The sequence below is a fragment of the Streptomyces sp. NPDC102270 genome (genome assembly GCF_044766405.1).
Classification (GTDB): domain Bacteria; phylum Actinomycetota; class Actinomycetes; order Streptomycetales; family Streptomycetaceae; genus Streptomyces.
Genome location: NZ_JBIWLX010000024.1, coordinates 1 through 57671, shown reverse-complemented (window position 1 = coordinate 57671; position 57671 = coordinate 1). Strand labels below are relative to the sequence as shown.

Genomic DNA, 57671 nt, shown 5'->3' with positions numbered 1-57671 from the left:
GGAGGCGTCACCCGTCTCCGTCCTGGCCGTCGCCGAGACAGACGTGGCAGACCTCGGCAGCATCGTCGCCGCGGCCCTCGCCCACTCCGCCGCAGCCCGCACCCTCCTCGCCGCCCTGGAAGTCGAACAGACGGTCCCGGAGACGGCCGTACGGGACTATTACGACCGCAACCGGGACCGCTTCCTCACCCCGGAGGCCCTCAGGCGGGGCGTGGACCCCTTCGGAGAGACGACGGGGCCGGAGGACCTCCTGCCGTACGACACCGCCCGCGACGGCATCGCCCGCGAGTTGCGAAGGGCGGCGGGCCGTCGCGCCTTCTTCGGCTGGCTGGACCAGGCCAGGAGCACCGTCGTGTACTCCCACGGGCACGAACACCCCGGTGATCCCTCGCACCCGGACCACGAACACCGGCACTGATCTCGTACGGAACCTAAACGCAACACGGGAACCATTGACCTCCGATGAATTCTGGTCCACATTTTCATCAATCAGAGTCGGAGTTGGTTCATTGAACCAGCCGTGGAGGGGCATCACATGAGCGCAAAGAGACTGACCCGCACCCTGACCTGTATCGCCGTTCTGTCACTCGCGGCCACCGGCTGCGGCCTCGGCGGCGGATCCGACAGCGGTGACGCCACCGCCGGCGGCTGCAAGGTCGACAAGGGCAACGTCGGGTCGGGCAAGCTCACCGGCGAGGTCAAGGGCGACATCACCTTCCAGACCACCAACCTGAAGAAGGACTTCGGGGACTTCTTCAACGGAGTGATCGCGGACTTCCAGAAGGCCCACCCCGGCACCAAGGTCAAGTGGATCGACGACCCCGGCGACAACACCTTCACGAGCCGGACCGTCGCCGACGCCCAGGCCTGCACGATGGCCGACGTCATCAACGTCAACGCGCCGACGGCGACCGCCCTCACCAAGGCCGGCTACCTGCTCGACCTCGGCACCAAGGACCCGGACGCCTCCAAGCCCTTCGTCCCGTCGTTCTGGAAGACCGCCACCTTCGCGGACGCCTCCGGCAAGTCGATCCACACCACGCTGCCCTGGTACACCGGCGGCGTCCTCCTGACGTACAACAAGGACCTGCTGGCAAAGGCCGGCGTCGACCCGGCGAAGCCGCCGACCAGCATCTTCGGGCTCTTCGCCGACTACGAGAAGGTCGCCAGGGCCGCCGACGGCAAGTACTTCGCGACGATGGCCAACCCGATCTGGCGCATCCCCGCCGACTTCGACCAGATGGGCATCAAGGTCCTGTCCTCCGACGGCAAGTCCGCCGTGTTCGGTGACGACCCGCGCACCACCCAGTGGGTCGCCTGGATGGCGAAGCTGTACAAGGAGGGAGCGATGCCGAAGGACTCGCTGTCCTCCAGCAACGACCCGTCCACGCTCTACAGCCAGGGCAAGGTGGCCTACGGCTCGACCAACCCGAGCTTCGTGCGGTTCGTGAAGCAGAACAGCCCGTCGGTCTACGACAAGACGGCCGTCGGCCAGCAGCCCTACGACGCGCTCGGCCGGGCCTCCGCCGGCGCCCCGCAGTACATCTCGGTCGCCGCGACGAGCAAGAACGCGCCCACGGCCCTGTCGTTCGCGGAGTTCCTGACCGACGCCGAGAACCAGACGGCCTGGTGCAAGGACCCCGACGTGGTGATCTTCCCGACCACCACCCGGTCGCTCGACGACCCGTTCTTCCAGAAGGTCACCGGCAGCGACCCGTTCTCGCAGGCCCGCAAGCTCGTCGCCGACCAGCTCAAGACAGCCGACACCAACCAGACCAACCTCTCCCCGGCCGTGCAGAACGCCATCGTGTCCCAGGTGCAGCTGGCCATGCAGGGCAAGAAGAGCGCCGCTGACGCCGTCAAGGACGCTCAGGAGAAGTCGAACGAGCTGCTGAAGCAGGGCAGCTGACGGTGACGGCACAGATCACGCATCCGGTGTCCGGCGTGGAGTCCCCGACCCCCGCGCCGGGCCCGGCCCCGTCCCGCCTCCGCCGACTCGTAGGGGCCGCGCTGCCCGGTCCCGCCCCCGGGGCCAACGGGGCTGCCATGTACCGCCGTTGGTGGCTGCCCTGGCTGTGGACCGCCCCGGCGATCGGGTGCGCGGTGGTCTTCGGGGTGTTCCCGTTCCTCAACACGCTCCTGCTGTCGTTCACCAACGCCAAGCCGCTCGGCGGCGCCGCGGGTTTCGTCGGACTCGACAACTACACGCGGATGCTCCAGGACGACGACTTCTGGCTCGCCACCCGCAACAGCGTCCTGTACGCGGTGATCGTCGTGCCGCTGATGGTGCTCCTGCCGCTGATGCTGGCCGTCCTGGTGGAGCGGAACCTGCCCGGCATCGGCTTCTTCCGCTCCGCCTTCTACACGCCGGTGCTCGCCTCCAGCGTGGTCGTGGGGCTGAGCTGGCAGTGGCTGCTCGCCGACGACGGGCTGGTCAACACCTGGCTGGAGAAGGCCCACTTGATCAAGTCGGCCATCCCCTTCCTCTCCGACTCCTGGCTGATCCTGCTCTCCGCGATGGGCCTGACCCTGTGGAAGGGCCTCGGCTGGTACATGATCTTCTACCTGGCGGCCCTCGGGAACGTGCCCAGGGAACTGCACGAGGCCGCGCAGATGGACGGCGCCGGTGCCGTGCGCCGCTTCTGGCACATCACGGTCCCCGGCGTCCGGCAGGCCATGATGCTCGTCGGCACCCTCACCGGCATCGGTTCGCTCCGGGTGTTCACCGAGATCTACATGCTCGGCAGTTCCACCGGCGGCCCCGGCGGCGCCGACCGCACCCTGCCGTTCTACATCCGGGACGTCGGCCTGGACCCGATCACCGGCAACGCGGGATACGGCTCGGCCGTCAGCGTGGCCCTGTTCGCGCTGACGCTGGGACTGACCCTGCTGGCCCAGCGTCTGACCAAGGAGGACGAGTCATGACGACGACCGTCGTCGAGACCAAGGGCCGTCGCCTGATGCCGCGTTGGCGGGACTACGGCCGTCCGCGCGAGCTGGTCGTCCGCTATCTGCTGCTCCTCCTGGTGCTCGGCCTCACCGTGGGCCCGCTGCTGTGGCAGCTGCTGGCCTCCCTGAAGGGCACGGGCGAGGACGTCTTCGGCGCGGACGCCACCCTGCTGCCGCACCACCCGACGCTGCGCGCCTACCGGACGGTCTTCGACCAGGTGCCGGTGTGGTCGTACATCAAGAACAGCCTGATCGTGGTCGCCCTGTCGATCACCAGCCAGCTGGTGTTCTCCACGACGGCCGGCTACATGCTCTCCAAGCCCGCCTGGAAGGGCCGCAAGGCGGTCTGGGTGGTGCTGGTCGCCTCGATGATGTTCCCCTTCGAGTCGATCATGGTGTCGCTGTTCATCAGCATCCGCGACCTGGGTCTGGTCGACAGCCTGGCCGGCGTGTGGCTGCCCGGCTTCGTCGGCGCCATCAACGTCCTCCTCATGCGCGGCGCGTTCCTCGCGGTCCCGCGCGAGATCGAGGACTCGGCCATGCTCGACGGCGCGAACGAGTGGCAGCGCTTCCGGCACCTGTATCTGCCGTCCGCGTGGGGCGCGATCCTGGTGGTCGTCATCAACACCTTCATCAGCGCCTGGGACGACTTCCTGTGGCCGCTGATCGTGCTGCGCTCCGAGAGCAACATGACACTGACCCTGGGGCTTTCGCGCCTGCAGAGCTCGTCGTTCGGCTACGACCAGCGGATGGTCATGGCCGGTTCGGTGATCTCGGTGGTCCCGGTGCTGGTGCTGTTCGTGATCACCCAGCGGTGGTTCTACAAGGGCGTCTCGTCGGGAGCCGTCAAGCTCTGACCCCGGGTTCCGAGCGCCTCCCGGGCGGACGCGGCGACCCTGATCTCGACCGTGCCGCCGATGCCCTCCAGGGGCAGGGTCACCGTGCGCCGCTCACCCGGCGCCAGGCTCACCCCCTCGAACGCGCACAGTTCGAGGGTGCGCGGCCAGGTGGCGGTGATCAGCCGGCGCAGATAGACCTGGACGACCGAACGGCCGTACCGCTGACCGGTGTTGGTGACATCCACCTCGACGGTGAGCCCCGTCGACCGCGGCTCGCCGTACGCGAAGCTCGTGTACGACAGCCCGTGCCCGAAGGAATACCGCGGCTCGGCACTCTCGTCGACGTATCCGCCGTACTCGGTGTCCTTGTGGTTGTAGTAGACGGGGAGTTGGGCCGCCGAGCGAGGGACCGAGACCGGCAGGCGGCCCGCCGGTTCGGTGAGTCCGAGCAGCACCTCCGCGATCGCCTCGCCACCCCAGGGGCCGGGATACCAGGCGGTGAGCAGGGCGGGCGCGGTGTCCGGCAGCACGTGCGGGCGGCCTTGGACCAGCACGACCGCGGTCGGTGTGCCCGTCGCCACCACTGCGTCCAGCAGTGCGTACTGGGCGCCTCCCAGCCGCAGCCCGGCGAGGTCGACACCCTCGCCGCAGGTCATCTCGGAGACCGCCGTGCGCGCGGCCCCGTTGGCGTCGAACTCGGTCCCGGGCGTACGGGCGCTGCTGCCGCCCAGCACCAGCACGGCGAGGTCGGACGCGGCGGCCTGGGCGATCGCCGCCGGGATGCCGGAGAGGTCGTCGCCGGTGAGGGAACAGCCCCGGGCGTGGCGGATGTCGAGGCCGGGCGGGGCGAGTCTGCGCAGGGCGTCGAGGACACTGCTGCCGGTGCCGGGGCGCTGCGGAGCCGTGTAGTCGCCCAACTGGTGGGCGGTGGTGGCGGCTTGGGGCCCGAGCACGGCGATCCGGGAGACCTTCTCGCCGACGGGGAGCACACCGTCGTTGCGCAGGAGGGTGACGGCGGCCCGGGCGATCTCCTTGCTCAGCTCGGCCCCGCCGGCCGGCGCGGGGGCCGTCGGGTGCTGTCGCTCGAACAGTCCCAACCGGAACTTCAGGCGCAGGACGCGGGCGACGGCGGCGTCGAGGACGGTCTCCTTGACCAGTCCCCGCTCGACCGCCTCCTCCAAGTGGGTGAAGCCTTCGTCCCAAAGACTCAGGTCCACACCGGAGTTGAGGGCGAGCGCGCCCGCGGAGACCTTGTCGCCGGTGATCCGGGCCAGCCGGTCGACGGCGAGGCCGTCCGCCATGACGAGCCCGTCGAAGCCCCACTCCTCGCGCAACAGCCCGGTGAGCAGGGCGCGGTTGCCGGAGCAGGGCATGCCGTCGACCTCGTTGTACGCGGCCATGACAGCGGCGGCACCCGCGCGGACACCGGCCCGGGCGGCGGGCAGGTGGATCTCGTGCAGCTCCCGCCAACCCAGCTCCGACTCGGCGGAGTTGCGGCCGCCGACGGTGGCACCCTGCCCGGCGAAGTGTTTGAGGACGACGGGCGCCTTGTCGGCGGCGAAGAGGCCGTCCGGGCAGGTGCCCTGCATTCCTTGCATTCCCCGGACCAGCGCCTGCGTCAGCCGGGCCGCGAGGTACGAGTCCTCGCCGAAGCACTCCTCCGTGCGGCCCCAGCGCGGGTCGCGGGAGATGTCCAGCGCCGAGACGAGGGCCACGTGGCCGCCACGGGCGCGCAGTTCGGCGGCGGCGTGGGCAGCGGCACGCTCGTACAGAGCGGGGTCCCAGGTGGCGCCGATCGCCAGGTTGACCGGGAGGACCGTGCCGTCGAGGGCCATGAGACCGTGCGGGACCTCCTCGACGAACAGCGCGGGGATGCCGAGCCGGCTCCGGGCCACGACATGGCGCTGCACCAGCTCGGCGAGGGCGGCCCCGTCCCGCGCGCCGGGTCCGCTCCCGTGATCCACGCCGGACCAGGCGTCGGCGCGCTGGAGGCCGTACAGGGCGCCGAGTCCCTCGAAGCGGTCGGTCTCGGCATGCAGGGCCTCGGTGAGTTCGAAGCCGCCGTCGGGGGTGCGGCGGTAGGCGTCCCAGCCGTACATCCGCTGGTTGAGCTGGCCTGCCTTCTCGCGCAGGGTCATCCGGGACAGGAGGTCCTGGACGCGGGCGTCGAGCGGGGCGGTGGGGTCGCGGTACACGGGCTCGCTCACGACAGGTGCGCCAACCGCGCGAGGGCGACCGCGCCGGGGCAGCCGTCGGCCACCCAGTCCAGGGTCAGGCCGTGCGCCTGGAGCCGTTCGGCCAGCGGGGTGGTGAGCGGCCCCTCGGGACCGAGGAGCCCGCCCGTGGCGACGATCCGCTCACCGGGGCGGGGGCCCAGCGCCCGTACGGACTCCAGCAGGTGGTCCGCCGCCTCGCTCAGGATGGTCTCCGCCACGGCGTCCTTCTCGGCAGCCGCCTCGGCGACCAGCGGGGCGAAACGGGCCAGCCGGATCGGCGGATCGGCCAGGACGGCGGGCAGCAGATGGCGGCGGAAGTCCTCACGCCGGGCGCGTTCCCAGCCGGGGACGCCGGTGGGGTGGGTCGCGGTACCGCTCGGCAGGACGGTGCCGCCACGGTCGTAGGAAGGGATTCCTCCCTTCGGGAGGACGTCGACCGGCAGGTCCAGGGCGTGGCCGAGCCAGCCGGCGAGGACGGTCGGACGGCCGCGGCCGTCGGCCATGCGCAGGGCGGCGCGGACCGCGCTGCGGCCGATCCAGAAGCCGCTGCCCTCGTCGCCGAGGAGCCAGCCGTCGCCGTCCACGGTGGTCGTGGCGTGCCGGCCGGTGATGCGCATGGCGACCGCGCCCGTGCCCGCGACCAGGGCGAGGCCCTCGGAGGGGGTGCCGGGGGCGGCGGCGAAGGCGGCCTCGATGTCGCTGCAGACACCGACCCGGCCCGTCGGAACGGCGAGGCGGCGCAGGGCCTCGGTGAGGGCGGCGCGGGCCCTGCCGGTGCCGGGGTCGTCCTCGGCGGCCGCCGTGGCGCCCGCGAAACCGCCGGTCACGGCCACCACCCGGGCGCGCAGCTCTTCGGGCACCACCCGGGTGAGTGTCTCGGTGAGGTGGTCGGTGAGCTGCGGGACCGGGACCGTCATGGCGTTGCCCGGTCCGCCGGTGCTCTCGCCCAGCACACGGCCGTCGTCGGCGGCGGCGAGCACCGCGCGGGTGCGGGTGCCGCCGGCGTCGAGGCCGACGACCAATTCACCGACGACCAATTCTTGGTTCAAATCATTACCCATCGATGGCTATGGTGATTGATACATTCGCGCAGGACAAGGGCCCGGCCCGAGGAGGATCCCATTCCCACGCTCCGCTTCGGCGTCAACTACACGCCCCGCCACGGCTGGTTCCACGCCTGGCACGACTTCGATCCGGCCCGCATCCGCGAGGATCTGGACCACATAGCGGGGCTCGGCCTCGATCACGTCCGGGTCTTCCACCTGTGGCCGCTCCTGCAGCCCAACCGCACGCTGATCCGCACCGCCGCCGTGGACCAGCTGGCCCAGCTGGTCGACCTGGCCGCCGAGGTGGGCCTCGACGTGCTGGTGGACGGCGTGCAGGGCCATCTGTCGAGCTTCGACTTCTACCCGGAGTGGACCCGCAGCTGGCACCACCGCAACGTCTTCACCGACCCGGAGGCGATCGACGCCCAGGCGGACCTGCTGCGCACCCTCGGCCGCGCCCTCGCCGGCCGCCCGAACCTCATCGGCCTCCAGCTGGGCAACGAGCTCAACAACCTCGTCGAGCACAACCCGGTGACCGCGGCCGAGGTCGACCACTACCTGGACTCCCTGCTGGCGGCCGCCCGGGAGGGCCTCGGCACGGACGGCGGCCTGGTCACGCACTCCGCCTACGACGCGGCCTGGTACGGCGACGACCACCCCTTCACTCCTGAGGCCTCGGCCCGCAAGGGGGACGTCACCACCGTCCACCCCTGGGTGTTCTCCGGCGGCTGCGCGAGCCGCTACGGCCCCCGCTCCCCGCAGGTGCTGCACCTCGCCGAGTACGGCACGGAACTCGCCAAGGCCTACGCCGAGGACCCGTCCCGCCCGGTCTGGGTCCAGGAAACCGGCGCCCCCGAACCCCACATTCCGGCCGCCGACGCCCCGCACTTCGCCCGCGAGACGATCCTGAACGCCTCGGGGTGCGCGGACCTGTGGGGCGTGACGTGGTGGTGCTCCCACGACGTGGACCGCTCACTGGCGGACTTCCCGGAACTGGAGTACACGCTGGGGCTCTTCGACTCGGAGGGGCGGCCCAAGCCGATCGCGGAGGCGGTGGCGGCGACGATCGCCGAACTGCGCACTGGATCAGTGTCGGCTGAGCCGCGCGAAACGGCCCTGGTCCTGGACTGCACGCCATCCACGCGATCGGTGTCGGGACCGGGCGGGGCGTACTTCGAGGAGTGGATGAGACTGCGCCAGCAGGGGGTGCGTCCCGCGGTGGTACTGGCGGAACGGGCGGAGGACTCCGGCCATCTTGCAGCGCGCGGAATCAAGAAGGTCATACGTGGGGGCTTTTAGGGGCGCGGGGCTGTATCGATATGCGGCTCCGCCGCGTGGGCGCGACCAGCCCCCACCGGCCCGCACTTACCGCGAAGCGTTGAGCACCTCGGCCACCGCCCGCAAGTTGACCTTCCCCCGCCCGTAGGAACAAACCGCCCCCTTCTCCGGCAGCCCCGTGGCCACCCGCACCGCCCCCGGCCGCCGGGCCACCAGCTCGTCCCGCATGCCGGCCTGCCACGGATACAGCCCCGCATCACACGTGGCCACGACCAGCGGCGCGCCCCCGGCCTTGGCCAGAATCGCCTCGACGAGCGCGGCGGGATCGGCCGGCTCCCCCGCGACCGCCGTCCCCGTGGCCGTCGGGTCAACGGCCAGCACCTCGGTCAGCAGGTCCTCCCCACCCCAGTTCAGCGCTGGGTGCGGCGCCGGGAACAGGTCCACGACATGGGCCCCCCGCACACCCACCGGAGGTACCCGCACCGCCCGCCGAGCCGCCGCCAGCCCCGCCCCGTCGTCCCATACGGCGACCTCGTCCGCCGGCGTCGCATACCGCTCCACCAGCCGCTGCACCCGCCCCGCCGCCTCCCGCACCCGTTCCTCGCCCAGCACCCCGTCCCGCAGCGCCTCGAGCACGGCGTCCCGGCACTCCAGGGTCACCCCCAGATCCGCCACGGCGACGATGACCTGGTCCGCTCCGGCGGCGAGGGCGATCCGCGCCCCCGCGGCCTCCCCGTACAGGTCCGCGATCGACTTCATCTCCAGTGCGTCGCTGACCAGCACCCCGTCGAAGTCGAGCTCGTGCCGCAGCAGATCCCCGAGGATGCGGCGGCTGAGCGTGGCCGGCCGGTTGGCGTCCAGTGCCGGAAAGACGACGTGCGCGCTCATCAGCATCGGCACGCCCGCGGCGATCGCGGCCCGGAAGGGGCCGAGGTCGAGTTCCTCGTACGGCCGCGGATCGACGGCGACTTCGTGGTGGCTGTCGGTGAGGGTGCCGCCGTGCCCGGGGAAGTGCTTGGCGCAGGAGGCGATGCCGCGTGCCTCGGTGGCCGCGATCCAGGCGCTCAGGTGCCGGGAGACCAGCTCGGGGTCGGTGCCGAAGGCGCGGGTGCGCACGATCGGGTTGCCGGCCTCGCGCTGGACGTCGGCGACGGGGGCGTAGGAGGCGGTGATGCCGAGGGTGGCCAGGTGCCCGGCGAGGGCGTCGGCGCAGCGGGCGGTGAGGTGCGGGTCGTCGACGACGCCGAGGGCGTAGGAGCCGGGGACCTCCGGGGCGCCCGCGGCGACCAGGTGCCCGATGCCGCCGCCCTCGTTGTCGATGGCGACCAGCAGGTCGGGGCGCAGGGCCCGCAGGGTGTCGGTGAGGCGGCGCACCTGTTCCGCGTCGCGCACGTTGCGGGTGAACAGGATGACCCCGCCGAGCCCGCGGTCGATGAGCCGCTTGAGGGTGTCGGGGACGGCCGTGGTGCCTTCGAACCCGGCGACGAGACAGCGGTGGGCGGCCTCGTCGAGGTCGACGGGGAGGGCGGTGCGGGCAGACGGGTACTCGGTAGGGGTCACCCCTGGAATCCTCTGGCTCGCTCAGCCGAAAGTCAACATACCAGTGGTTCTGCCATTCACAGCTCCCGCTCCCAGCCCAGCCCGTCGGCGGAGGCGACGAGGTGGCCCGGCGCGGCGGGCGCGGTGTCGTCCAGGGGGCCGCCGTAGAGCGCCTGTTCCTGGAGGTCGTTGCCGGTCCGGAAGGTCTCGCCGACGACCCGCGTGAACAGCAGCGGGTTCGTCCGCTCGTCCGACGTGGCCAACCGGCCCACAGCGCTGTCCAGTTCGGCCGCCGCGGCACTCCAGTGGGCCCCGAGCCGCTCCGGCCCCAGCACCGCCGCATCACCCGAGACCAGTCCGCCGGCCAGCTCGGCGAAGGCCGCCACCTCGGTGCTGTCGACCTTCGTGACCTTCTTCGCGGACCAGAAGTACGACTGGTCGTTGCGCTCCATGTCGTAGAAGGCGATGAGGAACTCGTAGAACACCCCGTACTCGCGCCGGTAGCGGGCCTCGAACTCGGCGAAGCCGCACTCCTCGGGCACACGGCCGTCGAGCGCGGAGTTGACCGCGCGGGCCGCCAACAGGGCGCCATAGGTCGCGAGATGGACCCCGGAGGACAGCACCGGGTCCACGAAGCAGGCGGCGTCGCCGACGAGCGCCATGCCGGGCGTCCAGAAGGACGTGTTCCAGTACGACCAGTCCTTGCGCACCCGCACCCGGTCGTACGGCGGCTCGGTCGCGGCCGGCACTCCGTCGAGCAGCTCGGCGACCTCCGGGCAGGCCCGGATCATGTCCTGCCAGGCGGCCCGCGGGTCCCGCTGGACGGCCGGGTGATGCTCGGGCGAGATCACGGCGCCGACGCTGGTCAGGTCGTCGCGCAGCGGGATGTACCAGAGCCAGCCGGCGTCGAACGCGGCGCAGAAGATGTTGCCCCGGTTCGGCTCGGGGAGCCGGCGTCCGCCCGCGAAGTACCCGAACACGGCGAGGTTGCGGAAGAAGTCGGAGTACACGCGCGTGCCACCCACCCCGGAGTGAACCCGGCCGGTGTTGCCGGACGCGTCGATGACGTGACGGCCGTACGCGGTACGGGCGTTGCCGTCGCTGTCGGTGTACTCGACCCCGCGCACCCGCTCGTCGTCGGCGACGATCCGGCGCACCGGGCTGCCCTCGCGGACCTCGGCGCCGACGCGGGCGGCGTTGCGCAGCAGGATCTCGTCGAACCGGGAGCGCTCCACCTGGAAGGCGGTCGCCGTGGGTTCGGGCAGCCGGGGTGTCATGGAGAAGGAGAACTGCCACGGCTTCGGGTCGCGTCCCCAGCGCAGGGTGCCACCGCGCTTGAGGGTGAACCCGGCCTCGGCGACCTCGTCGGCGACACCGAGGATGCCGCACAGGCCGTGCACGGTCGCCGGCAGCAACGACTCGCCGATCTGGTACCTCGGGAAGGTCTCCCGCTCCAGCAGCAGCACCCGGTGTCCACGCATCGCCACGGCGGTCGCGGCGGTCGAGCCGGCCGGCCCGCCACCGACGACGATCAGGTCGTACTCGGGGTTCATCGGGAACTCCACTTCTCGGTCGGGGAGTTACGCGGTCAGCCAGGCGCGGATCGCCGCGGCCGTGGTGTCGGCGTCCTGGTGGACGACGGAGTAGTGGTCGCCGGGGACGTCGACGGCGTCGTGGGGCAGCGGCCAGTGCGGCGGCCAGTCCCCTCCGGGGTCGGTCCTCCGCATCTCGGCGGTCGGCCGGCCGCGCAGCAGCAGCGTCGGCACGGGGGTCGACTCGGGGGCCGGCTCAGGGCGCCATCCCTCGAGAACGCGCGCATAGCCGCCGCCCGCGATCAGCAACGAGTCGTCGAACTCCGCGACCACGTCCTGCGGCAGGGCGGCACCGGCCGCCATCAGGGCGAGGGCGCGCGCGTCACCGCGCTGGAGCACGCCCGCGTGGGAGTCGATCAGGACGACACCGGCCGATGGCTCTCCGATGTCCGCCAGCCGGCGTGCCACCTCGTGCGCGATCACGCCGCCGGCGCAGTAACCGACCAGGACGACCGGACCGCCCCGGGCGAGCTCGCGGACCGCGTCGGCATGCGCCCGCGCCAGCGTCTCCATCGAGTCGGGAACCGCCCGGCGGGCGCCGAACCCAGGGTGTTCCAGCAGGTACACGTCCCGTTCCCCGTCGAACTGTGCGGCCAGACCGGTGGGGACACGGTGGAAGGGGGCGAGGTAGTCAGGGAGGTAGGCGAGCGCCGCGGCCCGCCCGCCGCTGCCGCTCCGGGCGAGCCGGAGGGGTTCGACGGCGTAGCGGGCGCGGTCGGCCACGGTGAAGGACGGCAGGGCGTACGAGGCGACGTACCGCAGGGTCATCGCCTCCAACGGGCCCTGCTCGCGCAGGACGCGGTGGTAGAGGGTGGAGAACGGGTACGCGGACAGGGGTACTTGAGCGATCGTCTCCGCCGTCGGGATGTCCGCCACATCCGGCAACGCACCCGCCTCCCGCAACGCGGTGAGGAGGTGCGCCGACAGCCCCTCCAGTGTGGGGTGTTCGAGCACGACCGTCGGCGCCAGCCGCACCCGGGTGAACGCGCTGAGCCGGTTGCGGAACTGGAGAGCCGTCAGCGAGTCGAAGCCGAGCTGTCCGAACTCGCGGTCGGCGGGGAACGCGTCCGCGTCGGGGAAGCCGAGCACCGCTGCCAGTTCGGCGCGGAGCAGACCGGCCAGCACCCCGGAGCGATCGGCCTCTGGAGTCCCCGCGAGCCTCTTGCGCCAGGCGCCGGGAGCCTGGTCGGCCGCCGGTGACACGGTGACCGGGGCCGGGCGCGCCGGACGCAGGTCGGCGAGCAGCGGGAGCGGCGAGCCGCTCAGCGTGGCGCGGGCGAACGGGACGGGCACCAGCACCGGTGCCGCCGTGCGCAGCGCGGAGTCCAGCAGTTCGACGCCCGCCGGCTCGGTGACGGCGGGCACCCCGCCCTCGGTCAGCAGGTGCGGCGCGACCCGGCCGGCCATGCCGCCGTCGTCGTGCGCGGTGGTCCAGGGTCCCCAGGCGAGGGACCGCGCGGGCAGCCCGCGGGCGGTCCGGTACTGGGCGAGTGCGTCGAGGAAGCCGTTGGCGGCCGCGTAATTGGACTGTCCCGGCCGGCCCAGCACTCCGGCGGCCGAGGAGTACAGCACGAACGCGGCCAGTCCCAGGTCCGCGGTCGCCTCGTGCAGGTGCCAGGCGGCGTCCGCCTTGGGCGCCAGCACCTCAGCCACCCGCTCCGGGGTCATGCCGTCCACCACACCGTCGGCGACCACTCCGGAGAGATGGAACACACCGGTCAGGGGCGGCCGACAGGACTCGACCAGTGCGTCGACGGCTGCCCGGTCGCTCACGTCACAGGCCACCACCCTTATCTGCGCGGGGAGTTCGGCGGCCCAGTCGGGAGTACGGCCGCCACGGCTCGCCAACAGCAGGTGCCGGGACCCGTGTTCGGCCACGAGATACCGGGCCAGGCTCGCGCCGAGCGCTCCGGTGCCGCCGGTGATCAGCACGGTGCCGTCGGGGTCCAGGGCGGGCGGGGCGGCAGTCGCGGGGCCCGCGGTGACCAGCCTCGGCACCAGGACCGTGCCTTCGTGCAGGGCGAGTTGAGGCTCGCCGGTGCGCAGGGCCGCGTCCAGTGCCGCGTTCAGTGTGGCGTCCAGCGCGGCGTTCAGTGCCGCGCGCGTGGCGGTGCCGCCGCGGAGGTCGATCTGCACGATCCGGCCGGGGTGCTCGGACTGGGCACTGCGCACCAACCCCGCCACCGCGGCCTGTGCCGGGTCCGGGTCGTCCCCGGTGGCGTGGTGGGTGAGCACCAGCAGTCGGCCGGGACGGGTGTCGGCGACCCACTCACGCACCCGGGCGAGGACGGCCGTGACGAGCTCCCGGACCCGGCCCGGCATGTCCTCGTACGGCTCGGTCAACAGGTGTGCCGTGTCGAGGAGTTCATGCTCGGTACCGGCGTGGCCGCCTTGCGTGGCGGGCCGCCAGGCCACCTTGTACAGCTCCGCCGGGCGGACCTTCGTCACCCGGGTGACCAGGGACTCGACGGTGGCGAGCGGCCGCCCGTCGACTCCGGTCAGCGTGACCCGTACCTCGTCGGCCCCCAGCCGCTCCAGCCGTACCCGCGCGGCGGTGGCACCCCTCGTGTGCACGGTCACGCCGGTGAGGGCGAGCGGGACCCGCGCCTCGCCCGGCCCCTCGCCCAGCCCCTCGGCCAGCAGCGCGGCGTGCAGGGCGGCGTCGAACAGCGCCGGGTGCACGGTGTACGCGCCGGCCTCCGCCGCCTCCCGCGGCCGCAGCGCCACCTCGGCGAAGATCTCGGCACCGCGCCGCCAGAGCCCGGTGACCGCGCGGAAGGCCCGCCCGTAGTGGTGCCCGTACGCGGCGAGCCGCTGATAGTCGACCGCCACCTCCTCGGCACCGGAAGGGGGCCACGGCGTGTCCTGAGCGGCCGCGGCAGGTGTGCCGACCGGGGCGACCGACGCCCCGGCATGGCGGGTCCAGGTCTCTCCCGCTCGTGCCCACACGGTGACCGGGCGGTTGCCGTCCTGGTCCGGGGCGCCGGCGACCACCTGGATCGGCACCTGCTCCGACACGGGCAGCACCAGCGGCTCCTGGAGGACCAGTTCGGACAGCCGTAGCGGGCCCTTCGCCACGCCCGCCCTCGCCGCCCGGAAGGCGAGTTCGGCGAAGACCGTCGCGGGCACCAGCACCCGGTCGCCGATCACATGGTCCGCGAGCCAGGGCTGCCGCGCGGTGGACAACGCACCGCTGTACCGGGTCCCGGGCCCGTCGGCGTCCGGCTGCGCCTCGCCGACCAGCTTCCCCTCGTCACCGCCGCCGCGCTCGCTCACGTCGAGCCAGTAACGCTGCCGCTGGAACGGGTACGTCGGCAACGGCCGCCGCCGGGCACCGGTTCCCGCGTACACGGCCCGCCAGTCCACCGGCACGCCGTGGACGTGCAGTTCCGCCAGGGCCACGGCCGTCTCGGCACCGGAGGTGAACAGCACTCCGGAGCCCGGCTCGACGCACTCCTCGGCCGCCGTGCTCAGCGCCGCCGCCGGCCCGGCCTCCAGGTACGCCGTCACGCCCGTCCGCGCCAGCCACTGCACCGCGTCGGCGAACCGCACGGTCTCCCGCGCCTGCCGTACCCAGTACGCGGCGGTCCGGATCGCGTCCGGCTCCGGGCGGCCGGTCAGCGTCGACACCACCGGCAGGGACGGCCGGTGGTAGGTGACCGACTCGGCGACCTCCCGCAGCCCGTCCAGCATCGGGTCGAGCAGCGGCGAGTGGAAGGCGTGGCTGACCCGCAACCGGGTTGCCGTACGCCCGAGTCGGGCGGCCAGCGCGGACACCGCCTCCTCGTCACCGGACAGCACCACGGACTCGGGACCGTTGACCGCCGCGACGGCGACCCGGGCACCGGGCTCCTCGTCGAGCCGTTTCACCACGTCGGCCAGTGGCGCTCGTACGGCGAACATGGCTCCGCCTGGGGGCAGTTCGGCCATCAGGCGGCCACGTGCGGCGACCAGCCGTACCGCGTCGGCTCGCGAGAACACGCCCGCGATGTGCGCGGCGGCCAGTTCACCGATCGAGTGGCCCACCAGGAAGTCCGGCCGTACTCCGCAGTCGGCGAGGAGGGTGTGCAGCGCGACCTCGTAGGCGAACAGGGCCGGTTGGGCGTAGTCGGTGCGGTGCAGGAGGTCGCTGTCGGAGTCGTCGATCACCTCGCGCAGGGGTCGGTCGAGCAACGGGGTGAAGGCGTCGCACAGTTCAGTGAAGGCGGTGGCGAACACGGGGAACCGGGCCGCCAGTTCACGGCCCATGCCGGTCCGCTGGGAGCCCTGGCCCGCGCAGAGCAGCGCCACCTTGGAGGTGCCGTGCGCGGTGCCCTTGCGCAGTGCGGGGCTGTCGGTGCCGTCGGCCAGGTCCCTCAGCCCGGCGAGGAGTCCGTCGGCGCCGGCGGCCAGTACGGCGGCGCGGTGCCGGAGGGGCGCGCGGGTGGTCGCGAGCGAGTACGCGACGTCCAGGACGGCCGCTTCCCCGTCGACATCGGCCAGCGCGGTCGCCAACTCCCGGGCATGGGCGCGCAGTCCGGCCTCGTCGCTGCCGCCGACGAGAAAGGGGGTGACGGTACCCGGCCCCGGGCGGACACTCTCCGGCCGGTCCTCCTCCTCTACTTCCTCCGGTTCCTCCGGTTCCTCGATGATCACGTGCGCGTTGGTCCCGCCGATCCCGAAGGACGAGACCGCCGCCCGGCGCGGCCGGTCGCGCTCCGGCCAGGGCCGGGCCCGCTCCAACAGTCGTACCGCCCCGCCGGACCAGTCGACGTGCGGCGACGGCTGCTCCGCGTACAGCGACCTGGGCAGCTCGCCGTGGCGCATGGCTTCGATCATCTTGATGACGCCGGCCACCCCGGCCGCGGCCTGGGTGTGCCCGAGGTTCGACTTGACCGAGCCGAGCCACACCGGGTCACCGAGGTCGCGGCCCTGGCCGTAGGTGGCCAGCAGGGCGCCCGCCTCGACGGGGTCGCCGAGCGCGGTCCCGGTGCCGTGGCCCTCGACGACGTCCACATCGGCGGTGTCCAGTCCGGCGTCGGCCAACGCCAGCCGGATCAGTTCCCGTTGGGCCTCGCCGTTGGGTGCGGTGAGCCCGTTGGACGCGCCGTCCTGGTTGACGGCGGAGCCCCGCAGCACGGCCAGGACCGGGTGGCCGTTGCGCCGGGCGTCGGACAGCTTCTCCAGCAGCACCAGTCCGACGCCCTCCGCCCACGCGGTGCCGTCCGCGCCGTCCGCGAAGGACCGGCAGCGGCCGTCCGCCGACAGTCCGCGCTGTCGGCTGAACACCACGAACGGCTTCGGACTGGCCAGTACGGTCACCCCGCCGGCCAGCGCGAGAGTGCACTCGCCCGCGCGCAGCGCCGCGGCGGCCAGGTCCATGGCGACCAGGGAGGACGAGCAGGCCGTGTCGACGGTCAGGGCCGGGCCGCGCAGGCCCAGCACGTAGGAGATCCGCCCGGAGGCCACGCTGCCCGCCGACCCGGCACCGAGGTGTGCCTCCAGCGGGTGCTGCGAGGCCCCGCCGCCGTATCCGCCGTGCATCAGGCCGACGTAGACGCCGGTGGCACTGCCGCGCAGCGCGGGCGCCGGGATGCCGGCCCGCTCCAGCGTCTCCCAGGCGACTTCGAGCAGCAGCCGGTGCTGCGGGTCCGTGGCGGTGGCCTCGCGCGGCGAGATCCCGAAGAACAGCGGGTCGAAGTCGGCCGCGTCGGTGAGGAAACCGCCGCGCCGGGTGTACGTCGTCCCGAGCCGGTCGGGGTCGGGGTGGTACAGGGCGTCGACGTCCCAGCCCCGGTCGGCCGGGAACTCCCCGGTGGCGTCCACCCCGTCGGACACCAGCCGCCAGAGGTCCTCGGGCGAGCGCACCCCACCCGGGTAACGGCAGCCGACGGCCACGATCGCGATCGGCTCGGCGGCGGGGCCGCGGCGCGGGGCCGTGCTCTCCTGCCCGCCGCCGTGCAGCCGCTCGTCCAGGTGGGCGGCGACCGCGGCGGGCGTGGGGTGGTCCCAGACGAGGGTGGCGGGCAGCCGCAGTCCGGTGCGCAGGCCGAGCCGGTGCCACAGGGTCATCGCGCCCATGGAGGTGAGACCGAGGTCGGTGAAGGCGGTGTGGGGGTCGATCGCGGAGGCGTCGGTGACCGGTGCCTCGCCAAGGGCGGCCGGCGAGGTGCTCGCGGATCCGCCCGGGACCGGCGAGGCGCCGACCGCGACGGGCTCGCCGGGGTTCTCCGGCCCACCGGGCCTCCCCGCCCCTCCGACCGCCGCCGTCTGTGCGCACACCAGCTCGGTCAGCGCCGCCCGGCGCTCCGCCGGGGGCCGGTCGGCGAGCCCGGCGAGGGCCTCCTCCACCGGGCGGGCGGCGAGGCCCTCCCGGAGGACGGCCCGCCGGGGTTTTCCGGCCGCGGTGCGGGGGATGGCCGGGGTGAACAGGACGTCCTCGGGGACCTTGTGCGCGGAGAGCACCTCGGCGCAGGCCCGCAGCAGGGCGCCCGTGTCGAGGGCCCGTTCCCCCGGTACGACGAACGCGACCGGGACCTCGCCGAGCAGCGGATGCGGTCGCGCCACCACGGCCGCGTCCAGCACCCCGGGCAGAGCGCGCAGCACCTGCTCGACCTCGACGGGGTCAACGTTCTCCCCGCCCCGGACGATCCGGTCGTTCGCGCGCCCGGTGACGGTCAGGTACCCGTGCTCGCCCAGTCGCCCCAGGTCACCGGTGCGGTACCAGCCGTCGGCGGCCACCCCGGCGCCGTCGAGGTAGCCGAGCATCACGCCGGGCCCGCGCACCCAGATCTCCCCCTCGGTGCCCACGACCTGCGTCCCGGTGCCGGGATCGACGAGCCGGACCTCCATGCCGGGCAGCACGGCCCCGCTGCTGCCCGGCACCCGCGGCCCCGTCGGCGACTCCATCGCGATCTTGCCGCAGGTCTCGGTGCTGCCGTACCCGTCGAGCAGCGGTGCCCCGAGCCGCTCCTCGACCCGTTCCCGCAGTTCCGGACCGCTCGGTGCCCCCGCGGTGACGCACACCCGCAGCGAGGGCACGTCGCCGAGCCCGGCGTCGAGCAACTGCTGGTAGGTGAGCGGCACTCCGCCCAGCACGGTCGGCGCGAACTCCTCGACCATCCGTACCAGCGCGGCCGGTTCCCGCTCCGCGGTGATCCGCGCGCTGCCACCCGCCACGGTCGTACCGAGGACACAGAGCGAGTGGGCGTAGGTGTGCGCGAGCGGCAGCGGCCACAGCAGCCGGTCGTCCGCCGAGAGCCCCAGCCGGGGCACATAGCAGGCGACCGGCGACCACAGCGCGGACCGCTGGCTGGCGACGGCGGCCCAGGGCGTGCCCGAGGTGCCGGAGGTGTACAGCAGCCAGGCGGGCTCGTCCAGACCGAGGTCGTCGCGGGGCTCGGGTGAACTGCCGTGCGCCACCAGGTCGTCCAAGTGCACGACCCCCTCCGGTGCCGGGCCCTCCCCGGTCACCACCAGCCGCGGTGACCGCTCGCCGACCACGCTGGCGATCCGCGCCAACTGCCGCCGGTCGACGACCAGTACGTCCGGATCGCAGTCGGCGAGCAGTGCCGCGAGTTCGGCATGGGTCCCGCGCGGACTCAGCGGCACCCCGACGGCACCGGCCCGGACCGTGGCGAGCAACCCCTCCACCAGTTCGACGCTGTTGTCGAGACAGAACGCCACCCTGGTGCCACGCCGCACCCCGAGCGCGCCCGCCAACCGCCGTGTGCGCAGCTCCAGTTCGGACCAGTTCACCGCCCGCCGGTCGTCGGCGAAGGCGAGCTTGCCGCCGTACCGCGAGGCGTTCTCGACCAGCAACTCCGACACGGGCCGGACCTCGGACACTGTCCCGACGCGCATCGGGCCTCCTCCTGGATCACCGAGTCCGCACCGTATCCCGCCCGCGCACTCGGCACCGCATCACAAAGAAGGCCCACCTGGCCGGAGTTGATCGGTCGGTGCCCGGCGGAGACCTGACCGGAACCGCCCTGTCAGTCCTCGTCCGCCGTCAACCGCAGCGAGATGCTGTTGATGCAGTACCGCTGGTCGGTGGGCGTCGGATACCCCTCACCCTCGAACACGTGGCCGAGATGGGAGCCGCAGCGGGCGCAGCGCACCTCGGTCCGCACCATCCCGTGCGAGCGGTCCTGGATCAGCTCGACCGCGTCCGTGTCCTTCGGGTCGTAGAAGCTCGGCCAGCCGCAGTGGGACTCGAACTTCGTGGTGGAGGTGAACAGTTCGGCACCGCAGGCGCGACAGGAGTACACGCCGGTGGTCTTGGTGTTGGTGTACTCACCGGTGAAGGCGGGTTCCGTCCCGGCCTGGCGGAGTACGGCGTACTCGGCCGGGCTCAGCTCCGCACGCCACTGCTCGTCCGGCTTTTCGACGTCGTACGACATGAAGCTCAGCCCCTTACTTCGCGAGACGGTCCAGGATCAGCGGGCCGAGGTCCGTCACGTCACCCGCGCCCATGGTGAGAACGAGATCACCGGCCTCCGCCATTCCCGCGACCGCCTCGGGCACGTCCGCCTTGTCGTGGACCGGTGTCACGTCCGCGCCCGCGGTCCGCGCCGCCGCGATGATCAGCTCGCTCGTCACGCCGGGGACCGGGTCCTCGCGGGCCGGGTAGATGTCCAGGACCAGCGAGCCGTCCGCGAGCGCGAGGGCCTGGCCCATCTCCTTGCCGAGCTCCTGGGTCCGCGAGAACAGGTGGGGCTGGAAGACGACGAGGATGCGGGCCTCCCCGGCGGCCGCGCGCATGGCCTCCAGGTCGGCCGTCATCTCGGTGGGGTGGTGGGCGTAGGAGTCGATGACCTGCACCCCGGCCGCCGCGCCCTTCAGCTGCAGGCGCCGCTTGACCCCGGTGTACGCGGCCAGGGCCGGCGCCAGTTCGGCGGCGGGGACACCGAGCGCCACGCCCGCGGCCAGCGCGGCCACCGCGTTGTGCGCGTAGTGGCGGCCGGGGACGGAGACCGTGAAGGTGAGCTGCCTGCCGTCGAGGAGAACGGTGACCTCGCTCTTGAGGCCCTGCGGCGCGACCGACAGGACGCGCACGTCCGCGTCCTCGGCGTCGCCGTACGTCACCACGCGCACACCGCTCGCCGTGACCCGCCGGGTCAGCTCCCGGGCGCCCTCGTGGTCCGCGTTGACGACCAGCGTGCCGCCCTTGGCGATGCGGTCCACGAAGGTCTCGAAGGACTCGTAGATCTCGTCCATCGACGCGTAGTTGGCGTGGTGGTCGAGCTCGACGTTGAGGACGATCGCGACCTCGGGGGCGTACTTGTGGAAGCTGCGGTCCGATTCGTCCGCCTCGGCGACGAAGATCTCGCCCTCGCCGTGCAGCGCGTTCGAGCCGGGGGCGTCCAGGTCGCCGCCGATGGCGTACGACGGCTCGAGGCCCAGCTCGGACAGGGAGACGGCCAGCATCGAGGTCGTGGTCGTCTTGCCGTGCGTCCCCGCGACCGCGATCGGCCGCAGGCCGTCCATCAGCGAGGCGAGGGCGTCGGACCGGTGCACGACCGGGATGCCGAGCTCGGCCGCCCGGGCCAGCTCGGGGTTGTCGGCCCGGATCGCCGACGACACGACGACACAGGTGGCGTCGGCCGCCAGGTGCTCGGCCGCGTGCCCGATGTGCACGGTCGCGCCGAGCGCCCGCAGCGCCTCGGCGGTCGCCGATTCCTTGGCGTCACTGCCGGCCACCTTCGCGCCGCGCTGCGCGAGGATCTTCGCGATCCCCGACATCCCGGCCCCACCGATCCCGATGAAGTGCGGTCGGTCCATGGCGGTAGGAAGGCCGGGTGCCATGCGTGTGTCTCCCCAAGGTGGTGCGGTACGGATGCCGGGCTCAGCCTATGCCTTGCTGTGCGAGAACAGCTTCAGCACCGGTACGCCCACCCTGTGACGCGCCCGGGACGCCCAGTCCCGGTGGAAGAACTCCTCCACGTAGTGGGGGTCGGTCAGGACGATCACCTCGTCCGCGCCGATCTCGTCGACCAGGGACTTCAGCGCGTCCAGGGGGTGGTCCTCGATGAGCCGCCCCTCCGCCTCGCTCCCGGAGACCCTGAGCGCCTGCAGGGAGACCTCCAGAGCCCGCTCCCCGACACCCTTCGCGGCCTCGCCCTCGGGCGTCTCCCGCTCCCGTACGGCCTCGTCCAGCTCGCCCAGCGCCACGTCGTCGATGGCCCGCAGCAGCCGGTCGGCCTGGTCCCCGCGCGGCTGGAGCAGTACATGGAACGCAACCGCCTCGTCACCGTGCAACGTGGTGACGAACTCCACGTCGGCGGACGTCAGGGCCTTCTCGATCATCAAAACGCTGGTGAACACCGGGCGTCCCCTTCTCTGCGCGCTGCGGAAACCATCCTGCCCCGTTATCGCACGGGTACTGCCGGATTCAGTGTGCCCGCCGCAAGCCAACCGGAACGACAGATTCCGACGATGTCGGCCCCGGCGGTACCGATCGAACGCGGGTTCGGGCAGTCAGTGCCTGCGATACCTGCTGAAGAGGAATCCGTCCTCCTCCAGCAGGGAGTCCAGTACGAACCGTGACGGGACCGCCACCGACGGCCCCCCGGCGATCCGCTGGGCGCTTCCCGCGGTGAGCATCGGGGACAGGGTCAGACAGAGCTCGTCGAGCACCCCGGCGGCCACCAGCTGCCCGAGCAGCCGCGGGCCGCCCTCGGTCAGCAGTCGGGTGTGTCCCAGCTCGGCCAGCGCCCGTACGGCCCGCGCGGGGTCCACGCCGGCACCGTCCCCGGCGATCACCACCCGCGCGCCCGCCTTCTCGGCAGCGGCGATCCGGTCCGGGGCCGCCGCCGCGCCCGTGAGGATCAGCGTGGGCACCAGGGGCGAGGTGTACAGCGGGAGCGAGAAGTCCAGGTCGAGGCTCGCGGTGATCACCGCGATCGCCGGCACCGGGCCCTGTCCGGCCGCCTCCCGCGCCTGCGCGAACTCGTCACGCACACGTGCGGGCCGGTAGCCCTCCTGCCGGACCGTTTCCGCACCGGCGATCACCACGTCCGCCAGGGCCCGCAGCGTCCCGAAGATCCGCATGTCGGTCGCGGTGGAGATGGGGTGCGAGCGGCCGTCGTGCTGGGCGGCCCCGTCCAGCGTGGAGACCATGTTGGCGCGCAGCCACACCTCGGGGCTCGTGGGGCCGGGCCCCAGCTCGGGGTACGCGTAGGCGGCGGCCAGCTCGGCGAGGCTCCAGTCATGGCCGGCCTCGGCTTCCGGGCTCCGGGTCACTGTCTCGTCGGTCACAGGGAACAGGCGTCGCATGTCGTGCAGTGTGGCACGGCCCTTAGCATGGTGAACCGTGTCTACTTCCCCCGCCGCGTCCGGGTCCGGCTCGATGACCGAGACCGTCCCGCCGTCCCTGTGCGACCGTGAGCCGCATGTCCCCGCGGACCGGCTGGTCGCCGAGATGGTGCCGCCGCCGCGGTTCGACTCGGTGCGTTTCGACACGTACATCCCGGACCCGAACCAGCCCAGCCAGACCGAGGCCGTCCGGGTCCTGGAGGGCTTCGCGGCGGGCCTCGGCGGCGCGCACGCGGCCGGCGGCGGCAAGCGCGGCTTCCTCGGTCTCGGGAAGGGCTTCGGGAAGGCCAGGGCGGCCAAGGCCCCGGCGGGCCCCCGCGGTGTCTACCTCGACGGCGGCTACGGCGTCGGCAAGACCCACCTGCTGGCCTCCCTCTGGCACGCCACCCCCGCCGAGTCCTCCCTCAAGGCCTTCGGCACCTTCGTCGAGCTGACCAACCTGGTCGGCGCCCTCGGCTTCCAGAAGACCGTCCAGACACTCTCCGGCCACCGTCTCCTGTGCATCGACGAGTTCGAGCTGGACGACCCGGGCGACACCGTCCTGGTCTCCACCCTGCTGGGCAAGCTGGTCGACGCGGGCGTGGCGCTCGCCGCCACCTCCAACACCCTGCCGGGCAAGCTCGGCGAGGGCCGGTTCGCGGCCGTCGACTTCCTGCGTGAGATCCAGGGCCTGGCGGCCCACTTCCGCCCGCTGCGCATCGACGGCGAGGACTACCGTCACCGCGGGCTGCCCGAGGCGCCGGCGCCGTTCACCGACGAGGAGGTCACCAGGGCGGCGTACGCCACCGAGGGCGCCTCGCTCGACGACTTCCCGAGCCTGCTGGCGCACCTCGCCAAGGTCCACCCCAGCCGCTACGGCGCGCTGACCGACGGTCTCAGGGCGGTCTGCCTCACCGACGTGCAGCCGGTGCCCGACCAGTCGACGGCGCTGCGGCTCGTGGTGCTCGCGGACCGCCTCTACGACCGTGAGGTCCCGGTGCTGGCCTCCGGGCTGCCCTTCGACCGGCTGTTCAGCGAGGAGATGCTGAACGGCGGCTACCGCAAGAAGTACTTCCGTGCGATATCCCGGCTGACGGCGCTGGTGCGCGACGCCAAGGGTCTCGTCCGTTAATCAGCGAAACTTCGCACGTCAAGGGCCAGTTCGCGTCAGCGACCCGGCGCGCTTCAGCCTCTCTTCAGCCGGAAACGTTAAGTTAACCCAGCAAACGACTTTGCCGAGCTAAGGTGTTTCTTGACCAGTCATTGACCAGTGGTTGGTCTGGACTTGAAGTGCCAACTGTCGAGAGGGGGGCGCATGTTCCGAGGTACGACGGTACGGACCGTGGTAGCGCTCCTCGCCGCCGTTCTTCTGGCGCTCCCTTTCTTCGCATCCTCCGGGGCATTCGCAACCGCGCACACAGGCCGTCAGGCCGAGGCCAAAGCTCTTCCCGGAATCAAGCTCTCCGGCAAGGCGTCACGCGCCGAAGCCCTGGGCAAGCGCCACTGCAACCACGCCGGGGACCCGACCGGTCCCCTGCGCACCCGTGACCGGCACCGCGCCGTCGACTTCGCCCCCGAGGGGCCCGAGCGCTCACTGCCGGCTCAGGGGGCGGCGGCCACGCCCGAGCGGGTCGCATCGGGCGAGTTCCCCCTGTCGAGACCCTCGACAGCCCACGCCCCGGCGGCACTTCAGGTCTTCCGCTGCTGACAGCAGAGCAGCCCACCACCTGCGTTCCCCCACCTGTCATGTAAGCCGACGCGCCCTTCGGCGCGCCAGGTAACCCGACGCGCCCCCACGCGCGCCAGGAGGAGTCACCACATGCAGCCCCTCATCGACAACGCCCGTACGTTCGGACAGCGCCCTGAGGAGTTCGCCAAGCTGGCCGAAGGCCAGTCCCCCGAGGTTCTGTTCATCACCTGCTCGGATTCCAGGGTCGTCCCGGCCCTGATCACGGGCGCCCGCCCGGGCGAGCTCTTCGAGCTGCGCACCGCGGGCAACATCGTTCCCCCCTACGCCTCGGAGCACCCCACCAGCGAGGCGGCCACCATCGAGTACGCCGTGGAGGTGCTGGGCGTGCGCGACATCGTGGTCTGCGGGCACTCGCACTGCGGCGCCGTCGGCGCCCTCGTCCGCGGCGACGACCTGGACGCGGTACCGGCCGTGCGCGACTGGCTCACGCGCGCCACCCCCCGCCCCGCGGGAGCCGCCGAGGACCCGTGCGTGGCCGAGGGCGTGCAGAGCCACGTCCTCGCCCAGATCCTGCGCCTGAGGTCGTACCCCTTCATCGACAAGAAGCTCGCGGAGGACCAACTGACCCTGCACGCCTGGTACTACGAGGTGCACACGGGCGCGGTGCGCGTCCACCGCGCCGAGACCGACGCGTTCGAGGGTCTGTGATCGGCATGATGACCAAATACCCTCACCTGCGGCAGGACTTCGCCGCCTCCCTGGTCGTCTTCCTGGTCGCGCTCCCGCTCTGCGTGGGCGTGGCCGTCGCCTCCGGTGTCCCGGCCGAACTCGGCCTGATCACCGGCATAGTCGGCGGCATGGTCACCGGCCTGATGCGGGGCAGCAGCCTCCAGGTCTCCGGGCCCGCGGCCGGTCTGACCGTGCTCGTCTTCGAGGCGGTCGACGAGTTCGGACTGCCCGCGCTCGGAGTCATCGTGCTGGCCGCCGGACTGATCCAGCTCGCCATGGGCGCCCTGAAGCTGGGGCGCTGGTTCCGGGCGATATCCGTCTCGGTCGTCGAGGGCATGCTGGCCGGTATCGGCCTCGTGATCATCGCGGGCCAGCTCTACTCGGCGGCCGGTCTGAAGGCCCCCGCCTCCGGACTCGACAAGATCCTGGGGCTGCCCGGCGCAGCCGTCGACGCGCTCGGCAGCACCGCGGCGCTCGCCTCGCTCGCCGTCGGCGCGGGCACCATCGCGGTGCTCCTGCTGTGGAAGAGGCTCCCCAAGAAGGCGCAGACCGTGCCGGGCGCGCTCGCCGCGGTCCTGCTGGCCACCCTGGCCACGCTGGTCCTCGACGCGCCGGTCGCGACCGTCGAGGTGAACGGCCTGCTGGACTCCATCCAGCCGCCCGGCATGGACGCCTTCGGCGAACTGGCGAGCCCCGCCATCTTCGGCACGATCATCGCCTTCACCCTGATCGCCTCCGCCGAGAGCCTGTTCAGCGCCGCGGCGGTGGACCGGCTGCACGACGGTCCGCGCACCGAGTACGACAAGGAGCTCATGGCCCAGGGCGTGGGCAACGCGGTGTGCGGCGCGCTCGGCGCCCTGCCCATGACCGCGGTCATCGTGCGCAGCTCCGCCAATGTCCAGGCAGGCGCGAAGACCAAGGCGTCCCGGGTCATGCACGGCGTGTGGCTGCTGCTGTTCGCGGCCCTGCTGCCCTCGACGCTGGCGCTGATCCCGCTGCCCGCGCTCGCCGGCATCCTCATCCACGCGGGCTTCAAACTGATCCCCTTCCGGGAGATCGTGTCGCTGTGGCGCGGCCACCGCGGTGAGGCGCTGATCCTGGTGGCCACCGCCGTCTCGATCGTCGCGGTGAACATGTTCGAGGGCGTGCTGATCGGTCTGGCCCTGGCGGTCGTCAAGACCGCTTGGGAGGCCTCGCACCTCAAGCTGGAGATCGTCGACAAGGGCGCGGGCCCCATCCAGGCGCACCTGTCGGGCAACGCGACCTTCCTCCGGCTGCCGAAGATCCTCGACACCCTGGAGTCGCTGCCCCAGGACCGGCCCGTGGAGCTGGACCTGTCCGGTCTGCACCACCTGGACCACGCCTGCCGTACGGCCCTGGAGAACTGGGCCGAGCGGCACAGCGCGGTCGGCACCGAACCCGTCCGGGTCACGGAGCCGGAGCTGGCGAAGGCCACCACTCCGTAGCGCTCCCCGTCCGGTCCGAGGCCCGTCGTGGCCCCGGACCGGGCACCGGGCATATCGTTACAGGAGAAGACATACAGACCTCTCGACGAGGGGGTCGGAATGCTCCAGGAACTGTTGACGGCGGCCGTGGCGGCCGCTTCCGCCGGAGTCGTCTACCTCGCGGCGGCGGCCCGGGTCGTCAAGCAGTACGAGCGCGGGGTGGTCTTCCGCCTCGGACGCCTCGCGGGTGAGGTGCGCGAGCCCGGGTTCACGGTGGTCGTGCCGTTCGTGGACCGGCTGCACAAGGTGAACATGCAGATCGTCACGATGCCGGTGCCGGGCCAGGAGGGCATCACCCGGGACAACGTCACCGTGCGCGTGGACGCGGTCGTCTACTTCCGGGTCATCGACGCGGCGAGCGCCCTGGTCAAGGTCGAGGACTACCGGTTCGCCGTCTCCCAGATGGCCCAGACCTCGCTCCGTTCGATCATCGGCAAGAGCGAGCTGGACGACCTGCTGTCCAACCGCGAGAAACTCAACGAGGGCCTGGAGCTGATGATCGACAGCCCTGCCGTCGGCTGGGGCGTGCAGGTGGACCGCGTGGAGATCAAGGACGTCTCGCTGCCGGACACGATGAAGCGGTCGATGGCCCGGCAGGCCGAGGCCGACCGTGAGCGGCGGGCCCGGATCATCAACGCCGACGCCGAGCTCCAGGCCTCCAAGAAGCTCGCGGAGGCCGCCAAGGAGATGTCCGAGCAGCCCGCCGCACTCCAGCTCAGGCTGCTGCAGACGGTCGTGGCGGTGGCCGCCGAGAAGAACTCGACGCTCGTCCTGCCCTTCCCGGTGGAGCTGCTGCGCTTCCTGGAGCGGGCGCAGGAGCACCCGACCGGGACGTGAGGGGCAGGAACACGCTACGCGCGTGGTTCCCGCGGGCCGACCCAGGTGATAGACACAGCGACGTCACAGTCCTGTCCGCCAGCAGGAAGGTTACTTCGCCATGTCTCTGTCCGGTTCTCCGGCGACACGACGTCAGGTCCTGGCGCGCACCGGCGCCTTGGGCGTGGGCATCGCCTTCACCGGCGCCCTGTCCGAACTCTTCGCCGGCACCGCCGCCGCCCAGTCCCTCGGCCACACCGGCTACGGCCCCCTGGTCCCCGACCCGAAGGGGCTGCTGGACCTGCCGAAGGGCTTCCGCTACAAGGTCCTGTCCCGCGAGGGCGACCAGCTCCGCTCCGGCGAGGGCAAGGTCCCATCCAACCACGACGGCATGACCGCACTGCCCGGCAGACACGGTCGCGTCCACCTGGTCCGCAACCACGAGAACCGCCCCACCGCGGCCATCGCCGTCCCCACCGTCGAGGGCCTGACCTACGACCCGGCGGGCAAGGGCGGCTGTACGGCCCTCACCCTGGACTCCCGCAACAACGTGCTGTCGGAGCGGGTCGCCATCGCCGGCACCGCCGTCAACTGCGCGGGCGGGCACACCCCTTGGGGCACCTGGCTGACCTGCGAGGAGACCGAGGACAGGGCTGGCACCAACGGGTACACCAAGGATCACGGCTTCATCTTCGAGGTCCATCCGACGGACCCCCACAAGAGTGGGGCGGTCCCGCTGACCGCGATGGGCCGCTTCCAGCACGAGGCCATCGCGATCGACCCGAAACGCGGCATCGTCTACGAGACCGAGGACGCCTTCCTCAAGCCTTTCGGTCTCTTCTACCGCTTCCTGCCCAACAGGCCCGAGGGCGGCCTCGGTTCACTGCGCGCGGGCGGCCGGCTCCAGGCGATGCGGGTGCCGGGCGTGCCGGACCTCTCGGCGATCCAGGAGACCGGTGCCTGCTTCGAGGGCATCGAGTGGGTCGACGTACCGGACCCGCTGGCCACCCAAACCCCGGTCCGGCTCCAGGACTTCGGCCCTAAGGGCATCACGCACGCCCAGAAGCTGGAGGGCTGCTACTGGGGCGGCAAGAGCGTCTACTTCGTGTCGTCGTTCGCGCGCAGCGCCGATGGTTCTGCCGCCGACCACTTCGGGCAGATCTGGCGCTACGACCCCTCGGAGCGCCGACTGACCCTGGTGATCGTCTTCGGCCCTGACACCGATGTGCAGCTGCCCGGCGAGTCCCCGGACAACATCTGCCTCGCCCCGAGCGGCGGCCTGATGGTGTGCGAGGACGGCAACGGCGCCCAGCACGTCTTCGGCGTCACCCGGCAGGGCGAGGTGTACGCGATGGCCCGCGGCCGGCAGAACATCGGCACCCCGGAAGCCCCGGAGTGGGGCGAGTTCGCCGGCGTCACCTTCTCCCCCGACGGGCAGACGATGTACGTCAACTGCTACACGCCCGGGACGACCTTCGCGGTGACGGGGCCCTGGCGCAGGTAGCCGCCCGCCACGACGGCTGGCGCGCTCCGGTCCCCCGGCGCAGGATCGAGGGGCCGGACCCGGACCGGAAGGGGTGCCCCATGGCGAAGAAGGGCTCGAAGACCCGCGCGGCGAAGAAGGCGAAGAAGAAGGCCGCGGACGACCTCGCCCTGCGCGAGCTGCTGCGCGTGCCGGGCGGCGAGCCGGTGGACCTGAGCGCCCACGACGCCCGGGAGACCCCGGCCGGTCCCCGTGACAAGCGGGCGGGCGTAGCCGCGATGACCGACCTGGCCACCCCACTCGCCGACCTGCAGGAACGCCTGTGGGCGGCGAGCACGGCCGGCGACCGGCGCCGGGTCCTGCTGGTGCTGCAGGGCATGGACACCAGCGGCAAGGGCGGCACGGTCAAGCATGCCATCGGTCTGTTCAACCCGTCCGGCTGCCGTATCCGGGCCTTCAAGGCGCCCACACCGAAAGAACTGGGACACCCCTTCCTGTGGCGGATCACTAAGGCCCTGCCGCACGCCGGTGAGCTGGGCATCTTCGACCGCTCGCACTACGAGGACGTCCTCATCGCCCGCGTCCGCTCGCTCGCCCCGGCCGCCGAGATCGAGCGCCGCTACGACGAGATCAACCGCTTCGAGAAGGCCCTCACCGACGACGGCGTCACCGTGGTCAAGTGCTTCCTGCACATCTCGTACGGCGAACAGCGCGACCGCCTGCTCAAGCGCCTCGACCGCCCGGACAAGCACTGGAAGTTCAACGTCTCGGACATCGACGACCGCGCCCTGTGGCCCGCCTACCAGCAGGCGTACGAGCTCGCCCTGGAGCGCTGCTCGACCCCGCACGCCCCCTGGTACCTGGTCCCCGCCGACCGCAAGTGGTACCGGAACTGGGCGGTGAGCCGGCTCCTCCTGGAGCACCTGTCGGAGCTGGACCCGCGCTACCCGGCGGCGGACTTCGACGTGGAGAAGGCCCGCAGGCGGCTGCTGGAACATTGAATCCTCCCCCTCGTAAACGAGGGGGATTCCTGGCTCAGGCTCCCTGGCGGAACAGCGTCCCGCCGGGTCTTGCGCCATCAGCACCAGCCGGGTTGAGACCAGCCCGGGCCAGCATCACGCGGGCGGAGTTCTTGTCCCGGGGCGAGACAGCTCCGCACGCGGCGCAGGCATAGGTTCGTTCGGACAGCGGTAGTGCGTGCTTGGTTCTCGCTCCGCACCGGGCGCAGTCCATCGTGGTGTGCGCGGGATGGACCAGGTGCACGATCCTGCCGTGCTTGCGGGCCATCTCCAACAGCGCCTTCTTGGTGGCACCGATGGCGGCATCGGCGGCCTTCCTCGCCATGGTCGACTTCGCGAGGAACTTCGGACGGAAGTCCTCCACGGCGATGGCGTCATGGTCGGCCACCACGCGCTTGGCCCACTTGCGGCCGGTGTCCTGGCGTTGCCGCGACACCTTCTTGTACGCCTTGGCCCGCAGCTTCTTCGCCTCACGGTAGCCCTTGGAGGCTGCCTGTCCCCTGGCGGGTCTGCGGCGGGCCATCATGCGGTCGTACCGCGACAGCTTCGCCTGGCCCTTCTTCCCGTGCCGGGCGTGGGGGAGGTCATGGGTGTCGCTGGTGGTGGTCGCGGTCTGGCTGACGCCCCAGTCGATCCCGATCACCTGGCCGGTCCCGGGCAGCGGCTGGACTTCGGCGGGCACGACGAACGAGGCGTACCAGTGCCCGAGGCTGTCGCAGTACACACGCACCGAGGACGGTTCGGCGGGAAGATTCCGCGACCACACGACGGTCAGGGCGATGTTGCCTGCGAGGTGCAGACGGCCGTCCTTCAGCCGGAAGCCGCGCCTGGTGTAGTTCAGGCTCGGGTCGGCCTCACGCTTCTTCTTGCACTTCGGCATCCCGGCCCGGCGATACTGCGGCAGACGTTCGCGGATGTCCTTGTGCGCCTTCGCGCGGGACGTGCCGAAGTTCCGGATGATCTGCTGCTGGGGAACCGATGAGCCCTCACGCAGCCACAGCGTCTTCGCGCGGGCTTCCGTCAGCATCGTGTCCAGCCGGGCCGGACCGCACATCGCCTGGTCCGTACCTTCGGGGCGGTTCTTGTTCCACAGGTGGGTCTGCTGGGACTTGGCAACGCACTCGTTCCAGATCCACCGGCACCGGTCCCACTCCGCCAGCAGCGCACGCTCAGCGGCCGACGACACACGCAGCCGGAACGTCCACCGGGCATGCCCGACGGCCCCGCCCTCCTTCACCCCCGACACGACATCCCCTCCCGCACCCCGCCCGATCGCCCAAGCTTCGACAAAGAGACCGTACGTGCGACACGCGCACTCCCGTACCCCCACCGCCGCAAAGCCACCCCCACCAGCGAACACGGGCACACCCGTTCGCCTTCCGGCTCCGTTGCTGGCCTCACGGGCGCTCCGCGCCCCAAAAGACCGGACACGGCAACACTCCGCGTCGCCGTCCACGGGATGCGATTCCTCCCCGGCGTGAACGCCGGGGCATCCTCGCAAGAATCTGGTGAATCCGGGGTACCCGGGGCACATGACCGAGAACCGGCATGTCAAGGGCTCGTACTGGCTGGAGACGGCACCCGGCGGACCCCGGCCGCCGCTGACCGAGGACCTCGACGTCGACGTGGCCGTCATCGGCGCCGGCATCGCCGGGCTGAGCACGGCATGGGAGCTGACGCGGGCCGGGCGGCGGGTGGCGGTCCTGGAGGCCGGGCAGGTGGCCGCCGGCGTCACCGGCCACACCACCGCCAAGCTGACCGCCCTGCACACTCTGATCTACGACAAGCTGCGCCGCACCCGCGGCCCCGAGGGCGCCCGGCTGTACGCCCGCTCGCAGAGCGAGGCGATCGAACGGGCCGCCGAGATCGCGGAGGAGCTGGGTGTCGACTGCGACTGGGAGCAGCGCAGCGCCTACACCTACGTCCGTGACGAGAGCCGGGTCGAGGAGCTGCGGGCCGAGGCGGCGGCCGCCCGGGAGGCGGGGCTGCCGGCGTCGTTCGTGACGGACACCGGGCTGCCGTTCCCGGTGGCGGGCGCCGTGCGGGTGACCGGGCAGGCGCAGTTCCATCCGCGCAAGTACCTGCTGGCCCTGGCCGAGGACCTGGTCGCCTCCGGCGCGACCATCCACGAGCACACCGCCGTCCTCGGGCTCGACGAGGGCGAGCCGTGCCGGCTGTCGACGGACACGCGGGCCACGGTGACGGCCCGGGACGTCGTGGTCGCCACCCACTACCCGATCTTCGACCGGGCCCTGCTGTTCACGCGGCTCTCCCCGCGCCGTGAGCTGGTCGTCGCGGGGACCATCGACCGGGACCGCGATCCGGACGGCATGTACATCACGCCGGACGAGGACACCCGCTCGGTCCGTACGGCACCCTGGGACGCCGACCGGCGTCTGCTCATCGTCACCGGCGAGCACTTCACCCCCGGCACGGGCGACACCCGGGCCCGGTTCGACGCCCTCTCCGCGTGGGCCACCCGGCACTTCCCCGACGTCGAGCTCACCCACGCCTGGGCCACCCAGGACAACGACCCCACCGACACCGTGCCGCTCGTCGGCCCCCTGCACCCGGGGGCCCGGCACACCTACGTGGCCACCGGCTTCGGCGGCTGGGGCATGAGCGGCGGAATCATGGCGGGCCGGCTGCTCGCGGCCCAGATCACCGGCGAGCAGTGCGCGTGGAGCGAGCTGTACGACCCGCGCCGCCTGCTGTCGACGGTCCGCGAGGCCCCGACCTTCCTCAAGACCCAGGGCAAGGTGGCCCGCCACTTCGTCGGCGACCGCCTGCGCCCCGCACCCCCGCTGGAGTCCCTGCCGCCGGGAGAGGGCGCCGTGGTCCGGGTGAACGGCGACCGCCTCGCGGTCTACCGCGACGACGACGGCAACCTCCACGCCGTCTCCCCCCGCTGCACCCACCTCGGCTGCCTGGTCTCGTTCAACGGGGCCGAGGACGCCTGGGAGTGCCCATGCCACGGCTCCCGCTTCGACACGGACGGCAAGGTGATCCAGGGACCGGCGACCAAGCCGCTGGAGCGGCGGGACATCTGAGCGGGTGACGTCCACGGCCGGGCTGAGCGGCAAATAGGATGGTTCGCCATATTTTCATATGGTGATCACTCTCGTACGACGCGTCACCGCCGCCTGTGCCCTCGGTGCCGCCCTCACCGCCTGCGCCGCCGCTCCCCACCAGACCTCTCGGCCGGCCCGCCCGGCACCCTCCGCGACGTCCGCACCCTCCGCGCCCCCCACCCTCGCCCCCGGCCCCGGAGGCCTGACCCCCGTCTTCAAGAACGGCTCCCGCACCCACGCCAGGACGGTCGCGCTCACCTTCGACGCCGACATGACCGCCGATCAGGGGGCCCGGGCGGCGGCCGGCGAGCACTTCGACAATCCCGGGCTGATCGCGGCACTGCGGGCACTGAAGGTGCCGGCCACCGTGTTCATGACCGGACGGTGGGCCGAGGAGTATCCACGGCAGGCCCGTGCCATCGGGCGGGACCCGCTCTTCGAGATCGCCAACCACTCCTACAGCCACTACGCCTTCACCGATGACTGCTACGGGCTGCCGACGGTCTCCGGTGACCGGATGCGGGCCGACGTGGAGCGGGCGTACGCGGCGTTCCGCAGGGCGGGGGTGCCGGAGGCGAGGCCGTACTTCCGTTTTCCCGGCGGCTGCTACGACCGGCGGGCGCTGAAGGCGCTGACCCCGGTCGGGGTGACCGCCGTGCAGTGGGACGTGGTGAGCGGGGACGCGTTCGCGACGGACGCGGCAGCCGTGTCCCGGCAGGTGCTGGAGGGGGTGCGCCCGGGGTCGGTGGTGGTCATGCACTGCACGCGCAGTGCCGCGCCGACGACGGAGCGGGTGGTGCGGGCCGTGGTGCCCGAGCTGCGTGCGCGGGGATTCCGGTTCGTGAAGGTGTCCGAGCTGATCGGGTCCTAGGCTTATCGGGTCCTAGGCTGGAGGTATGAGCGAGGACTACTGCACGAGCGGGGCGGGGCCGAAGCCTCCGGCCACCGACGGGCCGCCGTACGCGGAGTGCGTGGTGTGCCGGGAGCCGACGGAGTATCCGGAGTCGTACAAGGGGATCACGCTGTGCCCGGTGTGCGAGTGGCAGGAGGCGCAGCGGACGGCCTGCTCCGGCTGAGCTTAGGGTTGTCCGGGTGAGCCACGACGTGACGCCTTCGACCGACAGCCCCTTCCGTACCGAGCCGACCGCCCGCGACCAGGCACCCCAGTTCGTGCTGCCCCTGGTCGTCCGCATCGAGAAGGCCGCTCCGCCCGCCCGCACCGACGCTCTGGAGACCGCCGCCCGCGCCGTACTCGTCCTGCTCGGCGACGAGCGTTCGGCCGGCGACGGGGAGTGGGCCGAGGCCGTGCGGGACTGGCAGGACGCCCGGATCCGGAAGGTCGTACGGCGGGCCCGGGGCGCCGAGTGGCGGCGGGCCGAGGCATTGCCCGGGATCACGGTGACGGGGAAGGCGGCGCAGGTTCGGGTGTTTCCGCCCGTCCCGCTGGACGGGTGGCCCAAGGAGCTGGCCAGGCTCCAGGTCTCCGGCACCGACCTCGACGACCCCGAGCCGCCCGCGCAGGCCGATGTGACCGCCCCGGTGCTGTGGCTCAACCCGGATCTCGACATGTCGGCCGGCAAGGCGATGGCCCAGGCCGGTCACGGTGCCCAACTGGCCTGGTGGGAACTGTCCGTCGAGGAGCGGGCGGACTGGCGGGAGGCCGGGTTCCCGCTCGCCGTGCGGACGGCGGAGCCCGGGCGCTGGTCCGAACTGACCACCAGCGGGCTGCCGTTGGTCCGGGACGCCGGTTTCACCGAGATCGCGCCGGGCTCCTGCACGGTCGTCGCGGACCATCCGACGCTGCGATGACCGGGGTCGACGGGCGCGTCGAGCGGGGCAACCGCACCCGGCGGACCGTGCTGCGGCGGGCCGTCGACATCGCCTCGGTCGAGGGGCTGGAGGCGCTGTCCGTGGGGCGGCTGGCCGGTGAGCTGGAGCTGAGCAAGAGCGGGGTGTTCGCCCTGTTCGGGTCCAAGCAGGAGCTGCAGCTGGCGACCGTGCGGGAGGCCTCGCGGATCTTCGTCGCCGAGGTGCTGGACCCGGTCTCCGAGGCGGCCGACGGGCTCGCCCGGCTGCGGGGTCTGTGCGAGGGCTGGCTGCGCTATTCCGAGGAGCGGGTCTTCCCGGGGGGCTGCTTCTTCTACGGCGTGCTGGCCGAGTTCGACGCGCGCGAGGGGGCGGTGCACGACGCCCTCGTCGAGGCACAGCGCGCCTGGCTCGGGGAGTTGGAGAGGTGTGCCGAACGGGCGAGGGCCGCGGGTGAGCTGAGCGCGGACACCGATCCGGCCCAACTCGCCTTCGAGGTCGTCGCGTTGATGGAGACGGCGAACGCGATGTCGGTGCTGCACGGCGAGGCCGCGCCCTATGCCAGGGCCCGGCGGGGCATCGCCGCACGGTTGCGGGGCTGAGATCTGGAGCGGTCCGGTCGCCGAGCTGTTTCACTCCCGGAAATTAGTAGCACGATCGTTCGTTTAGTTTTAGGGTCGGGGCATGGGCACCGACTTCATGGGAGTTCGGATGGATGTCGTCGAGCTGGACCGGATCGCCGTACGGGAGGCCGTGCGGGTGGTGGAGCTGGCCCGGGGCGCAGACGACGGGGACTGGGCGCGGGACACTCCCTGCGCGGGGTGGGACCTGCGGCGGCTGGTGGCGCACATGACCGCACAGCACCACGGGTTCGCGGCCGCGGCACGGGGCGTGGGCGGCGAGCCGGAGTACTGGCGGGAACCGGAGGGGGTGGGCGAGCCCGGCGCGGCGCATCGCGCGGCCGCGGACGTGGTGCTCTCGGCGTTCGCCGAACCCGGCGTGCCGGAAAGGGAGTTCGAGCTGCCGGAGCTGGGCGGAGGGTTCGTCGGCCGTACGGCGATCGGCTTCCACTTCGTCGATTACGTCGTGCACGCGTGGGACGTGGCGGCCGCGCTCGGCGTGCGGCTCCGGCTGGCGGACGAGGTCCTGGTCGCGGCACTGGCGGTGGCCCGGCGCGTGCCGGTGGATCCGGCCGGCCGTGGGCCCGGGTTCGCGTTCGCGCCCGCGCTGAAGGTTCCGGAGGGGGCCGGGCCGCTGGAGGAGACGCTGCGGCTGCTGGGCCGGGAGCCGCAGTCGTGGCCCGGAGCGGGCGGGTGACCTCGCCCTGCCCGAACCTCAAATGTTGCTCTGAACGTCCTGCCGGGACGGTTGGGGCCCGAGACCCGGGGCCATACCTCCGTCACGCCGAGGGGGCGACGACCGGAGCGGATGCGGGAGCGGCCGAGGAGGGGACGGACCATGGAGCGACTGGGCACGGGTATCGGGTGGCGGCCGGAGATCGCGGACGCCGTGGAGGGCATGCCGGGCATCGACTGGGTCGAGGTCGTGGCCGAGAACGTCTGTCCCGGGCATCTGCCCGAGTCGCTGCGGCGGCTGCGTGAGCGCGGGGTGACCGTGGTGCCGCACGGCGTCTCGCTCGGTCTCGGCGGAGCGGACCGGCCCGACGCCGGGCGGCTCCAGGCGCTCGCCGAGCGGGCCGAGGCGCTGGGCTCGCCGCTGGTCACCGAGCACATCGCGTTCGTCAGGGCGGGCGGCCCGCTGACCGCCTCCTCGCGCCTGGAGGCCGGGCACCTGCTGCCCGTCCCGCGCACCCGGGACGCCCTGGACGTCCTCTGCGAGAACATCCGCATCGCGCAGGACGCGCTGCCGGTACCGCTGGCCGTGGAGAACATCGCCGCGCTGATCTCGTGGCCGGGCGAGGAGATGACCGAGGGCCAGTTCCTGTACGACCTCGCGGACCGGACGGGGGTACGGCTGCTGATCGACGTGGCCAACCTGCACACCAACCACGTCAACCGCGGCGAGGACCCGGCCGAGGCGCTCGCCGGGCTTCCCCTGGAGGCCCTCGCCTACGTCCATGTCGCGGGCGGGTTCGAGCGGGACGGGGTGTGGCACGACAGCCACGCCCACCCCGTGCCGCGGCCGGTCCTCGACATCCTCACCGACCTCGCGTCCCGCATCTCGCCACCCGGGGTGCTGCTGGAGCGGGACGAGAACTTTCCCGAACCGGCCGAACTGGAAGGGGAGTTGGCGGCGATCCGAGAGGCGGTCGAGAAGGGGGGCGGCGGCCGGGCCGACGGCGCGTGGCGCGCTGCCGCCGAGCCGTCGAGCGTCCCGACCGACGCCGCCCGCCAGCGGCTCGCCCTCGCCCAGACCGCGCTGCTGTCCGCGCTCGTGGCCGGGACGCCGGTGCCGGAGGGCTTCGACCGGGTGCGGCTGGGGGTGCAGGCGCGGGCGCTCGCGGGGAAGCGGGCGGATGTGGTGGCCAAGGTGGCGCCGGAGTTGCCGGTGATCCTCGGGACGGGTTACCGGCCGGCGTTCCTCAGGTACGCGCAGGGGGCGCCGATGACGGACGGGTACCGGCGGGACGCGCTGAACTTCGCCGAGCAGCTGTTGCTGGGCGGGGAGCCGGGGGACGCGCGGCTGCGGCGGGAGCTGCGGGAGTGGTGGCTGGAGCGGTCGGGACCTGCACCGAGATCCCGGAGGCCGACGCTCCGGTTGGCCCGGGTCACGCGGAGAGTGCTGCTGCGGCGGTGACGGGGGCCGGGGGCACCGGCCCCCGCGGACGTGCCCGGGGAAGTCGACATTGACCCGGCAGTAATATGTCAACCCCGCACCTGAAACTCACTAGCGTGCGGTGCCGCAACAGGAGGCACCATGCGACCGCGACCACGACCGCCCGTCAAGGGACGAGGCATCTTCTCCGGCACCGGCGTCATCATCGCCGGCCTGACCGCGACCCTCGTGGCGCTGCTCGTCCCGATCTGGTCCTACGCCGACCGCTCCGGCACGGGAGTGAGCGTGCTCAACGCCGGGACCGTGACGACGCCGTACGGGCCGCTCTCCGCGCTGGACCGCGACTTCGTCACGAAGGTGCGGCTGGCGGGGCTGTGGGAGCTGCCCGCGGGACAGCAGGCGCAGCAGAAGGGGACGACGCAGGCCGTGCGGACGGCGGGGCAGCACCTCGTGGAGGGGCACACCTTCCTCGACGCACGCGTGCGTGACGTGGCCTCGAAGCTCGGACTCGCCCTGCCCAACGAGCCCAACGAGCAGCAGAAGCAGTGGCTCAGCACCCTGGACCAGGCCCAGGGCGTCGACTACGACCGCCAGTTCGCCAACATCCTGCGCCTCGCGCACGGCCGGGTGTTCTCCGTCGTCGCCGAGGTCCGCGCGAGCACCCAGAACTCCCTGGTCCGCGCCCTGGCCGACGACGCCAACAGCACGGTGCTGGACCACATCAGGATCCTGGAGGCCACCGGATACGTCGACTTCGGCGCCCTGGCCCGGGACCTGGCCGCGGGCAGCACCCCGCCGATCACCAACTCCCCCGCGCCGCCCGGTCCGACGGCCGACCCGGGGGCGGTCGTCCCGGTCACCCCGTCGCCGTACGCCACGACCTTCACCCTTCCTCCCGCCGCCTCCAGTCCACCCCCGGTGCCCGTCCCGTCGTAGTGCACTCGCGGACAAACGGAACGTCACACACCGACAACACATCGTCCGGATCGTGAACAGCCCATGGCGCCGCCAGGAGCCTTTGGCATAGAAACGCGGCATGTTCTGGGTTCTGCTCCTGCTCCTGGCCTGGGCCGCCGCCGGTACCGCGTGTACGCGGCTGTGCCTGGCCGCCGTACACGCGGCGGCCCCGGACGCGGATGCCCGGGCACACGATCTGACGTTGTACGAGGCCGCGTTCCTCTCCGGCGGACCGCGGCGGGTCGCCGATCTCACGCTCGTCTCGATGGCCCGGCAGCGTCGGCTGCTGCTGGCCCACACCGGCTGGGCGACCGTCGTCGATCCGCGCGGGCGGGACGAGATGGAGCGCACGGTCATCGGGGCCATCGGGCCCGAGGGGCAGTCCCGGATCGCTCCGGTGCGGGCGGACGCGGCCTCGGCGGACGCGGTGCGCAGCCTCGCCGACCGGCTCGTGGACGCGGGGCTCGCCGTGCCGGACGGCGCCCGGTCCGGCATCGCGGCGGGCGTCCGCCAGGTACGGCTGGCCGCGGGGACCGTCGTCGCGCTGGGCGCGATCGCGCTGCTGGCGCCCGCCCCGTCGGAGATGCCGCGGCACCTGGTCGCCCTCTGGTTCGCGCTGCCGCTCGCCCTCAGCCTGAGCTGTCTGGCCATCGCGCGGATGGAGGTCCACCCGTACTCGCGCTGGGCGTCGCCGGCGGGCCAGCGGCTGCTCGGCGCCCTGACCCGGCGCGCCGGCGACACGGACGAGCGGACGTATCTCACCTGCGTCGCCGTGCGTGGCATCAGCGCGGTCGGCGAACCGGACCTGCGCGCGGCCTTCGCCCACCGTGAGCAGCACCACGGCCGTCACGGCGCGGAGCGGCGCGGAGAGCGGCCCGGCGGACACGGCGAGACACACCACCGCCCGCACCGCGACTGAGCCCGCCCGGGGGCGCACGGAGGCATTGGGGCCGACACCGGCGGGGCGGTGCTTGCCTTCCTCCACAGCCGAACCAAGCATCCCTCTTGTCGCTGCCGCGCACCGAAGGGACACCGATGAGAGCCCCCGCCCTCTACACGGCCGCCGGATCCTTGCTCCTGGCCACGCTCACCGCCGCACCGGCCGGGGGCGCCCCGGCCGCCCCGGGCGCGGCGGAGCTCCACGGCACCGCCGTCGCCGCCGCGCGCGCCGGGGCGGCCGGCGTCCGCTTCGGCACCTGCCCCGCGGTGGAGGACCTGCCCGACGGCGTCCAGTGCGCCGCGGTGTCCGTCCCGCTCGACTACGCGCGCCCCGACGGCCGGCAGATCAAACTGACCGTCAGCCGGGTGCGGGCCACCCAGAAGGACCCGCACAACAGCAAGCGCCGGGTGCCCCGGCAGGGCGCCTTGGTCTTCAACCCCGGCGGGCCCGGCGCCTCCGGCATGTACTTCCCGCTGATCGGCGCGCTCCCCGAGTGGAAGGGGCTCGCCGCGGCCTACGACCTGGTGGGCTACGCCCCGCGCGGGGTGGGCCGTTCGGCACCGCTGTCCTGCACGGACCCCAAGCAGTACGTGAAGGCGCCCACGCAGGCGCCGACGCACCCCTCACCGTCGTACAAGAAGGAACGCGTCGCGCAGGCGAAGACGTACGCGCGCGGGTGCGCGGACCGGGCGGGCGCGGCTCTGACGTACTACACCTCCCTGAACAACGCCCGGGACCTCGACGTCCTGCGGGCCGCGCTCGGCGAGCAGAGGCTGACGTTCATGGGGGCGTCGTACGGGACCTACTTCGGCGCGCTGTACGCGGCGCTGTTCCCCTCGCACGTCCGGCGGATGGTGTTCGACGCGGCGGTGAACCCGGCCCCCGAGCAGGTCTGGTACCGCAACAACCTGGACCAGTCGGCCGCCTTCGAGGAGCGCTGGACGGACTTCCGGGAGTGGGTCGCCCGGCACGACGACGTATACGGACTCGGAGCCACGGCCGAGGCCGTGCTGCGCAGCTATGAGAAGGCGGCGGCGCGGTTGGCCGCCGAGCCGGCCGGCGGGAAGGTCGGACCGGGCCAGCTCCAGGGGGCGTTCCTGTCGGCCGGCTACTACGACGACCTGTGGCCGCACCGGGCGCAGGCGCTGTCGGCGTACCTCAAGGGCGATCCGAAGCCGCTGATCCAGCAGGCGGGGCCGCATCAGGAGGCGGCGAAGGAGGCGGAGAACTCCAACGCGGTCTACACAGCCGTCGAGTGCAACGACGCGCCCTGGCCGACGGACTGGAAGGTGTGGGACCGGGACAACACCCGGCTGGCGCGGGTGGCGCCGTTCGAGACGTGGGACAACGCGTGGATGAACCTGCCCTGCGCGTACTGGCCCGCGGCCCGGCAGGAGCCGTTGGACGTGCGGACGGGGCCCGGTGAGCTGCCCGCGACGCTGATCCTGGCCGCCGAGAGGGACGCGGCCGCTCCGTACGAGGGCGCCCTGGAGCTGCACCGGCGGCTGTCCGGCTCGGTGCTGGTGACCGAGCGGGACGCGGGCACGCACGGCATCTCGGGCGGCCCGAACCCCTGCGTCAACGGATATCTGGACGCCTACCTGCTGGACGGCCGCCTCCCGGTGCGGCGCGCCGCGTGCGCCCCGCACCCCGAGCCCGAGCCGAAGGGCGGCTCCCGGAAGGCGGCCGGCACACCGGCCCGCTGATCAGGCGAGGCCCGCCACGAGGTCGCCGAGGTCCTTGCGGCGACCCGTGTAGAACGGGACCTCCTCGCGGACGTGCATACGCGCCTCCGACGCGCGCAGGTGGCGCATGAGGTCGACGATGCGGTAGAGCTCGTCGGCCTCGAACGCCAGGATCCACTCGTAGTCGCCCAGCGAGAAGGAGGCGACGGTGTTGGCGCGGACGTCCGGGTAGCCGCGGGCCATCTTGCCGTGGTCGGCGAGCATGCGCCGGCGGTCCTCGTCGGGCAGCAGGTACCAGTCGTAGGACCGCACGAACGGGTAGACGCTGACGTAGTCGCGGGCGTGCTCGTCCGCCAGGAACGCCGGGATGTGCGAGCGGTTGAACTCGGCGGGGCGGTGCAGCGCCATGTTCGACCAGACCGGCTCCAGGGCGCGGCCGAGCTTGGTGCGGCGGAAGAGGTTGTACGCCTCCTGCAGCTGGTCACTGGTCTCCGCGTGCCACCAGATCATGACGTCGGCGTCGGCGCGCAGCCCGGACACGTCGTAGGTGCCGCGGATCGTGACGTCCTTGGCGGCGAGCTGGTCGAACAGCTCCTGGACCTCGTCGGCGTAGCCGGTGCGGTCCTCGGGGAGCACGTCCTTCAGCTTGAAGACGGACCAGAGCGTGTAACGGATGACCTCGTTGAGGTCCTTGGCCAGCTTGCCCTTGTTCGGGACCCTGCCGGACTCGGGGGTGGGGGCGTCGTTGCTCATGGCCCCTATTCTCCCGCTCCGCCGTGCAGGCTCTGCACCGGGTTGGCCGTGAGCTCCCGTACGGCGGTCAGGTCGCCCTGGATCTGGTCGACGGCCGCGTGGGCGCTCGCGATGCAGGCGGGGATGCCGACGCCGTCGTACTGCGCGCCGCACACCGCGAGGCCCGGGAGCTCGGCGACGCGCTCCCGGATGCGGGCCACGCGCGCGTGGTGGCCGACGGGGTACTGGGGCAGACCGTCGGTCCAGCGGGTGACGCGGGTTTCCAGGGGCGTGGCGTCGAGGCCGGTCGCCTCGCGCAGGTCGCGGCGGGAGACGTCCACGAGGTCGGTGTCGTCGCGCTCCAGGATCTTCGTCTCGCCGTAGCGGCCGACGGAGGTGCGCAGGACGACGACGCCCGGGTTCTCGTCGGCGATCCAGCCCCACTTCTGGGAGGCGAAGGTGGACGCCTTGATGGTGCGGCCGTCGACCGGCGGGACGAGGAAGCCGCTGCCTGCGGGCAGGGCGGTGCCGGAGCGGCGGTAGGCGAGGGTGACCAGGGCCATGGAGGCGTACTCCACGGTGTCGAGCTCGGTGGCGGCCTCGGGGGCCTCGGCGCGCAGCAGGCCCGCGGCGGCCGGGGCGGGGACGGCGACGATCACGGCGTCGGCGTGCAGGACGCGGTCCCCGGCAACGACCTTCCAGCCGCCGGACGGCTCGCGGCGCAGCTCGCTCACCGGGGCGCCGGTGACGATCTCGCCGCCCCGCGCGCGGACCGCGTCGGCGACGGCGAGCGGGAGGGTGCCCACGCCGCCCTCGATGCCCATGAACACCGGCCCGGTCTGCTGGTTGGCCGCCATGCGCGCCTGGATCTCGCGCACGCCTTCGGTGAGCGAGGAGTGCGTCCTGGCCACCTGGAAGAGCTGCGGGACCGCCGAGCGCATAGAGATGCGGTACGCGTCGCCCGCGTACACCCCGCCCAGGAGGGGTTCGACGAGGCGGTCGACGACCTCGCGGCCCAGGCGCGCCGCCACGTACTCACCGACTGCCACGTCCTCGCCGACCTCCGTGCGGGGCAGGCCGGCGTCCTGCTCGATGCGGGCCAGACCCTCCTCGGAGAGCACCCCGGCCAGGGCCTCGGCGGTGCCGGGGACGCCCATGACGTGACCCTTGGGCATGGGGCGCAGGGCACCGCGGGTCCAGATCGAGGCGGTCGCGGTGGCCGGCGGCTGGAGGCGCTCGTCGAGGCCCACCTCACGCGCGAGGGCCACCGCCTCCGGCCTGCGGGCCAGCATCGACTCGGCGCCGAGGTCGACGCGGGCGCCCGCGATCTCGCCGGGCAGCAGCTTGCCGCCGACGCGGTCCGACGCCTCGAGCACGGTGACGCGCACGCCGCGCTGCAGCAGCCGGTGGGCCGCGGCCAGTCCCGCGATACCGGCTCCCACGACGACGACCTGTGATCCGCTCATGGCCCCAGCCTCTCAGACCCCACTGACAGTGGTCCGGCGGCCCGGTGTCCTTCACGAGTCCTGACCGTGACCGCATCGGGACCGCCGGAGTCCAACGTTCGCGCCCCCTCCGGCGTCGAAGGACCGTCAGTTGTTCACGACCCTCGGGGGGACGCCCATGCGCACATCACATTCACGACGTTCCGTACGGCCCGCGCAGGCCCTGGCCGGCCTCCTGCTCGCTGCGGGCCTCGCCCTGACAGGGTGCAGCGGAGGCGCCAACAGCAGCAGCGACGGCGGCAGCGCCCTGTCCGACGACAAGGCGGCGCAGAGTCAGGCGGACGGCGCGGCCGGCGCCGAGGCCGGCGCGGGCGGCAAGCAGGCCACCACCGCCCCCCAGCCCGCCGTGAACCACATCATCCGCACCGCCACGCTGACCGTGCAGGTCAAGAACGTGCCGAAGGCGCTCGCCGCGGCCCGCACCACCACCGAGAGCGCGGGCGGGTTCGTCGGCAAGGAGTCCACCTCCCGGGACGAGGAGGGCCGGGAGCAGACGGAGGTGGTGCTGCGGATACCCGCCGAGAAGTACGACGAGGTCCTCGGCGACCTGGAGGGCGCGGGCAAGCTCCTGGAGCGCACCGCGAACACGCAGGACGTCACCGACCAGGTCGTCGACGTGGAGAGCCGGATCGCGACGCAGCGGGCGAGCGTGGCGCGGATCCGGGAGCTGATGGACAAGGCGACCAGGCTGAGTGACGTGGTCACCTTGGAGGGCGAGCTGAGCACCCGTCAGGCGGACCTGGAGTCGCTGCTCGCCCGCCAGGCGTCCCTGAAGGACCGCACCAGCCTGGCCACCATCACCCTGTCCCTGTCCGAGTCGCCGGTCGTCGTGGCCGCGGAGGACGACGACCCCGGCGTCGTGGACGCGCTGGCGGGCGGCTGGGACGCGTTCGTGACTATGCTGCGCTGGGTCGTGGTGGCGGTGGCGGCGGTGCTGCCGTTCCTCGCGGGGATCGCGCTGCTCGTGCTGGTGTGGCTGCGGCTGGTCCGGCCCCGGCTGCCGCGCCGGCCCGCGCCCGCGGCCGCCTCGACCGCGCTGGGCCCGCTGCCCGTGGCCCGTCCTGTCCCGGACCCGGAACGCGCACAGGGCCCAGAAGGCGCGCAGGAGCGGGGCGAGCGGGAGTCAACTACCCGGGACTAAAGTCCCGGGCTTGCACAACGGGCATCACTGGCTGTGATGCTGCGTTTGCGTCCAGCCCCACCCCGGGATGTCCGGGGTGGGACAGGGGCCGTTGACTGGGCCCCGCGTCGCCACAACTAGTGTGCTTGCGCAGGGGGAAGTTCTTGAACTCCCCGCGCTCGAAAGCGATCTCACTCACCCAGGTGGCGGCCTCGTTGCAGGCGTACAGGGTCGCCTCAAGCGCCGCCGCCTGTCCGGGTGTCGGCTCCAGTTTGACCTGCACCACCAGCTTCACGATCACTGATCGTAGGCACCCGTACGAGATGCCACCACGCGTTCGGCCGCGTTCATCACATCGAGTGACTCAACCGACCACGCGCTCGCATCACCCGGCCGCCCCCGGCCGAGCCGACACAGTGATGCTGCGGCGCTCGGCGCCGCAACCACAGGGATGCGATTCCTCCCGGGCGCAAACGCCCGAGGTTCCTCGCAAAAATTCGCTGAAATGCCCCGCCCTCGTAGCGTGTTCGCATGAACATGAGCCGTACGCGGGACACGAGGGAACGTCTGGTCGTGATCGGTGGCGACGCCGCGGGGATGTCCGCGGCGTCGCAGGCACGCCGGATGAGGGACCCCGGCGAGCTGGAGATCGTGGCGTTCGAGCGGGGGCACTTCACCTCCTACTCGGCGTGCGGCATCCCGTACTGGGTGGGCGGGGACGTCACCGGGCCGGACCAGTTGATCGCCCGTACGCCCGCGGAGCACCGGGAACGGGGCATCGATCTGCGCATGCGCACCGAGGTCACGGAGATCGACGTCGAGCGGCAGCGGGTACGCGCGCGTGATCTCGATTCGGGGGCCGAGTCCTGGACGTCGTACGACAAACTCGTGATCGCGACCGGCGCCCGCCCGATCCGCCCGGACATGCCGGGCGCCGACGCCCCCGGTGTGCACGGGGTGCAGACGCTCGACGACGGGCAGGCGCTCATCGACACGCTGGCACGCACGCGTGGCCGCAGGGCGGTGGTGGTGGGCGCCGGTTACATCGGCGTGGAGATGGCCGAGGCCCTGATCAACCGCGGCTACGAGGTGACGGTCGTCAACCGGGGCAGTGAGCCCATGTCGACGCTCGACCCGGACATGGGCCGTCTGGTGCACGAGGCGATGGAGGGTCTCGGCATCACCATGGTCAACGACGCCGCGGTGACCAAGGTGCTCACGGACGAGGACGGCCGGGTGCGTGCCGTGGCCACGGAGGACGCGGAGTATCCGGCGGACGTGGTGGTGCTCGGCATCGGCGTGCGCCCGGAGACGACGCTCGCGCGGGCGGCCGGCCTGCCGCTGGGCAGCCACGGCGGCCTGCTGACGGACCTGGCGATGCGGGTGCGCGGCCACGAGAACATCTGGGCGGGCGGTGACTGCGTGGAGGTCCTCGACCTGGTGTCCGGGCAGGAGCGCCACATCGCGCTCGGCACCCACGCCAACAAGCACGGCCAGGTCATCGGCACGGGCGTCGGCGGTGGCTACGCCACCTTCCCCGGGGTCGTCGGCACGGCCGTCAGCAAGGTCTGCGACCTGGAGATCGCCCGCACCGGACTGCGCGAGAAGGACGCCCGTCGGGCGGGCCTGCAGTTCGTGTCGGTCACCATCGAGTCCACCAGCCGGGCCGGCTACTACCCGGGCGCCTCCCCCATGACGGTGAAGATGCTCGCCGAGCGCCGCACGGGGCGGCTGCTCGGCGTGCAGATCGTCGGGAGAGAGGGCGCCGGAAAGCGGGTCGACGTCGCCGCGGTGGCCCTGACGGCGGGGATGACGGTGGAGCGGATGACGGCCCTGGACCTGGGGTACGCTCCGCCGTTCAGCCCGGTGTGGGATCCGGTGCTGGTGGCGGCCAGGAAGGCCGTCGCGAAGGTGCGGGGCTCCTGAGCGCTACGCCGTTCCGTTGATCCGCTCGATGGCCTGGCGGGCCTGGTCGGCCGGCGGCCTGGGCGGCAGCGCCGAGACGGAGGCGCTGGCACTGCTGGGCATCGCGGCCGGCTGCTCACCCGCCGGCTTGGCGTGGGACGCGGCCCGCGTGGAGCGCAGCCGGTTGCTCACCGCCTCGTCGAGCGTCACCGGCCGCTGCATCTGGGCAGCCAGCCGCCCGGCCTCCTGACCGAGCCTCGCCACGTCCTCCCACGGCAGTCGCACCACCAGGGAGAGTTCGGCCTCACCGTCGGGAAGAGCGTGCATCGGCGGAGTAATACGGTCGTTCATCGCTGTTCCTCACGTAGTCCCCGCGGCCCGCCTTCCCCGTGCCGCGGGCGGTTGAGGAGACATACGCACGCGTGCGTGCGGGTGTTCACCGACAAGGCACCGATTCGAGGGGCCCATCGGGGGCAGTACTTCCTTGTGGTCATCCCCGTCCATGACGTGAACCCCGTGCGCCGCACCCCCGTGGTGACATACGCGCTCATCGCCGCGAACGTCCTCGTGTTCCTCTTCACACCCGGCCTGGCCGGCTCCGTGGCGGGCGACAGCAGCCTGTCGCAGCTGTGCCATCTCCAGGCGTTCCTGGACCACTGGGCGGCCGTTCCACAGGAGTTGATCCACCATCAGATGCCGCGGCTCGTTCCGACGGGCGACGTCGGCACGAGCGCGCAGGGCTCGGCGGGCTGTGTGGTGGCCCCGCCGGACTATGAGAAGTCCCCCGCACTGTCGGTCCTGACGGCGATGTTCCTGCACGGCGGCTGGCTGCACCTGCTGGGCAACATGCTGTTCCTGCTGATCTTCGGCAACAACGTCGAGGACCGCATGGGACATGTGCGCTTCGCGCTGTTCTACGTCGTCTGCGGCTACGCGGCGTCGTACGGCTTCGCGCTGCTCAACGACGACTCGGGCGACCCGCTGATCGGCGCCTCGGGGGCGATCGCCGGGGTCCTGGGCGCCTACCTGGTGCTGTATCCGAAGGCCAGGGTGTGGGTCCTGGTGCCCTTCCTGGTCTTCCTGCCGCTGCGACTGCCGGCCTGGCTGGTGCTGGGCTTCTGGTTCGGGCTCCAGGCGGTGTACTCGTCGGGCGGAGGTGTCTCCGCGGCGGGCACGGTGGCGTACGCGGCGCACGTGGTCGGTTTCCTCGCCGGGATGCTGCTCGCCTGGCCGCTGAAGCCGGGCACTCCCCCGCCGCCGGAACCGCGCGGTCTGCTGTTCGGCAGGAAGGCGCGGCCCCGGCACACGTGGTGACTCAGCGGGCGGTGTGCGTGTGGACGTACTCCACGAGGCGGGTCAGCGCGTCCGGGTCGGTGGACGGCATGACGCCGTGGCCGAGGTTGAAGACATGGCCCTCCAGGCCCTCGGCCGAGTCGAGGACCTCGCGGGTCTTGGCCTCGACGGCCTCCGTGGACGCGAACAGGACCGTCGGGTCGAGGTTGCCCTGGAGCGCCTTGCCGGGGCCGACACGGCGGGCGGCCTCGTCGAGCGGGACGCGCCAGTCGACGCCGACGACGTCCGCGCCGGCCTCGCCCAGCAGTGGCAGCAGCTCACCGGTGCCGACGCCGAAGTGGATGCGGGGGACGCCGTACCCCTCGACCGCCTCGAAGACCTTCGCGGAGGCGGGCAGGACCGAGCGGCGGTAGTCGGCGGGGGCGAGGGCGCCGGCCCACGAGTCGAAGAGCTGGACCGCGGAGGCGCCGGCCTCGATCTGGACCTTGAGGAAGGCGGCGGTGATCTCGGCGAGGCGGTCGAGGAGGTCGGCCCACAGCTCGGGGTCGCCGTACATCATCGACTTGGCGTTCTCGTAGGTGCGGGACGGGCCGCCCTCGACGAGGTAACTCGCGAGGGTGAAAGGTGCGCCGGCGAAACCGATGAGGGGGGTCGGGCCGAGCTCGCGGGTCAGCAGGCCGATGGCCTCGGTGACGTAGGAGACGTCCTCGGGGGTGAGGTCGCGCAGCTGGGACAGGTCGGCGCGGGTGCGGATGGGGTGCTCGACGACCGGGCCGACGCCGGGCTTGATGTCGAGGTCGATGCCGATGGCCTTGAGCGGGACGACGATGTCGCTGTAGTAGATCGCCGCGTCGACGCCGTGCCGGCGGACCGGCTGAAGAGTGATCTCGGTGACCAGCTCGGGACGCGTACACGACTCGAGCATCGGGATGCCCTCGCGGACCTTGCGGTACTCCGGCAGCGAGCGCCCGGCCTGGCGCATGAACCACACCGGGGTGTACGGCACGGGGTCGCGCCGGCATGCCTTGAGGAAGGCGGATTCGTACGTGGCTGACGGCGGCGTCTCGAGTGCACTCACGTCGGAAAGTCTCGCACGGTGCGACGAGTGCCGAGTGCGCGGTGTCTGTGTGGGCATGGAGTCGAGTCAGGGTGTCTAGGCCCGCACCACGCCCCCCTTCCCCTTAACCTTCCCGCATGGCTGCGGCACAAGGACGACTGTCGGACGACTCGGGTGGAATGGACGACGCGAAGGGGAGTGACCGGGAGGGGAGCGGTGCGGCTCCGCCGGCTTTCCAGGCCGCGGTTCACGCCCTGCGCGGCAGTCGGCTGCGGCCGCAGATCGAGATCGAGCCGACCCGCGCGCCCCAGCGGCTCGCCCCGCACGCGTACGCGTTGGAGGCGACCGTCGTCGACGGCGACCAGGACCTCGCCGACGGACGCCTCGTGCTGCTGCACGACCCGGACGGCCACGACGCCTGGCGGGGCACCTTCCGGCTGGTGACGCTGGTGCGCGCGGAGCTGGAGCCGGAGATGGCCGCCGACCCGCTGCTGCCCGAGGTGTGCTGGTCGTGGCTGACCGGCGCCCTCTCGGCGCGCGGGCTGTCGTACGGCGAACCGAGCGGCACCGTCACGCGCGCGAGCTCGCACTACTTCGGCGGCCTGTCCGAGCGCCCCGCGGCCTCGCAGATCGAGATCCGTGCCTCCTGGACGCCCCGCGAGGGCCTCGGCGGTGTGCCGGACACGGCGGGGCACCTCACCGCCTGGTGCGATCTGCTGGCCCAGGTCGCGGGCCTGCCGCCGGCCGGCCCGGGTGACGCGTCGGTCGTGACGTTGCCGCAGCGGCGGGATCCCCAGGCGCGCTGACCCCCTGCCCGACCAGCGGTACTGGCCACCCACATGGAGCATCAATTTGTCGATACGGCCACTTTCAGTCAGGAGTGAGCCATCGAACGAACCGATTTGCGCACCGAACGATCGACCGTACGTCCGAATTGCACTAATTGTTACTCACTAGATCGTGATCATTCTCTAAAGGACGCCGGGTTCGGTGCCGAAGACGTCTGTGACCTTCCCAAGCCGTCCCGCACCCCAGGAGGCCCGGTGTCCGTTCTCCTCGAGCAGCCCGCAAGCCTGGTCGCCTACCGCCCCAACAAGCCCACCGCCATGGTGGTCGTGGCCGACCCGCGTGTCCGCTCCACCGTCACCCGTCACCTCTGGGCGCTCGGTGTGCGCGATGTCATCGAGGCCTCGTCCGTGGCGGAGGCCCGTCCCCGAATCGGCAGTCCCAGAGACATCTGCGTCGCCGAGGTCCACCTCCCCGACGGCTCCGGCCTGACCCTGCTGTCCGAAACCCGCGCCGCGGGCTGGCCCAACGGCCTCGCCCTCTCCGCGGCCGACGACATCGGCGCCGTGCGCAACGCCCTCGCGGGCGGCGTCAAGGGCTATGTCGTCACCGGCACCCGTACCAACCTCGGGCTCCCCACCCGACCGGGAGCCGCCCCCATCGGCGCCGCCGCCGCCCGTATGCACCGCCGCCCCCCGGGTGCCCCGAGCCACCCGGGCGGCTACCGCGAGCTCTCCGGCCGTGAGGTCGAGGTCCTGCGGCTGGTGGCCGAAGGGCAGTCGAACAAGGCGATCGGCGTCTCGATGGGCCTGTCCGCACTCACCGTCAAGAGCCACCTCGCCCGGATCGCCCGCAAGCTCGGCACGGGAGACCGCGCCGGGATGGTGGCGGTGGCCCTCCGTACCGGCATCATCCACTGAGGCTCTTCGAGCCGCACCGTTCACGGACGTGAACCAGAGCTTTCACACCGCTGACTGGTTTACGACCCCCAAGCGCCTGCCGACGGAACGTTCCGTCGGCAGGCGCTGTCCATACACAGATACCCTTGACATGTGACCGACGCCCAAGACACCGCAGCAGACGTTTCACTGCGAACCACCGGAGGCGGCCCTCCGGACGATGGCGGATCTTCTGTCGCGGAGGCTCCGATCCCTCTGCTGGAGCCGCGCGAGGGCATCCCGCCCGTGATCGCCGACGAGGACGCGCTCGCCGAGGTGATCGCCGCGTTCGCCGCGGGCTCCGGCCCCGTCGCCGTCGACGCCGAGCGGGCGTCCGGCTACCGCTACGGACAGCGCGCGTACCTCGTGCAGCTGCGCCGCGCGGGGGCGGGGTCCGCGTTGATCGACCCCGTGGCCTGTCCCGATCTCTCGGGGCTGGGCGAGGTGCTCTCCGGTGTGGAGTGGGTGCTGCACGCCGCCACACAGGACCTTCCGTGTCTGCGCGAGATAGGCATGATCCCCACCCGCCTCTTCGACACCGAGCTGGCCGGGCGGATCGCCGGGTTCCCCCGGGTCGGGCTCGGCGCGATGGTCGAGGGCGTGCTGGGCTTCGTACTGGAGAAGGGTCACTCGGCCGTCGACTGGTCGACCCGTCCCCTGCCCGAGCCCTGGCTGCGGTACGCCGCGCTCGACGTGGAGCTTCTCGTCGATCTGCGGGACGCGCTGGAGAAGGAGCTCGACCGGCAGGGCAAGCTGGAGTGGGCGCTTGAGGAGTTCGACGCGATCGCCTCGGCCCCGCCGGCCGAGCCGCGCAAGGAACCCTGGCGCCGGACCTCCGGGATGCACAAGGTACGGCGGCGCCGGCAGCTGGCCGTCGTGCGGGAGCTGTGGGAGGCACGGGACCGGATCGCCCAGCGGCGGGACGTGTCGCCGGGCAAGGTGCTGTCCGACGCGGCGATCGTCGAGGCGGCGCTCGCCGTGCCGGTCACCGTGCATGCGCTGGCCGCGTTGAACGGGTTCGGGCATCGGATGGGGCGGCGCCAGCTGGAGCAGTGGCAGGCGGCCGTGGACCGGGCCAGGGCCCTTCCCGAGGCGCAGTTGCCGCAGCCCGGTCAGCCGGTGACGGGGCCTCCGCCCCCGCGCGCCTGGGCCGACAAGGATCCTGCGGCGGCCGCACGGCTGTCCGCCGCCCGGGCCGCGGTGTCCGCGTTGGCCGAGACCCTGAACATGCCTCAGGAGAACCTGATCACCCCGGACACCGTGCGGCGGGTCTGCTGGGAGCCGCCGGCCGATGTGAGTGCGGCGTCGGTGGGAGCGGCGTTGGCCGGTTACGGGGCTCGGGCCTGGCAGGTGGAACAGGTGACTCCTGTGTTGGTGGCCGCGCTTTCCGCCTAGCCGCCGTGGGTGATTCCCGAGGCACGGCGGCTGCGGGTGCGTTGTGGTTGCTCGCGCAGTTCCCCGCGCCCCTGGGGAGTCATCTGGTCGCGCCCCTCATGAAGCCGTTGTAGATGAAGCGCTGCAACGACAGGAAGACGACGAGCGTGGGCAGGATCACCAGGACCGCTCCCGCCGAAATGACCTCCCAGTGGGCCCCGTACGGGCCCTTGAAGCGGAACAGCGACGTCGATATCACGCCAAGATCTTTCGAGGGCATGTACAGGAACGGGATGTAGAAGTCGTTGTAGACGGTGATGCCCTTCACGATCACCACGGTCGCCGTCGCCGGCTTCAGCAGCGGAAAGATGATCTTCCGGTAGATCGTGAAGGCGTTGGCGCCGTCCAGACGAGCCGATTCGTCCAGGGAGATCGGGATCGAGCGGACGAACTGCAGGAAGATGTAGATCGAGACGATGTCCGTGCCCATGTAGAGGGCGATCGGCGCCCACAGCGAGTCGAACATGCCGAAGCTGTTGACGATCTGGAACGTCGCCACCTGGGTGGTGACGCCGGGCACCAGGGCGGCCGTCAGGAAGAGCGCCACCACCAGCTTCTTGAAGCGGAAGGTGAAGCGGTCGATGGCGTAGGCCGTCATCGAGCCGATGAGGACCGTGCCGCTGACCGAGACCAGCAGGATGATCGCCGTGTTGGTGAAGGCGGAGAGCATCCCGCCGTCCTGGAACGCCGCCACGTAGTTGTGGAAGTTCAGCGGGTCGTGCGGGAGGTCGAGGGCGCCGCTCGTGTTCGCCATCTCCTTCTCCGACTTGAGGGAGGTCAGCAGGACGACCACGAGCGGGAGCAGGACCACCACCGTCGCGGCGATCAGCGACAGCTGGACCAGGACGCGGGCGATCGTACGGCGGGTCATACGAGGTCCACCTTGTCGTCGGGGACCAGGCGCCGCTGCACCCAGGTCACCAGCAGGATGATCAGCAGGAGGACGACGGCGGCCGCCGAGGCCAGGCCCGTCTTGTTGAAGCGGAAGGCCAGGTTGACCGTCTGGATCACGAAGGTCTCGGTGCCGGTCGCGCCGCCGGTCATGATGTACGGGATCTCGAAGACCGACAGCGAGCCGGAGATCGAGAGGATCACCGTCAGCGTCAGGATCGGTTTGATGCCCGGCGCGATGATGTGGCGGAACTGGTGCCAGCGGTTTGCCCCGTCCAGCTCCGCCGCCTCGTACAGCTCCCCCGGGATCGACTGGATCGCGCCCAGGAAGAGGACGAAGTTCAGGCCCAGGTAGCGCCAGACCGAGACGCCGGCCAGCGAGGTGTTCGCGGAGGCAGGGGTGCCGAGCCAGGCGTGGTCGGTGTGCACTCCGAACAGGCTCAGCACCGAGTCGAGGGTGCCGCCGTCCTGGAAGAAGTAGAGGAACACGAACCCGATCGCGACCCCGTTGATCAGGTACGGGAAGAAGAGCACGCCCTTGAAGAAGTTCCGGAAGCGGACGTTGGAGCTCAGAACCGTCGCGAAGTAGAGCGCCAGGACGATCTGGACCGCGGAGGCGGCCAGGTAGTAGCCGCTGACCCAGAAGACCTCGAAGAGATCCGGGCGGGTGAACACCTCCTGGTAGTTCTCCGCGCCCGTGTAGTGCAGCACGGGGCTGACGCCGTCCCAGTCGGTGAAGCTGTACGCGAGCATGTTGACGATCGGCGCGTAGGTGAAGGTGATCAGCAGGGCGAGCGGGGCGATCAGGAACAGCCAGGGCGTGAGGCGCCGCCATGTCCGGGTCCGGCGCGAGGCGGGCTCCGGGACGGGAGCGGCCGGGATCACCTCCACGGCCGCCTTCTGTGTGGTGTCCGTCATCAGGACCCCAGGTTCTTCTGGGCGTCCGTCCAGCGCTTGCTCAGATCGGCGAGGAAGCCGTCGAGACTGCCCTTGCGGGCTCCGCGGGCGAGGTCGACGAGGTTCTGGCGGTACTCGGGGGCGTAGATGCCCACTTCCGAGTCGCTGTCGACCTGCTTGACCTGGGCGCCCTTGGAGTCGTCCACCTCGATGAGCTTCACACCCTGCTCCTCGTACGGCTTGAGGACCTCGGGCATGGAGGCGTTCTTCAGCGGCGAGATCGCCAGGTTGTCCTTCCCGTACGTGGACTTGTCGGTGAACCAGTCGATCCAGGCGCGGGCGGCCTCCTTGTACTTGGAGTGGACGTTGACGGCCTGGTTGTAGTCGGGTGCGACGGTCGCGCAGAACGTGCCGTCCGTCTGCGACGGGAAGGGCATGAAGCCGATGTCGTCGGGGTTCACCCCGGCCTTCCTGGCGGCGTCCTGGAACTGCACGATCGCCCAGGTGCCGAGCCACTGCGTGGCGATCTCACCCTTGGCGGTACGGGGCTTGGACTCCTCCCAGTTGCTGGTCGTGGGGTCCTTCTCGACCAGGCCCGCCTTGACGATGTCGTGGAGCAGGGTGTCCCCGACGCGCAGGTCGGCGCCCTCGGCCCACGGGTCACCCTCGGCGAGCTTGGTGGTGGCCTGCGGATCGCAGTGCACGGCGCCGTCGACGGACGTCCACGAGGTGAGCGTCCAGCCGGCCGCGAAGTTGGTGTAGTACGGGATCGCGTCCGTCCTGGCCTTGATGGCCTTGAGGTCCTGGAGGAACTCGGCCGGGGTGGTGGGCCATGCGGTGACCCCGGCCTCCTTCCAGATCCGCTTGTTGTAGAGGAACCCGGGGGCCACGCCGATCGGGCTCTGTCCGTAGACCTTGCCGTCGACGGTGGTGTAGTCGGTGAAGCGGTACTTCTTGCTGCGCTCGGCCTCGGTGCCCAGCGAGGCGAAGAACTTCGGGTAGTCGGCCTTCTTGATGACCGCGGGGATCAGCAGGACGTCACCGTAGTTCTCGGTGTTCATCCGGATCTTGACCTCGGCCTCGTAGTTCGTGAGGGCCTCGAACTCCACCTTGACCTTGGGGTAGGTCTTGTTGAACTCGGCGGCGTACTTCTTCATCGTGCCGTCCTGCACGAGGTCGGTGCGGACGGTGAGGACCTTGATGGTTCCGGAGACCTTTGACGGGTCGTCAGGAGCCTTGGCGTCGGCACCCTTCGACGAGCCTCCGGTGCCGGTGCACCCCGGGATCAGCAGGACGGCTCCCACGGCCATGGCCAGGACTGTACGGCGGTTCATGTGCATCAGCTCCGTTCACGGGACGGACGAGCACGAGCGGGTTGGCTGGTTCGGTACTCTGACAACGTTTTCTTAACCGGTAAAGTCCCTATCTCGCCAACGATGCCAAAAAGCTTCCGCAGCACTGGACTTGATCGGTTTAGGAGTGCGTACATGCTTCAGGCCACACCGCTCACCGAGGGATGGATCCTGCGGCACGAGGGGGGTGCGCTGCCGGCCGTCGTGCCGGGCTGTGTGCACACCGATCTGCTGGCCGCCGGAGTGATCCCGGATCCCTTTCTCGGGCGCAACGAGAACGAGGTCGCGTGGGTGGGGCGGCGGGAGTGGACCTACGAGCGCGACCTGGCACCCACCAACGGGCATGAGCAGACCGACCTCGTCTTCGACGGTCTGGACACCGCGGCCGAGATCCTGCTCGACGGCCGACTTTTGGGTCGGACGAGGAACATGCACCGCTCGTACCGCTTCGACGTGACCGGCATGTCCGGGCGGCTCGCCGTGCGGTTCGTCTCCGCCTACGCCGAGGCCGAGGCGGTGCGCGGGAAGCTGGGCGAACGGCCCGCCGCGTATGCCGAGCCCTATCAGTACCTCCGCAAGATGGCCTGCTCGTTCGGCTGGGACTGGGGGCCCACGCTGGTGACGGCCGGGATCTGGCGGCCGGTGCGGCTCGAGCGGTGGTCGACGGCCCGGATCGCCCGGGTGCGGCCGCTGGTGACCGTCGAACAGGGTGTAGGAGTAGTCGAGTTGGCGGTCGAGGTGGAGCGGGCCAGGGTCGAGGCGCCACTGACGCTGGAGGCTTCGGTGGGTGGGGTACGGGCACGCGCCGCGATCGACGGGACCTCGGGGACCGTACGCCTCGAGGTGCCGGAGGCGCGGCTGTGGTGGCCGCGCGGTTACGGTGAACAGCCGCTGTACGATGTGGAGTTGACGCTGCTGCACGAGGGCGGCCCGCTGGACGTGTGGCGGCGCCGGGTCGGCTTCCGGAGTGTCGAGCTGGATCGGTCCGCCGATGAGCAGGGCACCGGGTTCTGTCTGGTCGTCAACGGCGAGCGGCTCTTCACGCGCGGCGTGAACTGGATCCCGGACGACGTGTTCCCCTCCCGGATCACCCGCGAGCGCTACCGGGAGCGGCTCGGGCAGGCGGCCGGCGCGGGCGTCGATCTCGTGCGGGTCTGGGGCGGGGGGATCTACGAGAGCGAGGACTTCTACGACGCCTGCGACGAACTCGGACTGCTGGTCTGGCAGGACTTCCCGTTCGCGTGCGCGGCCTATCCCGAGGAGCAACCGCTCAGGGGCGAGGTGGAGGCGGAGGCCCGGGAGAACGTCGTACGGCTGATGCCGCATCCCTCGCTCGTGCTGTGGAACGGCAACAACGAGAACCTGTGGGGCTTCCGGGACTGGGGCTGGGAGGCGCGGCTCGCCGGGGACTCCTGGGGCGAGGGGTACTACCTGGGCGTACTGCCGCGGGTGGTGGCCGAGTTGGACCCCACGCGGCCGTACACGGCGGGCAGCCCCTGGTCCGGTTCGTGGGAGCACCATCCGAACGACCCGGCGCATGGGACGCACCACTCCTGGGAGGTGTGGAACCGTCTCGACTACGCCGGGTACCGCGACGATGTCCCGCGGTTCGTGGCCGAGTTCGGATGGCAGGCACCACCCGCGTACGCGACGCTCACGCGTGCGCTGCCCGGGGAGGAGCTCGCCGCGGACTCCCCCGGTGTGCTGCACCACCAGAAGGCGGACGACGGAAACGGCAAGCTCCGGCGCGGCCTGGAGCACCATTTCGTGTTCCCCGAGGGGGACTTCGACCGCTGGCACTACCTCATGCAGGTCAACCAGGCGCGGGCCGTGGCCGCCGGGATCGAGCACTGGCGGTCGCACTGGCCGGTGTGTGCGGGGACGGTGGTGTGGCAGCTCAACGACTGCTGGCCGGTGACGTCCTGGGCGGCCGTCGACGGGGACGGACGGGAGAAGCCGCTCTATCACGAGCTGCGGCGACTGTACGCCGACCGGCTGCTGACGGTTCAACAGCGGGAGCGGGGGCGGGTGTTGGCCGTCGTCAATCAGGCGGGCGAGCCGTGGGCGGGGGTGCTGCGGCTACGACGGATGTCGGTGGACGGCGAGGTGATCGGCGAGACCGAGGTGGCGTTCCGCGCGGACCGGCGGGCGGTCGCGGAGGTGGCGGTACCGGCGGAGCTGGAGCCGGTGGGGGCGAAGGAGTTCCTGGTGGCGGACGCGGGGGGAAGCGGCGGTTCGGGGCGGGCCGGGGAGCCGGGCGGGGCTGCGGGCCGGGGCCTCGGCGCGGGGAGCGGCGCGGGTGCGGGGCTGGGGCCGGGTGCGGGTCAAAGCTCGGGGGCGGGGTTGGGGTCGGGCGCGGAATCCGGCGGCCTGGACCCGGAAGCCGCCGCAGGCGCGGGCCAGGGCTCGGGCGCGGGTCAGGGGTCGGGCGCGGCTCAAGGCTCGGGCGCGGGCCAGGACTCCGGGGCGGGTCAGGGGTCGGGCCCGGCTCAAGGCTCGGGCGCGGCTCAAGGCTCGGGCGCGGGCCAGGACTCCGGGGCGGGTCAGGGGTCGGGCCCGGCTCAAGGCTCGGGCGCGGCTCAAGGCTCGGG

Annotated in this window: 46 protein-coding genes (1 of these 46 running past the window's edge); 29 read left to right on the top strand and 17 right to left on the bottom strand. The window is 72.0% G+C overall.

Annotated features, from left to right (window positions below):
* The 4 genes from ACIRP7_RS39080 to ACIRP7_RS39065 all read left to right on the top strand — a co-directional run.
* On the top strand, positions 1-418 hold the 3' portion of the coding sequence (locus ACIRP7_RS39080) for a peptidyl-prolyl cis-trans isomerase (RefSeq protein WP_403669705.1). 224 nt of this gene lie to the left of the window's left edge; only the last 418 of its 642 coding nucleotides appear in the window; its start codon lies beyond the left edge, outside the window; the stop codon is at positions 416-418.
* Positions 419-535: 117 nt separating this feature from the next.
* Positions 536-1909 (top strand): extracellular solute-binding protein, encoded by a 1374-nt coding sequence (locus tag ACIRP7_RS39075; protein WP_403669702.1) that lies wholly within the window; start codon positions 536-538, stop codon positions 1907-1909.
* 2 nt (positions 1910-1911) lie between these two features.
* Complete coding sequence (locus tag ACIRP7_RS39070; protein ID WP_403669700.1) at positions 1912-2925, top strand: carbohydrate ABC transporter permease; 1014 nt, start codon at positions 1912-1914, stop codon at positions 2923-2925.
* A complete protein-coding gene (locus ACIRP7_RS39065; protein ID WP_403669697.1) occupies positions 2922-3806 on the top strand; it encodes a carbohydrate ABC transporter permease in 885 nt (294 codons plus the stop codon). Before ACIRP7_RS39070 ends, ACIRP7_RS39065 begins: the two co-directional genes overlap by 4 nt.
* Here ACIRP7_RS39065 and ACIRP7_RS39060 read toward each other — a convergent pair.
* Positions 3770-5926, bottom strand: a complete 2157-nt coding sequence (locus ACIRP7_RS39060) for a glycoside hydrolase family 3 N-terminal domain-containing protein (RefSeq protein WP_403669969.1) — start codon at positions 5924-5926, stop codon at positions 3770-3772. The two genes, ACIRP7_RS39065 and ACIRP7_RS39060, sit on opposite strands and share 37 nt — an antisense overlap.
* 65 nt (positions 5927-5991) lie before the next feature.
* Positions 5992-7065, bottom strand: a complete 1074-nt coding sequence (locus ACIRP7_RS39055; protein ID WP_403669694.1) for an N-acetylglucosamine kinase — start codon at positions 7063-7065, stop codon at positions 5992-5994.
* Positions 7066-7080: 15 nt separating this feature from the next.
* On the opposite strand from ACIRP7_RS39055, the gene ACIRP7_RS39050 reads away from it, so the two are divergent.
* Positions 7081-8349, top strand: a complete 1269-nt coding sequence (locus tag ACIRP7_RS39050) for a glycosyl hydrolase (RefSeq protein WP_403669691.1) — start codon at positions 7081-7083, stop codon at positions 8347-8349.
* 66 nt (positions 8350-8415) lie between these two features.
* Here ACIRP7_RS39050 and ACIRP7_RS39045 read toward each other — a convergent pair whose 3' ends face one another.
* From ACIRP7_RS39045 to ACIRP7_RS39015, 7 genes are all read right to left on the bottom strand, one after another.
* Positions 8416-9888: a glycoside hydrolase family 3 N-terminal domain-containing protein gene (locus tag ACIRP7_RS39045; RefSeq protein WP_403669688.1), complete on the bottom strand. Its 1473-nt coding sequence runs from the start codon at positions 9886-9888 to the stop codon at positions 8416-8418.
* 56 nt (positions 9889-9944) lie between these two features.
* Positions 9945-11420, bottom strand: a complete 1476-nt coding sequence (locus tag ACIRP7_RS39040; protein WP_403669685.1) for a tryptophan 7-halogenase — start codon at positions 11418-11420, stop codon at positions 9945-9947.
* Positions 11421-11447: 27 nt separating this feature from the next.
* Positions 11448-19301, bottom strand: coding sequence for an SDR family NAD(P)-dependent oxidoreductase (locus tag ACIRP7_RS39035; RefSeq protein ID WP_403669683.1), 7854 nt, complete (start codon positions 19299-19301; stop codon positions 11448-11450).
* 131 nt (positions 19302-19432) lie between these two features.
* Entirely contained in the window at positions 19433-19840 is a 408-nt protein-coding gene (gene msrB / locus ACIRP7_RS39030; RefSeq protein WP_389996796.1) for a peptide-methionine (R)-S-oxide reductase MsrB, read from the bottom strand.
* A 13-nt stretch (positions 19841-19853) separates the two neighbouring features.
* Complete coding sequence (gene murC / locus ACIRP7_RS39025; protein WP_403669678.1) at positions 19854-21245, bottom strand: UDP-N-acetylmuramate--L-alanine ligase; 1392 nt, start codon at positions 21243-21245, stop codon at positions 19854-19856.
* A gap of 45 nt (positions 21246-21290) precedes the next feature.
* Complete coding sequence (locus ACIRP7_RS39020) at positions 21291-21764, bottom strand: indole-3-glycerol phosphate synthase (RefSeq protein WP_403669675.1); 474 nt, start codon at positions 21762-21764, stop codon at positions 21291-21293.
* 153 nt (positions 21765-21917) lie between these two features.
* Complete coding sequence (locus tag ACIRP7_RS39015; protein WP_403669672.1) at positions 21918-22715, bottom strand: pyrimidine reductase family protein; 798 nt, start codon at positions 22713-22715, stop codon at positions 21918-21920.
* Positions 22716-22788: 73 nt separating this feature from the next.
* Here ACIRP7_RS39015 and zapE point away from each other — a divergent pair, with 73 nt between their 5' ends.
* From zapE to ACIRP7_RS38980, 7 genes are all read left to right on the top strand, one after another.
* Positions 22789-23865 carry a cell division protein ZapE gene (gene zapE, locus ACIRP7_RS39010; protein WP_403669966.1) on the top strand — a complete coding sequence of 359 codons (1077 nt, stop codon included), beginning with the start codon at positions 22789-22791 and terminating at the stop codon, positions 23863-23865.
* 183 nt (positions 23866-24048) lie between these two features.
* Positions 24049-24441 (top strand): hypothetical protein, encoded by a 393-nt coding sequence (locus ACIRP7_RS39005; protein WP_403669669.1) that lies wholly within the window; start codon positions 24049-24051, stop codon positions 24439-24441.
* A gap of 111 nt (positions 24442-24552) precedes the next feature.
* Positions 24553-25131 carry a carbonic anhydrase gene (locus ACIRP7_RS39000; protein ID WP_403669666.1) on the top strand — a complete coding sequence of 193 codons (579 nt, stop codon included), beginning with the start codon at positions 24553-24555 and terminating at the stop codon, positions 25129-25131.
* A gap of 5 nt (positions 25132-25136) precedes the next feature.
* Positions 25137-26618 carry a SulP family inorganic anion transporter gene (locus tag ACIRP7_RS38995; RefSeq protein ID WP_403669663.1) on the top strand — a complete coding sequence of 494 codons (1482 nt, stop codon included), beginning with the start codon at positions 25137-25139 and terminating at the stop codon, positions 26616-26618.
* A gap of 99 nt (positions 26619-26717) precedes the next feature.
* Positions 26718-27494, top strand: coding sequence for a slipin family protein (locus ACIRP7_RS38990; protein ID WP_403669660.1), 777 nt, complete (start codon positions 26718-26720; stop codon positions 27492-27494).
* A 100-nt stretch (positions 27495-27594) separates the two neighbouring features.
* A complete protein-coding gene (locus ACIRP7_RS38985; RefSeq protein ID WP_403669657.1) occupies positions 27595-28977 on the top strand; it encodes a PhoX family protein in 1383 nt (460 codons plus the stop codon).
* A gap of 80 nt (positions 28978-29057) precedes the next feature.
* Positions 29058-29957 carry a PPK2 family polyphosphate kinase gene (locus tag ACIRP7_RS38980; RefSeq protein WP_403669654.1) on the top strand — a complete coding sequence of 300 codons (900 nt, stop codon included), beginning with the start codon at positions 29058-29060 and terminating at the stop codon, positions 29955-29957.
* 34 nt (positions 29958-29991) lie between these two features.
* On the opposite strand, the gene ACIRP7_RS38975 is transcribed toward ACIRP7_RS38980, so the two are convergent.
* Positions 29992-31221 carry an RNA-guided endonuclease InsQ/TnpB family protein gene (locus ACIRP7_RS38975; protein ID WP_403669651.1) on the bottom strand — a complete coding sequence of 410 codons (1230 nt, stop codon included), beginning with the start codon at positions 31219-31221 and terminating at the stop codon, positions 29992-29994.
* Between the two features lie 286 nt (positions 31222-31507).
* Here ACIRP7_RS38975 and ACIRP7_RS38970 point away from each other — a divergent pair, with 286 nt between their 5' ends.
* From ACIRP7_RS38970 to ACIRP7_RS38925, 10 genes are all read left to right on the top strand, one after another.
* Complete coding sequence (locus tag ACIRP7_RS38970) at positions 31508-33025, top strand: FAD-dependent oxidoreductase (protein ID WP_403669649.1); 1518 nt, start codon at positions 31508-31510, stop codon at positions 33023-33025.
* Positions 33026-33086: 61 nt separating this feature from the next.
* Positions 33087-33917, top strand: coding sequence for a polysaccharide deacetylase family protein (locus ACIRP7_RS38965; protein WP_403669964.1), 831 nt, complete (start codon positions 33087-33089; stop codon positions 33915-33917).
* A gap of 25 nt (positions 33918-33942) precedes the next feature.
* Complete coding sequence (locus ACIRP7_RS38960; RefSeq protein ID WP_403669646.1) at positions 33943-34122, top strand: hypothetical protein; 180 nt, start codon at positions 33943-33945, stop codon at positions 34120-34122.
* 16 nt (positions 34123-34138) lie between these two features.
* Positions 34139-34855 carry an aminoacyl-tRNA hydrolase gene (locus ACIRP7_RS38955; protein WP_403669643.1) on the top strand — a complete coding sequence of 239 codons (717 nt, stop codon included), beginning with the start codon at positions 34139-34141 and terminating at the stop codon, positions 34853-34855.
* Positions 34852-35454 (top strand): TetR/AcrR family transcriptional regulator, encoded by a 603-nt coding sequence (locus ACIRP7_RS38950; protein ID WP_403669640.1) that lies wholly within the window; start codon positions 34852-34854, stop codon positions 35452-35454. Before ACIRP7_RS38955 ends, ACIRP7_RS38950 begins: the two co-directional genes overlap by 4 nt.
* 82 nt (positions 35455-35536) lie before the next feature.
* Positions 35537-36169: a TIGR03086 family metal-binding protein gene (locus ACIRP7_RS38945; RefSeq protein WP_403669637.1), complete on the top strand. Its 633-nt coding sequence runs from the start codon at positions 35537-35539 to the stop codon at positions 36167-36169.
* 141 nt (positions 36170-36310) lie between these two features.
* Entirely contained in the window at positions 36311-37609 is a 1299-nt protein-coding gene (locus tag ACIRP7_RS38940) for a DUF692 domain-containing protein (protein WP_403669635.1), read from the top strand.
* A 120-nt stretch (positions 37610-37729) separates the two neighbouring features.
* Positions 37730-38524 (top strand): DUF4142 domain-containing protein, encoded by a 795-nt coding sequence (locus ACIRP7_RS38935; RefSeq protein ID WP_403669632.1) that lies wholly within the window; start codon positions 37730-37732, stop codon positions 38522-38524.
* A 100-nt stretch (positions 38525-38624) separates the two neighbouring features.
* Complete coding sequence (locus ACIRP7_RS38930) at positions 38625-39464, top strand: TIGR04222 domain-containing membrane protein (RefSeq protein ID WP_403669629.1); 840 nt, start codon at positions 38625-38627, stop codon at positions 39462-39464.
* 116 nt (positions 39465-39580) lie between these two features.
* The gene (locus ACIRP7_RS38925; protein ID WP_403669626.1) at positions 39581-41191 is read left to right on the top strand and encodes an alpha/beta hydrolase; all 1611 of its coding nucleotides are present in this window, start codon (positions 39581-39583) and stop codon (positions 41189-41191) included.
* On the opposite strand, the gene hemQ is transcribed toward ACIRP7_RS38925, so the two are convergent.
* Both hemQ and hemG read right to left on the bottom strand, forming a co-directional pair.
* Positions 41192-41923, bottom strand: coding sequence for a hydrogen peroxide-dependent heme synthase (hemQ, locus tag ACIRP7_RS38920; RefSeq protein WP_020122144.1), 732 nt, complete (start codon positions 41921-41923; stop codon positions 41192-41194). It lies immediately after the preceding gene.
* A 5-nt stretch (positions 41924-41928) separates the two neighbouring features.
* Positions 41929-43368, bottom strand: a complete 1440-nt coding sequence (gene hemG / locus ACIRP7_RS38915; protein WP_403669623.1) for a protoporphyrinogen oxidase — start codon at positions 43366-43368, stop codon at positions 41929-41931.
* Between the two features lie 157 nt (positions 43369-43525).
* On the opposite strand from hemG, the gene ACIRP7_RS38910 reads away from it, so the two are divergent.
* Both ACIRP7_RS38910 and ACIRP7_RS38905 read left to right on the top strand, forming a co-directional pair.
* On the top strand, positions 43526-44548 hold the full coding sequence (locus tag ACIRP7_RS38910) for a DUF4349 domain-containing protein (RefSeq protein ID WP_403669621.1): 1023 nt from the start codon (positions 43526-43528) through the stop codon (positions 44546-44548).
* Positions 44549-45058: 510 nt separating this feature from the next.
* Positions 45059-46453, top strand: a complete 1395-nt coding sequence (locus ACIRP7_RS38905; protein ID WP_403669618.1) for an FAD-dependent oxidoreductase — start codon at positions 45059-45061, stop codon at positions 46451-46453.
* 3 nt (positions 46454-46456) lie between these two features.
* Here ACIRP7_RS38905 and ACIRP7_RS38900 read toward each other — a convergent pair whose 3' ends face one another.
* Positions 46457-46783 carry a hypothetical protein gene (locus ACIRP7_RS38900; protein ID WP_403669616.1) on the bottom strand — a complete coding sequence of 109 codons (327 nt, stop codon included), beginning with the start codon at positions 46781-46783 and terminating at the stop codon, positions 46457-46459.
* Between the two features lie 135 nt (positions 46784-46918).
* On the opposite strand from ACIRP7_RS38900, the gene ACIRP7_RS38895 reads away from it, so the two are divergent.
* Positions 46919-47746, top strand: a complete 828-nt coding sequence (locus ACIRP7_RS38895) for a rhomboid family intramembrane serine protease (protein WP_403669961.1) — start codon at positions 46919-46921, stop codon at positions 47744-47746.
* 1 nt (position 47747) lies between these two features.
* On the opposite strand, the gene hemE is transcribed toward ACIRP7_RS38895, so the two are convergent.
* Complete coding sequence (gene hemE / locus ACIRP7_RS38890) at positions 47748-48803, bottom strand: uroporphyrinogen decarboxylase (protein WP_403669614.1); 1056 nt, start codon at positions 48801-48803, stop codon at positions 47748-47750.
* Between the two features lie 116 nt (positions 48804-48919).
* On the opposite strand from hemE, the gene ACIRP7_RS38885 reads away from it, so the two are divergent.
* From ACIRP7_RS38885 to ACIRP7_RS38875, 3 genes are all read left to right on the top strand, one after another.
* Positions 48920-49588 carry a DUF3000 domain-containing protein gene (locus ACIRP7_RS38885; protein ID WP_403669611.1) on the top strand — a complete coding sequence of 223 codons (669 nt, stop codon included), beginning with the start codon at positions 48920-48922 and terminating at the stop codon, positions 49586-49588.
* A gap of 237 nt (positions 49589-49825) precedes the next feature.
* Entirely contained in the window at positions 49826-50488 is a 663-nt protein-coding gene (locus ACIRP7_RS38880; protein WP_031044887.1) for a response regulator transcription factor, read from the top strand.
* Between the two features lie 132 nt (positions 50489-50620).
* On the top strand, positions 50621-51901 hold the full coding sequence (locus ACIRP7_RS38875) for an HRDC domain-containing protein (RefSeq protein ID WP_403669608.1): 1281 nt from the start codon (positions 50621-50623) through the stop codon (positions 51899-51901).
* A 79-nt stretch (positions 51902-51980) separates the two neighbouring features.
* Here the strand turns inward: ACIRP7_RS38875 and ACIRP7_RS38870 are convergent, their stop codons facing one another.
* Genes ACIRP7_RS38870 through ACIRP7_RS38860 form a run of 3 tightly spaced genes read right to left on the bottom strand, consistent with a single transcriptional unit; the run spans position 51981 to position 55062 of the window.
* Positions 51981-52811, bottom strand: a complete 831-nt coding sequence (locus tag ACIRP7_RS38870) for a carbohydrate ABC transporter permease (protein ID WP_403669605.1) — start codon at positions 52809-52811, stop codon at positions 51981-51983.
* Positions 52808-53749 carry a carbohydrate ABC transporter permease gene (locus ACIRP7_RS38865; RefSeq protein WP_403669603.1) on the bottom strand — a complete coding sequence of 314 codons (942 nt, stop codon included), beginning with the start codon at positions 53747-53749 and terminating at the stop codon, positions 52808-52810. Before ACIRP7_RS38865 ends, ACIRP7_RS38870 begins: the two co-directional genes overlap by 4 nt.
* Complete coding sequence (locus ACIRP7_RS38860; protein ID WP_403669600.1) at positions 53749-55062, bottom strand: extracellular solute-binding protein; 1314 nt, start codon at positions 55060-55062, stop codon at positions 53749-53751. Before ACIRP7_RS38860 ends, ACIRP7_RS38865 begins: the two co-directional genes overlap by 1 nt.
* Before the next feature lie 153 nt (positions 55063-55215).
* On the opposite strand from ACIRP7_RS38860, the gene ACIRP7_RS38855 reads away from it, so the two are divergent.
* On the top strand, positions 55216-57671 hold a 2456-nt coding region (locus ACIRP7_RS38855; RefSeq protein WP_403669597.1), incomplete at its 3' end, for a glycoside hydrolase family 2 protein.

What these genes read in the sequence shown, in the direction of transcription:
- ACIRP7_RS39075 (WP_403669702.1), top strand. Translation starts at nt 536, where the DNA reads ATGAGCGCAAAGAGACTGACCCGCACCCTGACCTGTATCGCCGTTCTG.
- ACIRP7_RS39065 (WP_403669697.1), top strand. Translation starts at nt 2,922, where the DNA reads ATGACGACGACCGTCGTCGAGACCAAGGGCCGTCGCCTGATGCCGCGT.
- ACIRP7_RS39060 (WP_403669969.1), bottom strand. Translation starts at nt 5,926, where the DNA reads ATGACCCTGCGCGAGAAGGCAGGCCAGCTCAACCAGCGGATGTACGGC.
- ACIRP7_RS39055 (WP_403669694.1), bottom strand. Translation starts at nt 7,065, where the DNA reads ATGGGTAATGATTTGAACCAAGAATTGGTCGTCGGTGAATTGGTCGTC.
- ACIRP7_RS39040 (WP_403669685.1), bottom strand. Translation starts at nt 11,420, where the DNA reads ATGAACCCCGAGTACGACCTGATCGTCGTCGGTGGCGGGCCGGCCGGC.
- ACIRP7_RS39035 (WP_403669683.1), bottom strand. Translation starts at nt 19,301, where the DNA reads ATGCGCGTCGGGACAGTGTCCGAGGTCCGGCCCGTGTCGGAGTTGCTG.
- msrB (WP_389996796.1), bottom strand. Translation starts at nt 19,840, where the DNA reads ATGTCGTACGACGTCGAAAAGCCGGACGAGCAGTGGCGTGCGGAGCTG.
- murC (WP_403669678.1), bottom strand. Translation starts at nt 21,245, where the DNA reads ATGGCACCCGGCCTTCCTACCGCCATGGACCGACCGCACTTCATCGGG.
- ACIRP7_RS39015 (WP_403669672.1), bottom strand. Translation starts at nt 22,715, where the DNA reads ATGCGACGCCTGTTCCCTGTGACCGACGAGACAGTGACCCGGAGCCCG.
- zapE (WP_403669966.1), top strand. Translation starts at nt 22,789, where the DNA reads ATGACCGAGACCGTCCCGCCGTCCCTGTGCGACCGTGAGCCGCATGTC.
- ACIRP7_RS39005 (WP_403669669.1), top strand. Translation starts at nt 24,049, where the DNA reads ATGTTCCGAGGTACGACGGTACGGACCGTGGTAGCGCTCCTCGCCGCC.
- ACIRP7_RS39000 (WP_403669666.1), top strand. Translation starts at nt 24,553, where the DNA reads ATGCAGCCCCTCATCGACAACGCCCGTACGTTCGGACAGCGCCCTGAG.
- ACIRP7_RS38995 (WP_403669663.1), top strand. Translation starts at nt 25,137, where the DNA reads ATGATGACCAAATACCCTCACCTGCGGCAGGACTTCGCCGCCTCCCTG.
- ACIRP7_RS38990 (WP_403669660.1), top strand. Translation starts at nt 26,718, where the DNA reads ATGCTCCAGGAACTGTTGACGGCGGCCGTGGCGGCCGCTTCCGCCGGA.
- ACIRP7_RS38985 (WP_403669657.1), top strand. Translation starts at nt 27,595, where the DNA reads ATGTCTCTGTCCGGTTCTCCGGCGACACGACGTCAGGTCCTGGCGCGC.
- ACIRP7_RS38980 (WP_403669654.1), top strand. Translation starts at nt 29,058, where the DNA reads ATGGCGAAGAAGGGCTCGAAGACCCGCGCGGCGAAGAAGGCGAAGAAG.
- ACIRP7_RS38970 (WP_403669649.1), top strand. Translation starts at nt 31,508, where the DNA reads ATGACCGAGAACCGGCATGTCAAGGGCTCGTACTGGCTGGAGACGGCA.
- ACIRP7_RS38960 (WP_403669646.1), top strand. Translation starts at nt 33,943, where the DNA reads ATGAGCGAGGACTACTGCACGAGCGGGGCGGGGCCGAAGCCTCCGGCC.
- ACIRP7_RS38950 (WP_403669640.1), top strand. Translation starts at nt 34,852, where the DNA reads ATGACCGGGGTCGACGGGCGCGTCGAGCGGGGCAACCGCACCCGGCGG.
- ACIRP7_RS38945 (WP_403669637.1), top strand. Translation starts at nt 35,537, where the DNA reads ATGGGCACCGACTTCATGGGAGTTCGGATGGATGTCGTCGAGCTGGAC.
- ACIRP7_RS38940 (WP_403669635.1), top strand. Translation starts at nt 36,311, where the DNA reads ATGGAGCGACTGGGCACGGGTATCGGGTGGCGGCCGGAGATCGCGGAC.
- ACIRP7_RS38935 (WP_403669632.1), top strand. Translation starts at nt 37,730, where the DNA reads ATGCGACCGCGACCACGACCGCCCGTCAAGGGACGAGGCATCTTCTCC.
- ACIRP7_RS38930 (WP_403669629.1), top strand. Translation starts at nt 38,625, where the DNA reads ATGTTCTGGGTTCTGCTCCTGCTCCTGGCCTGGGCCGCCGCCGGTACC.
- ACIRP7_RS38925 (WP_403669626.1), top strand. Translation starts at nt 39,581, where the DNA reads ATGAGAGCCCCCGCCCTCTACACGGCCGCCGGATCCTTGCTCCTGGCC.
- hemQ (WP_020122144.1), bottom strand. Translation starts at nt 41,923, where the DNA reads ATGAGCAACGACGCCCCCACCCCCGAGTCCGGCAGGGTCCCGAACAAG.
- hemG (WP_403669623.1), bottom strand. Translation starts at nt 43,368, where the DNA reads ATGAGCGGATCACAGGTCGTCGTCGTGGGAGCCGGTATCGCGGGACTG.
- ACIRP7_RS38910 (WP_403669621.1), top strand. Translation starts at nt 43,526, where the DNA reads ATGCGCACATCACATTCACGACGTTCCGTACGGCCCGCGCAGGCCCTG.
- ACIRP7_RS38905 (WP_403669618.1), top strand. Translation starts at nt 45,059, where the DNA reads ATGAACATGAGCCGTACGCGGGACACGAGGGAACGTCTGGTCGTGATC.
- ACIRP7_RS38900 (WP_403669616.1), bottom strand. Translation starts at nt 46,783, where the DNA reads ATGAACGACCGTATTACTCCGCCGATGCACGCTCTTCCCGACGGTGAG.
- ACIRP7_RS38885 (WP_403669611.1), top strand. Translation starts at nt 48,920, where the DNA reads ATGGCTGCGGCACAAGGACGACTGTCGGACGACTCGGGTGGAATGGAC.
- ACIRP7_RS38870 (WP_403669605.1), bottom strand. Translation starts at nt 52,811, where the DNA reads ATGACCCGCCGTACGATCGCCCGCGTCCTGGTCCAGCTGTCGCTGATC.
- ACIRP7_RS38865 (WP_403669603.1), bottom strand. Translation starts at nt 53,749, where the DNA reads ATGACGGACACCACACAGAAGGCGGCCGTGGAGGTGATCCCGGCCGCT.
- ACIRP7_RS38860 (WP_403669600.1), bottom strand. Translation starts at nt 55,062, where the DNA reads ATGAACCGCCGTACAGTCCTGGCCATGGCCGTGGGAGCCGTCCTGCTG.